The sequence below is a fragment of the Tildeniella sp. genome (assembly GCF_059505325.1).
This window is the reverse complement of sequence record NZ_JCACKI010000008.1, coordinates 1-57,671: the sequence shown is the minus strand read 5'-3', so window position 1 is coordinate 57,671 and position 57,671 is coordinate 1. Positions and strand designations below refer to the sequence as shown.

The following is a 57,671-nucleotide window of genomic DNA, read 5'->3' as shown; positions in this document are numbered from 1 at the left end:
AGAGAGAGCCGCTTTGAGGCAGCACAGCAATCTGATTACCAGCGTCTTGGCGCGCCCGACCAGGAACGCTGCTAGGCTTGGACGTGCTTACTGCACCTGAAGGATTGCCAGTTTTGGGGCTGCTTGCAGGTGATGGCAATGAAATAGTCGGCAACCCTGGACTGACCGGAAGCGTCGAACCCAGCGGCGGTGGCGGCGGCAATGGCTGACCAGAGGCGATCGAGGGTAACGGACTCTGGGCAATTGAAGGAGGCTGCATTGCCATTGGTTGATCGCTGCTGGCTCCCTGACTGGCAGTAGGCGATGCTGGCTGGAGGCTACTGTTGATGATCTTGGCAACAGTGGCAGATAGCCCAATGACCACTAGCCCGGTCGCAGCGATTCGCCCCCAGTGCAAGGCATCCGGCACTGACTGGCGCGATCGCAGTTCCGGCAACGCCATCAGGTCAGCGGCGTAGTCATCTAACGCATTGGCTAAATCGAATAGTTGCAGTGCGCTCAAAGACACAACAGCCGTAGACTCCGTTGCCAGCGTTCCCAGGGCAAGATTGTGTGTTAGTAATCCCTTGGGCTGTAGAGAGAGACCGCTTGGGGTCGATGAAGCCGTTGCGAGTGCTGGTTTTGAGGACGGTAGTACCGCGATCGCCTCTGAAGCTAGCACCACGCTTTCACTGGCGTACCTGTAAGGTTGTCCAAGGCTATGAGACTGCTCAAGAAACGTCTGCACATAGGTTGAAACGACCTCATGGAGGTTGTCAAGCTGAGTGCGATCGCCCCGAAGCGTCACCCACCGTTCTTCAGGTAGTTTCGGATCATCCAAACTCAGTTGAAACCGAAGCTGCTTCACCACAGTCTGCCCTGCCCAACGAGACAACGGCGATTTTTTTGCCATAATCTCTAGCGTGCAGGTCGGAGGAGTGTACCGTCGCAGAATGGAATAAGACATGCAACAAACGCTGAATGGGTGTGTAGATAAGGGAATGACTGCTAAAAGAGAGTCAACGTTGGAGCAAGGAAGAAAACAGCTTCAGGAAGGAAAAACCCTGTTGTCAAAGGAACGTTGCCGTCGATTCTCTTACTAGCTACTACTAGCCGATCGACTGCTGCCATCGTTCGATCGATCCATCAGTGCCAGCCAGAGCCGTCGTGAACCATTGGCAGCACTATAAAACAGTAGGTCGATGAGAAGTTTGAGGGCAAGATTGGTCAGTACAGCAGGCGAAACGTCATCGCCATCCTCCATCCGCTCCTGATACGTGTTGTTAAACGTATCAAGATAATCTCCTAAGAGCGCAATTTGATGCGGTTCGCGCTGTTGTTCGGTCGCCTGTTCTAACAGGGCAACCGCGCGACGAATCGTTTCAGCCTGCTGTTTGGCAAGATGGCAGCTAATCAGTACCAGTGCGCGCGCCTCCTCAACATCTAGCTTCTTACGCCCTCCTTGTCCGCGACGCAGTGGGCTGGATTGACGCAACCGCCAGAGCGCCACGCGATCGACCACCATCGACTCCAGCTTCAACTCACTCGCCGCCTGAAGCATTGCTTCAGAGCCGATCCCAGTCAGTGCTTCTAGTGCCAACAAGACCAGGTCTAATTGAGCCTTGATGTTATCAAGCTGAGACGGATCAGGTTGATTCAGGAGCGGGAGCGTTTCAACAGTAGCGGGCGTGGGCAGTTTGACGGGAGACGGCATAGCTTTAGGATAGAAAACACAACCAGGATTGACGTATTGGTTACGTGCTTTGAAACAGGACTAGAAAATGGCTGCGGATGTTTCTGTTTGGGAGACAGCCAATCGTGGCATATTTACAAAAACGTGACCTCACCCTGTCGGTCAAAAAATTTGGCGTTGCTGCATCAGTCTATGAATGCCAAAATTCGCCCACCCTTCGGGAGCAAGCTACACCCCAGACCTCTCCCAACGGGCGAGGGAGCAGAAATAAGGGTAATTCATCATTCATCCTGACATCAAATTAGCCTGGTAGCCAAAGTTGACAGAGGACAAAGCAGAGTGTAGCACTGCCTAAAGGCACGGTTAGATTGTCAATCCCAAACTTTGAAAAGGCTTCTAACCCGGTCGCCACGATCGCCACTGCCAGGGCTATTACCCAGGTCTGCCAGAGATTTCCCTGCACTGCCAGCAAAATCAAGACACTCACCACGCCGCTGACGATCGCCATTGTGAGCGATCCTTCCCAACTTTTCTGCGTGTCCCAAAGCTTGTAAGGGTGTTGACCAAAACGTTGCCCAACCAGCGCTGCTAAACCGTCGCCCCAGGTCATCACCAGCACACCGATCGCGGCATAGTGAGGCTGTTGGATCGTCCAAAACCACGCAACCAGAATACCAATGCTCATGGCGTAGAAAAACGTGCCCAGACTTTTGCGCCCGATGCCATTGATACTTGGCAGAATAGGCAGGCGATACGAGAGAAAAGCGATCGCGCTGAACATCACAGACGCGCCAATACCCAACCAGGCAGGCACCTGCAACCACCATGCCAGCAAAATCACATTGCCAGCGCCAATATGAACCACCTTGCGAACCACCTCTGAGCTGACAGAGGTGTAGCGATGCAGCCATTCTGCCAGCAACCCAAGCAAGCCGATCCAGGCTCCAGTAATCGCAATTTGCAGCCAGAGCGGTGGTACAGTCGAGAACCAGAGCGGCGCGGTCATCGCAGCAATCAATGTAGTGAATGGGTTTACATACTTTCACTGTAGTGGAAATTAAGGTGCGATCGTAAACAGACAGCCATTCTGCTTGCGTCCAGCCTGCTATGAGGTTCTAGCAACTTCGATATACTGAAAGGTGCTTCTCAGGGTTATGTTCAGCTCGGTGAACGATCGCACGAGCAACAGTTGACTAACAGCTTGAAGAGTCCGTCGTTTCTCACGCTTAAATTACGATCGCACACAGAGGTTTTGCATGAAAGTCGCCATTACGGGTGCAACTGGTTTTGTTGGGAGTCGTTTGATCGAGCGCTTGCAGGCAGACAGGCACACAGTCGTTGTTTTGACCCGCAACCCGGAACGCGCCCTACGACTCTTTCCCACTGCCGCCTTTCCGACCGTCGATGTGGTCGAATATACGCCAACAGAGCTGGGAGAGTGGCAACACGCGCTTTCTGGCTGCGATGGTGTGGTCAACCTAGCAGGAGAGCCGATCGCCGAAAACCGCTGGACGGCAGAGCGCAAGCAAATGATCCTCAATAGCCGCAAGCGGGGCACACAAACCTTAGTTGAGGCGATCGCTCAAGCAACGCCCAAACCAACTGTGTTAGTGAATGCGTCAGCGATCGGCTACTACGGTACCAGTGAAACCGCCACCTTTGATGAAACCAGTCCTGTGGGTGACGATTTTTTGGCAGAAGTCTGCCGGACATGGGAAGCCGAAGCGGAGAAAGTAAAGCAAGCTGGACTGCGACTGGTGATTGTGCGGATTGGCATCGTCTTGGGAGACGGTGGGGCGCTTGCCAAAATGATTCCCCCGTTCAAGCTGTTTGCTGGGGGTCCGATCGGCACAGGCAAGCAATGGTTCTCCTGGATTCACCGCGAAGATCTGGTGAGCTTAATGCTCCAGGCTCTGACCAACAGTGCGTTCGAGGGCGTTTACAATGCTACGGCACCCCATCCGGTTCGCATGGCTGAACTTGCTAACGCTCTAGGATCGCTGCTGAAGCGTCCGTCTTGGCTGCCAGTACCCGGGTTTGCCCTTGAAGCGCTGTTAGGCGATGGAGCAAAAGTTGTGCTTGAAGGGCAGCAGGTTTTACCGAAACGCACTGAGGCGATCGGCTTTCACTATCAGTACTCAACGATCGCGCAAGCGCTTTCCGAAATCTTGGGGTCAAGCGTTTAAGTATTGCCAGTTGAGCGTTCGCGCCAGCGCTTAGCAACCCAACTCAGCGCACCACTCAGCAACGCGCCTGCCATCAGAATGCCAAGCGCTGGTGTGAAGACAGGCTCCCAAAGTTTGTACCAAAGGTCGAGACCCAGCGGCACATTTGCAGCTCGACCAGCCACGGCAACTGCCAGCCATAAAAAGCTGAACAACACCAGGAATAAATCCACCATCAGCGCTACATTGAGCCACTGAAGTAATCGCTCTCTCATAAATCTTAGTATTGCAATATGCGCTTGGATGAGGACAAAGGGTTAACTACGGAGTTGAGAGATTACATTCAAATATCCCAATTAAGTTCAAAGTCTGTGATTCAGATTCTGAAAAATATCTTTAGTCTTGGACTTCATATTAACAAAAAAGATGGCTGATTTAGGTTTAAATCAGCCATTTGACACGCCTATTCATCGTTAGTTCTTCAGGTATTTTAGATTTGTGACAAATCCTTATCTAGCTCTATCGAGGCAGTTTGCTGCAAATTGTCAGGATCGACGTAATGGCAAACGGCATCATTCATACAGATAAAAGCCCAGCCTGAACGATCGATGCTGACCAGTTTGTAGGCTGCTTCTTGAACAAAACAACCTCTATGGTTGCGAGTTTCTGGTTTAACTTCGATGTTATTAAAGTCATCAAAAATCATCAGTCTTAACTCCTTAGCCGTGAAAACACGAGCTGTAAAGAACGCATTTATATGAAGAGTTAAAGGCTCTTCTATCCCAGTGATTACATACTATCACTGGATTCTTAGACTGTTCATTACGAAATATAAGCAAATATAACAATGCATAAATTATTGGCAGAGTTACGCTCGAAAAATCCTGTTTTGAACAGTGGAATTTGCAAAAAACTGTAACGATCGCGCTTCAATCAACCTAAGGCACCGCCAAATTAACACTTCTTAACAAATCCTCTAATCTTTAATGTTGGTTCGATGCGGCTAAAAGCTGGCTAGAGGCGGGTCAGGCAGACACAACATGCCAAATGAGTGAGTCAAGTCGTTCAACTCTACTCACTCGCGCCTGAATTAAGTTGCTGAGGCTTCTACTCCCCGTGCCAAATCGCTCTTGGCGCGTCGGTTTGTGCCAGCAGTTTACCTTGAGCGATCACGTAGCTCACAGTGGCACGGCTGCGGATGGCATCATAGCGGTCTTTAGCATCTAGCACGATGAGATTGGCAGGTTTACCCACTTCAATGCCGTAGCGATCGCTCACATTGAGCGTTCTGGCACCGTTCCACGTCACCATGTTGTAGCAAGCGTCGATCTCAGCCTTACCCGTCATTTGACAAACGTGGAGTCCCATTGAAGCAACGTCCAGCATGTTGCCAGTGCCGAGAGAATACCAGGGATCTTGGACGCAATCGTGTCCAAAACTGACATTCGTACCTTGCTGCCAGAGTTCCTTGACGCGCGTCACACCCCGACGTTTGGGATACGTATCGGTGCGACCTTGAAGCGTAATGTTGATCAGAGGGTTGGCGATGAAGTTAAGTTCGGTGCGGCGTAGAAAGCTCAGCAGCTTGAAGGCATAGGCATTGTTGTAAGACCCAAACGCTGTCGTGTGGCTGGCAGTGACGCGAGAACCCATGCCTGTATGCAGCGCACAAGCGGCAACGACTTCAAGAAAGCGAGACTGATCGTCGTCAATCTCGTCGCAGTGGATGTCGATGAGGCGATCGTACTTCTGTGCCAGCTCAAAAATGCGATGAACCGATTTCACACCGTCCTCTCGCGTTAGTTCGTAATGGGGAATGCCACCCACTGCATCAGCACCCATTTCCATTGCTTTTTCAATGAGATGGTCATTCTGTGATCCACCATAAATGCCGTCCTGTGGAAAGGCGACAACTTGTACAGTTATCCATTCTCTTACGGCTTCACGGACTTCTAAAAGTGCCTGAAGTGCAGTGAGGCTAGTTTCGCTCACATCGGCATGGCTGCGAACGAATAAAACGCCCCGCATGGCTTGCTGCTTCAGGGTTTCAATGGCACGGGATTTGACATCTTCCAGGGATAGATTTTGCTTGCGATCGCGCCAGATCTCAATCCCTTCAAATAGGGTGCCGCTCTGATTCCACCGTGGTTCGCCCACTGTCAACGCAGAATCTAGATGAATGTGTGACTCGACAAAGGGAGGGCTGATCAGTTGCTTTTGAAGATCGAGTTCAGTTTTGGCAGGTTCAGCAAGCTGCGGTGCAATGGCAACGATCGCTCCCTGCTGTATCGCAACATCTACGCCAGCGATCGTCCCGTCACTGTAAAGCAGGCGACCATTACGCAGGAGCAAGTCGTACATGATTACACCTTGATTTCATCAGCAAAGCTCGCCCAACGCACAAATTCAAACGGTCCCGCGACCGATCCCCACAGGTGTTCATCGGTTTCGGGGTCGCGCCCGCGATCGAGGCTGCTAAATTTTTCACCGTCAATTTCAAATTCACTGTCGAGGTAGGTCGTTGCGCCTTTACGCACGACAATGCAGGCTTTGCCAGGTTCTACCTGTCCCTTGAAGCTATTTCCCGTCCAATGCACCCGCACGTTGCATCCAGGCAGCTTTTCCAGGCGATCGGCTGTCAGGGTTTCCAGTCGCTTAACATCACGCGTGGCACCGTAAAATTGCGCTTCATCGCGCACTAAAAAATTCTCGATTTCGATGCGATCGTTTGTTGCCATTAGCTTCAGCACTCGCAAGCGGTAGGGAGCGTTGAGCGCGTAATCGTATGCCTGCTCTACCATCAAACTCACCCCCGACAACAGCGATACAGGTAACGGGCGCATACAAACGCGAATGTGAGCAAAGAAGGGCGGATTTTCAAATGCCTGTGCCTGGTTGCTAAAGTCTGCCGCCATCCAACGTCCCAGGGTTGCAATATCGGTAGAGTGAGTCATCGATCGTATCCGCACTAAAAGACTGACACTATCTTAAAACGGTCGCTGTCTCCTCTGCTGCATAAGAAGTTTTGAGTTTTGATTTGAAGGAGAGGTGTGAAGTGTGATCCCTTAGCTGTTTTATTTCTTACCCTTTACCTTCTGCCTTCTACCTTCTGCCTCCTGCCTTCTACCTTCTGCCTCCTGCCTTCTGCCTTCTACCTTCTGCCTTCTGCCACTCAACCCAACCCCTTCAGACGAAACAGCAAAAACTGTGTCACCTGCTCGTCACGAAAGTTGTCGTCACTAACCAGTAACAAACTGCGGCTACCATCCGGCAAACGCGGTCCGATCGCCATCCCTTCAAGGTTATCCAGTGGCACATCCAGAAAAGAGAGGTCAAGCAACAGCTTTTTGGGAATTGCTACCGTGCCGCGCAAGGTGCCTTTCAAGCTGTCGATCGATGAAATATCTGTTGCACCACCCGTTGCTAGTTGAAACAGCTTCACTCCAAAGCCTTTGTTGCCAAACGATCGCTCCAGGCTGAGAAAATGACCACCCTGATCGATCGCCAGCAAATCTGTTAACCCATGAGCGATCGCGCCGTTTGGTGGAGGATCGAGCTGATACAAATGCTCAGAAATGAGGAGCGCTCGACGAGCCTCCAGCATATAGTGCAGCAAACGATTTTTGGCTCCCTGCGTCTGCTCCATCGGGCTAATATCTTGCTTGAGAGCGGACTCAGTCGCAGCAAACAGACGGAAGGGTTCAACCGCTGTTTTCCCATAGCTGCTAGAGGCGATCGTCAGCGATTCAAACCCCAAATTATCCTGCACGCCCTGCGTTTGCTGGTCTCCCTCCGCATCAGGACTGTAGCGCTTGGGAAGTTGCAGGTTCCGTTTCCACTTCCCCGTTTTGAGGTCAAATTCGCGCACGAACGGTGGAATGCCATCCCGCGTCACGCCTTCACTGGAGATGAAAACTGTGTCCAGTGGCGACAGCGCAATGCCTTCTGGATCGATCGTGCCCTTCACATAGGGCTTGCTGTCTTCGCCCATGATTGTCGTGACGGTTTCGATCGCCACCTGTTTAATCTGGGGCGTATTAGCGTTAGCCTGATCTAGAGCCAGCTTAAGCGTATAGAACCGAGCAGGCGCAAACTCGCTGCGATCGTCCGAAAGGGCGTAAAAGCGATCGCGCTGGCGATCGTAGGTCATGCCAGACAGCCCACCGACGCGAGTCCCCTTAAAGTCTTGCTTCGGCAACTGGTAGTCGTCCAAAAAGTCCAGCTTCAGGTTGAGAAACAGCCGCTCTTCAGCGCTTACTTGCGGCAAATCGCAGCCTGTCAAGAGTGGCATGACCGCCAAAACCAGAGCTAACAAACAGGAGGTTAAACAAAATCGCCGATCGCTCACAGTCTGTCTCTCGCTTACCAAGTGGATACACCTGAATTATGCGGGATCTTGCGATCGCTGCGGGTTTTGATCCAGTTGGGTCGCTACACATTTCTGGCAAACATCTTGCTGCCAGTGTTTAAGAAGGGAGGCATGGGGCAATCGAGCAGAATGACGATTGCTCTCAGCAATTCTGTCTCTTGCACTGTGACTTTGTTATCTAGCAAGACCGTATGAGCACAGGCATCAACGATCGCTTGTTTGAGTTTTGGGGTTGCCAGATTCAGGCGATCGAGGCTGTGCTTCAGCGTTTTCATGTTGCAGGCAGGTGGCGCATCGGGTAGGGTTTCTTGCCCCGCTCCTGGTAAACGATACACGCCAGAGCGAAAGGCATAGGCGATCGCATCAGTACCCGTTTGCCCGACCTGCGCCAAGCCTGACAGCAAAATCAAACAGTCTGACCAAATTTGCCCGATCGTAGTGAACTCGGTTGCTTGAGTGCTGGTCGCGCTAGAGGGCTGCAAGCGATGGCGCAAGACAGCATACAGCACAAACTCTGGCAGTGACCAGCGACCATCCGCATTTGCCAAGCCCTGAATGCATTTAAAGAGCCGCTGATGCTGATCAGTATCGCTCTGACGCAGCACGGGTACGGTGAGATCCACCAATGGCAGCCGCGATCGCGGGTCAAGTGCATCAATGTCGGCACTCAACGTCAGCGTCTTTTCAATCACATCAGCGGGTTCAACCTGCTTTAGCCACTCTAGTTGCTGGGTTCGGACCTGAAGATTTTGGGTGTCAAGCAACAGCCCGTAGACGATCGCGATCGCGCCTTGAGGTTCTCGAATACCCAACAGAAGCGATTCGGGTAACTGTCCCAATAAAGCTTTGGCATAAGCGTAATGTTCAGGCGTAACCGTGCCAATCTGTGACACGATCTGAGCAGGGTTTGCCTGAATATGGGGCGATCGAGTAACTGGTGACCCACCTGCAAACCCCATCGTCAGCGATTCTTCCCCTACGGCTGGGCTGCTTGAGGACATCGGCGCTTGCCCTGCATACTGCCGTTTTGATGCGTTCAGCCGACGAATGCGCTGCCCCAACGGTGGATGAGTCGCAAACAGTTCTTCCAGAAAATTGAAGCGTAGGGCGCTGCCAAAGAACAGGTGACTGTTGCTCTCGGCTGATGGCGCATGCACGAGCGAACTGTAGTGATGATTGGCGATTTTGTCCAATGCACCTGCAATCCCAGCGGGGTTGCGCGTAAACTGCACCGCAGAGGCATCGGCTAAAAACTCACGCTGACGCGAAATCGCGCTTTTGATTAGCCGTCCGCACAGCAAGCCAAAGCTACCAATCACTACCAGAGCGATACCGAACGCTAACACTGCATTCCCTTCCTTGCCGCGCGGTCGCCAATCGATCACCACTCGCCCTGTAATGTAAAGCAGCAGCAGCCCGTGCAAAATGCCGATCAGACGGATATTGAGCCGCATATCGCCATTCAAAATGTGGCTGAATTCATGCCCAATCACGCCTTGCAGTTCGTCACGTGACAACTGTTCCAACGTGCCACGAGTCACACCAATGACTGCATCATTCGGCGTAAAGCCAGCCGCAAAGGCATTGATGCCCTGTTCATTATCCATCACATACACAGCAGGCACTGAAATGCCAGCGGCGATCGCCATTTCCTCTACGACATTCAACAACTGCCGTTCTTCGGGATGCGCCATTTCCGACAGCAGCAACCGTCCGCCCATTTCCTGAGCAATGATACTGCCCCCCGCTTTCAAGGTCTGAATTTTGTACAGGCTACCCAAACCCACCAGTACTACTGTGCCCGTACCAATGGTGAAAAACAGCGAGGGTTGCCACCAGCTAAAGGCTGCTTTCTGAGTGACAGGCGGACACGGCACCAGCACAGGACTGGAACTAACGGCAACACGATTGGAATCACGCGGTTTGAAGCGTTGCGCCGGATCGCTCATGTTGGGGGTAACACCAGGCTCAGAGGCGGCAGGACGCGGTTGGGTGCAGTTGATTGCATTGCGGGACGATCGCGGTTTCGACCCCTTAAGCGAACCTGACAGCGTGACGACTGCCGCCAAATAGACTGTGCCAGTAATAAACAGCAACGAAAGGGCAAAGAGAAAAATCAGCTTCCGAGTATTCTTTCGCGCTTGATCTTGATGCTCAAAAAAATTCATGCTGCTCCGTCAGGAGGATTGTGACAGGTGCAGCCCGCGCATCCTCCAAAAGTGAATGGTTTAAATGGTGAAGATAGGAATAGCTATCAGCTATCAGCCATCAGCTATCCGCTTTTTGCTGACCGCTGATGGCTGATTTTTAACTAAACGAAACTCGCGGCGCTGCTTTGACTTCTGGTGCTGCTTCTTCTAACAGTTCTGCCTGTGTGAAATTAAAGCCATTCGCCACTAAATTGCTAGGGAACACTTCGCGCTTTGTGTTGTACAGCGTCACCGCATCGTTGAATGCCTGACGAGCAAAGGCGACTTTGTTTTCCGTGGAAGACAGTTCTTCCATCACCCGCGTCATTGTCTGGTCTGCCTTCAGGTCAGGATAAGCCTCTGAAATCACCATGAGTCGTCCTAATGCTCCCGTCAGCGCTCCTTCAGCATCACCTAGCTGCTGCATGGCGGTTGGATCACCAGGGTTTCTAGCAGCGCGACTGTTGGCTGACAGTGCCGCATTCCGGGCAGCAATGACGGCTTCCAGCGTTTCCCGCTCGTGCTTCATGTAACCTTTCGCGGTTTCCACCAAATTTGGAATCAAATCATAGCGTCGCTGTAGCTGCACATCAATTTGGCTGTAGGCATTTTTGTAGCGGTTGCGAAGGGTCACAAGACCGTTGTAACCATCCATCAAAATGAAGCCAACGATCAGAATGAGTACAACCAGAAAAATCAAAATCCCCATAATGTCTCAGTCCTAGAGTCGAGAGGTGGTGGAGGTACGAATGCGACGTTGAACGATCGGTCACCGTCAAGGTTCAATACAAAAGCTTGAAGACAGATACCGCAAAAATGCGATCGCTACGTCGTCACTTCATCGCTATAAATAGGAAATTTGCCTCCAGTTGGAGTATGCCCATTTCACCTGCTTGGTTAAACAATTCCCGCTTGTCGTCTAATCAGGCGGACTGTATGCGATCGGCATCAGCTTTCTGGGCACTCTAGAGCTTAAAATCCTCAAAAAACCTGTCATCCAGTGAGCTTAAATTCTCAGAGAATGGACGGAAACTCGACTCCTTCAGTGCGTTCTGGGTCGAAACTGTGTGATTTCACACTTCATCCGAATGGCAGGCTAGGGGCATATCTCACTCCTCAGCCGGAGAGTCAGGATGACTGATGTGAAAGCCAGTATTTTGGTGGTGGACGATCACCCGGATAACCTCCGCACACTCTCTGCTGTGCTCAACCAGCATGGCTATCGGGTCAGAAAGGCAATCAGTGGGACAGTGGCGCTGGAAACGGTGCAGTCGCAGCCGCCCGACCTGATTTTGCTGGATATCCGGATGCCAGAGGTCGATGGGTATGATGTCTGTGGCGCTTTGAAAGCGTGTCAACAAACCTGTGACATTCCGATTATTTTTCTGAGTGCTTTGGATGACTCAGCCAGTAAGGTCAAAGCCTTTGAGTTAGGTGGCGCGGATTACATCACCAAGCCCTTTCAAGGTGAAGAAGTGTTGGCGCGGGTGAGAAATCAACTGACGATACAGCGGCAACAGCAACAGCTTGTCGCCCAAAACCAGCAGCTTCGCCAGGAAATTCACGATCGCCAACAGGCACAGGCTGCAACTGAACTACTGCTCAGCACCATTCAAGCCGTGAGTGAAGCCGCAGATTTAAACACAGCGCTGAAAGCAACTCTAGACAATATTCGAGCGGCGATCGACTGGGACTACTGCGAAGCCTGGACGATCGATGAGGCAGGTAAAGCGTTACGCCTCGCTCAAGTCTGCTATGACCAGAGTGATCTGCCGATGCAGCAGTTTGATCAGGCAAGCAATGCCTATACCTTTAGTCATGGCGTTGGGCTACCGGGTCAGATTTGGGCATCGCAACAACCCCAATGGCTGGCAGATTTGTCACAAATCCCCGTTACCCTCTTTCCCCGCACTCAGTTGACAGAGGCAGTTGGATTCAAAACAGGGTTTGGTGTACCGATCGCGTCAGACAACCAAGTTTTAGCGATTCTGCTGTTCTTCGATCGCACGTTCCAATTGCCCGACCTCCAGCTTCTTAAACTGGTGAACGGCATCGCGCTGCATCTGGGTACATCCATTCAGCGGAAGCAGGCTGAGGCGGATTTAAAGCAGGCAAATCGCAAGCTGCATCACCTCGCTACGATCGATGGATTGACGCAAATTCCTAATCGACGCTGTTTTGATGCGTACCTCAAGGCAGAATGGGGGCGATCGCAGCGAGAAAAGGCTCCATTGTCTCTGCTCCTATGTGACATTGACTACTTTAAGCGTTATAACGATCGCTACGGGCATCAAGCCGGAGACCACTGTTTACAGCAAGTGGTGCAGGCGCTGAAAGACAGTATTAAACGACCAGCAGATTTAGCCGCGCGGTATGGTGGCGAAGAGTTTGCGATCATCCTCCCCAATACGCCTGCAAAAGGAGCAGTGCACGTGGCTAAACGGATTCGGCGCAATCTTGCCCGGTTGCAAATTCTCCATGAAAACTCCTCCGTGAATCATTGGGTAACATTGAGTGTAGGGATTGCCTGCTGGACTCCTGATCAAGATTTTTCGCCTGAAGACGTGATTGCTGCCGCTGACCGGGCACTCTATGCTGCGAAGTCCGCTGGGCGTAATACTTATCACCTATCGCCCCAATCAGACAACCGCTTACCTGTTTCATAGCCCTCTCTGCGCCCTCCCAGCCAGTCTTGTCCCCAGATGCAATCATGGTGAAGATTTTAATTGTCGAAGATGACCCTGCGCTTAGGGCAATTTTTTCAGCCGCGCTCACCGACCAGCGCTACATCGTTAATGTGGTAGCAGATGGGCAGCAGGGATTAGACCTGGCAACCTCTGTAGACTATGACCTGATTCTGCTGGATTGGATGCTACCGAAGCTGGATGGCATTGGCTTTTGTCGTCAGTTTCGCCAACAGGGGCATCAAACGCCCATTCTGTTGATGACGGCTCAAAGCAGCGCGATCGATGTTGTAACCGGGCTGGATGCAGGAGCCGACGACTACCTCATCAAACCCTGTCAAATGCCAGAATTGCTGGCACGAGTGCGGGCACTGTTGCGTCGGGGTGAGGCAGTTAGCCCGACGTTGCTAACCTGGGAAGGGCTTTGCTTGAACCCGATCGCCGCCAATGTCACCTATAACGGTCAGCTACTCACCTTAACCGCCAAAGAATATGGGCTGCTGGAATTGTTTCTGCGCCATCCCCAGCGCATCTTTAGCCGCACGACTATTCTCGATCGCCTGTGGGAATTTGACGCGTCACCGAATGAAAGTGCTGTTACCAATCACATCAAAGACCTGCGGCAGAAACTCAAGACCGCTGGCATGGCGATCGATCCGATCGAAACAGTCTATGGGTTGGGTTATCGCTTGAAGCCAGCACCCGCACCGACAGAAGGAGTGCAGGGGTTGGTTGTCAGCGGTTCTGACGAGAGCCTCAGTCAAGACCAGTCTCATCACAGCAACGGCGCAGAGGACGAAAGACGGAAGAGAGCTGTTGCCAGCAGCAAGGTGTTGGAACGGTTCAGAGCGACCTTTGCAGAGAGAGTAGCGGTCATTGAGCAGGCAAGCACAGCCCTCAGCGCTAGTCATTTACAGCTCAGTTTAAAGCAGGAAGCGAGACAGGCAGCGCATAAGCTGGCAGGTGCTTTAGGGTCGTTTGGGTATCCGCAAGGATCGGTATTGGGACGGGCGATCGAGCAATTGCTGACCCATGAAACGCTAGGACAAGAACAGATTGAGCCATTAGCTCAACTGGTTTTGGCGTTACGGCAAGAACTGGCAAAACCGTCTGCGTTAACAGAGATTGCCAATCAGGAGAGCGCAAACAAGCAGGATACTTCTGAAGCCAGAGTGTTAGTGGTAGATGATGACCCCACTATTTTGGCGGCGTTAAATTATCTGCTGACTCCTTGGGGCATTGAGGTGACAGGGTTAAATGCCCCTGAACACGTTCGGGAAGTCTTGGCGGCAACAAAGCCCGACTTGCTGATCTTAGATGTGTCGATGTCCGGCTCCAGTGGGGTAGATCTTTGCCAGATCGTGCGGCAGGATGAACGCTGGGGCAATTTGCCTATTTTAGTCGTCACGACGGATACGGATACAGCATCGATTCAGCAGGTGTTTGCGGCGGGAGCGGATGATTTTATTGGCAAACCGATCGTGGGTCCAGAACTGGTGACACGGGTCATTAGCCGTCTGGAGCGGGTACGGGCAAAGCAGCGATCGACCAACTCTGACCAGCTGCAACGGTTCCGCGATCGCGCCGAAAGTGCCTCGTTAGAAGTCACCGCCAGTCAGTTGCTGGATACCAGCGCGAATCTTTTATTGGTAGACGATCAGCTTGATAACCTGCGAACGCTATCCGCCATTTTGAAGGGACGGGGCTACCGCGTTCGCAAGGCAACGAGCGGTGAAACGGCGCTGGAAACCATCCGCTCTCAACCGCCCGACCTGATTTTGCTCGATATCAGAATGCCCGATCGGGATGGTTACGACATCTGTGCAACGTTGAAAGCGGACGAAAACACCCGTGACATTCCGATCATTTTTTTGAGCGCTCTGGATGATACTGCCGATAAGATCAAAGCGTTTGCGGTCGGTGGAGCCGATTACATGACCAAGCCCTTTCAGGCGGAAGAGGTCTTAACCCGCATTAAGCATCAATTGGTGATTCGGCAGCAGCAACGCCAGCTTGTGCAGCAAAATCATCAGCTTCAGCGCGAAATGCAGGAACGCCAGCGATCGAAGGCTGCTCTGTACCGCACCCAGGATGTGTTGCAGGAAAGTGAAGATCGGTTTCGCAGCGCGTTTGATCACGCCTCGATTGGCATGGGGCTGATGGGGCTAGACGATCGCTGGTTGAAGGTAAACGCCGTATTGTGCCAGATATCGGGCTACTCGGAGCCGGAACTACTCACGTCAACCGTGTCGCATCACCTTCCGGTTGCCGAACGAGAAACGCTTGCCACCTGCCTGCGATCGCTGCTCGACCCTACAGCGCAGAGTTGCCAGATCGAATTACAGGTCTTCCGCAAATCGAAGCAACTGATTTGTGTGTTGATGGGCATCTCGCTCGTTCAAAATGCTCAACATCAACCGCTTTACTATGTCGTTCAATGGCAAGACATCACCGCACGCAAGGCGATCGAGCAAATGAAAGATGAATTTGTCGCCATGGTGAGTCACGAACTGCGAACACCGCTGACAGCCATTCAGGGAGCCGTGGGTTTGCTGGCATCAGGCAGTTTGAACCAGAACCCAGAACGGGCAAAACAAATGCTAGATATTGCGGCATCGGAAAGTGCCCGTCTTGCCCGCCTCGTGACCGATGTGCTGGATCTAGAGCGGCTCAACGCTGGCGATGTGACATTGATGCAAGAACGCTGTAACGTCGCTGACCTGCTGCAACGATCGGTCAACAGTATGCAGCCGATCGCCGACCAACACGCCATTACCCTCTCCCTCTCACCGCTCTCTCAAGATGTTTGTGCCTCTCCAGATGCGATCGTGCAAGTGCTCACCAACCTGATCGGCAATGCCATCAAGTTCTCTCCTGGAGGCAGCACGATCGCGATCGCCGCCACACTAATCACTCTCCCACACACCCCACACCCCACACCCCACACCCCACACCCCCACATCCTCTTTTCCGTTCAAGATCACGGCTGTGGCATTCCACCCGAACATCTCGATTCCATCTTTGGGCGCTTTCAACAGGTCAACGTTGCCGATTCTCGCTCAAAGGGAGGCACCGGACTGGGGTTAGCGATCTGCCGCAGCATTGTGCAGCAACACGGTGGGCATATTTGGGCAGAGAGTACGTTGGGCAAAGGTAGTACGTTCTCTTTCACGTTGCCTGTGACTGCTAACGCTTAACCATAGAAATTCCATACTTTCTCGCTCTAGGCTGAGAAACAAAACGAGAAGAGTCAGCACTCGGTATAAAGTATGACGTTTCTTCCTCGGTTAAGTGATCGCCCGTGCGTGACCAAAACCTCGGAGGTTTAAGCCATTACCCTGGTCACGATGCTTGATTCTGAATGAAAACTTCCGAGGTTTGCGGAAGTTCGATCGCGATCGTCTGTCTGCCTGAACGTCATGCCTACGTCGAAGCAAAATTTTGCTGCCAAACGCATTTTACTCATTGATCACGAAGTCAACGTGCGAGCCGTTGTCCAAACCTGCTTGAGTGTGCTGGGCGGATGGGAAGTCTTGATTGCCGAATCGAATCAGGCAGGGCTGAGTCAAGCCATTTTGCAGCAGCCCGATTTAGCCATTTTGCAGCAGCCCGATTTAATTATTTTGGATCCTTCAGTGTCTGAACAGATCAACGGGTTAGCGCTGCTTGAGCATTTGAAAGCACACCCTGCCACGCGCTTAATTCCGGTTATCTTACTGTCAGCCGAGGTACGTTGGCTCAATGCACAGCAGCTTCAGCAGCTTGGAGTTGTAGGGGCGATCGCCAAACCCTTCCATGCCCCAACCTTACCCGCCCAAATTGCGGCTCTAGTCGGCTGGGTTTAATTGCCTTGAGACAAAATCTCGGCGGTTTGAGTCAGTTCGCTATTTGTATCAAGTCGCAACAATTGCTGTATTGCGATCGTATTACATGTTAGCCGTAGAAAATCCATATTTTTCCTCTTTACGCTCAAGTTACTGGGAGAGTGGGGAAATATGATGATGGCGAAGCCAGCCGTTTCTTACCCATTGTGTGGTTCGCCCAACCAATCCAGTCTTCTCACCATCACTGCTGAATCATCCAGGTCTAGTAGCGATGTTTCCCTCTGTCCCACCCCTTTGGTGAGAAGTGCCGTTCCATGCTCTGCCCTTAGCACGGTCAGAGAGACAAAATTCCAGACGATACACTTGATTCAATGTTGCTTCTGAGCGGTATGCAAGAGATCTTTTCCAACCTGCTGAATACAGAATCATTTATTCCTCATGGTCACTGTTATCTCTGGAAGCCAGGTTTGGTGTGGCTACACTTGCTGTCTGACGCGTTGATTGCGATCGCCTATTACTCGATTCCCATTACCCTGGTTTACTTTGTCCGCAAGCGGCAGGATCTGCCCTTCAACTGGATCTTTCTCCTGTTTGGAGCCTTTATTGTCGCCTGTGGCACCACCCACATCATGGATGTTTGGACGCTGTGGCATCCCACCTACTGGCTGTCTGGCGCGCTTAAAGCCATCACGATGTTGATTTCGGTCAGCACCGCCATTTTGCTGGTGCCCTTAACCCCCAAAGCGTTGGCATTGCCCAGCCCCGCCCAGTTAGAAATTGCGAACCAGGAACTGGCGCATGAAGTGAATCAGCGTCAGCATGCAGAGGAGGCACTCCGCCAGGTCAATGAGCAACTTGAAAGCCGGGTGGAGGAGCGCACTGCCGAATTGCTTCGCAGCGAAACCCAGCTCAGGCAGGCAAACGAAAGTCTGGAAAGTCGCGTTGCCGATCGCACGGTTGAACTCCAGCAGACCAACGATCGTTTGCAACAGGAGCTTTTTAAGCGAGAGCAAGCCGAGCGGCAACTCCAACAAACCTTAACGTTGCAAAACGCCATTCTCAACAGTGCCAACTACAGCATCATCTCGACCACGGTAGATGGCACCATCACCAGTTTTAATGCGGGTGCTGAAAAAATGCTGGGTTACACTGCCGCAGAGCTTGTGGGCAAAGTTTCTCCAGCGATTCTTCACGATCCGCAAGAGGTGGTAGCGCAGGCTCAGCTTCTTTCCCAAGCATTAGGCGTTGAAATGGCACCGGGCTTTGAAGTGTTTGTGGCGAAAGCAAAGCGGGGAGAGGTAGAAGAATGCGAGTGGACGTACCAACGCAAGGACGGCTCTCGGTTTCCGGTGCTGCTGTCAGTGACCGCCCTGCGCGATCGCGACGACAATGTGACGGGGTTTGTTGGCATTGGCAGCGATATCACTGCACGTAAACAGGCTGAAGCTTCACTGGCACATCTCGCCGCCATTGTGAAATACTCTGGCGATGCCATCATCAGCAAAACCTTAGACGGCATCATTCTAAGCTGGAACGAGACCGCCGAAAAAATCTTTGGCTATGGGGCTGAAGAAATCGTTGGACAGTCCATCACCCGGCTCATTCCATCCACTTTGCTCTATGAAGAACAGCAAATTCTGGAAACGATTCGACGCGGAGAAACGATTCAACAATATGAAACGACACGTCTCCGCAAAGATGGGCAGACGATTCATGTCTCTGTCACCGTATCGCCCTTAAAAGACTCAGCAGGCAACATTATTGGCGCTTCGGCAACAAAACGCGACATCAGCGATCGCAAACAGGCTGAAAATGAACGTAAACGGGTTGAGATCGCACTACGCAATAGCGAAGAACAGTTCCGCCATGCCTTTGAAGATGCCTCGATCGGGATGGCGATCGTCTCTTTGGATGGGCACTGGCTGAAGGCAAATTCCGCCCTGTGTCGGATTATTGACTACACCGTAGATGAATTACTCCCACTAACCTTTCAGGACATCACCCACCCCGATGATTTAGAAGCAGACCTCGATTATGTCAATCAGCTTCTTGCAGGAGACATTCCAACCTATCAACTGGAGAAACGCTATTTCCACAAACAGAGACATATTGTTTGGGTGTTGCTAAATGCTTCTCTCGTGCGAGACGAGCAGGGCAATCCCCTCCACTTTATTGCCCAAATTCAAGACATCACCACGCGCAAACAGATTGAAGCTGCCTTGCAAGAAAATGAAGCTCGCTATCGAGCGATCGTTGAAGATCAAACTGAACTGATCTGTCGCTTTCTGCCAGACTCTACCATTCTTTTTGCCAACGATGCCTACTGTCGTTATTTTGGGCTGCACCTGGACGAGGTGATTGGCAAGAGCTATCAGCCCGTAATCTTTGCAGACGACCAGGAAAAAGTCGTACAACTGGTTAGTTCCATGAACCGAGATCACCCCACGGTTATGATTGAAAACCGCGTGATCTTGAATGGACAACTGCGCTGGACACAATGGAGTAACCGCATGATCTTTAATGAACACGGAGACTTCATCGAATATCAGGCTGTCGGGCGGGATGTTACAGAGTTGAAACGGGTGGAATTAGAGCGGCAAGCGGTGAGCGATCGCCTGAATTTTCTGCTCAATTACAGCCCCGTTGTCATCTTTAGCAGCAAGCCCGATGGCGACTATGGCGCAACATTTATCAGCGAAAACATCCAAGACGTTTTGGGCTACGATGCCAGCGCGTTTTTAGCAGATTCTCATTTTTGGGCGAATCACTTGCACCCGGATGATGTTGAGCGAGTGTTTGATGGATTAGCGAATCTGTTTGTTGATGATTTTTACACGCATGAATATCGTCTTCGCCGATCCGATGGCATTTACTGCTGGTTACTGGCGCAGCTCAGATTGATTCGTGATCAGGCGGGTAGACCGTTGGAAATTTTGGGCTATTTGGTTGACATTAGCGATCGCAAGCAGATTGAGGCACAACTCCAAAAAAGTGAAGCCAACCTGCTGGAGGCTCAACGGGTCGCACACGTCGGCAGTTGGGAATTAGACTTCACGACCCAACAACTCATCTGGTCGGAAGAATTGTTGCGCATGTTTGGCTTTGAGTCAGCCGCTCCGAAACCAGGCTACGCTGAACATCTCAACTATATCCATCCGGACGATCGAGACCTGCTCCAAACCTGCATTATGCAAGCCACTGAACGCGGCACTCCCTATGCCGTCGATCTGCGGTTTTTTCGATCCAACGGCACGATGGGCTACATGGAAGCGAAAGGAAGAGCCGTGCAAAATGAACACGGGCAGGTTGTGCGACTGTTTGGCACGGCATTAGATATTAGCGATCGCAAACGCATTGAAGCAGAACGCCAGCAGGTAGAAGCCGCGCTGCGAGAAAGCGAATCCCGCTTCCAGGCATTTATGGATCACAGCCCTGCGGCTGCCTGGATTACCGATGCTAATGGCACCATGCTTTACGCCAGCGAGACTTACTGCCGCACGTTCCAGGTTCCCACCACTAATTTAATTGGTCGATCGGTGTTTGACCTGTTTCCCCTTGAGATTGCCCAACAATTTCTCGCCAATATTCAAGCCGTTGCCCAGTCGCAGCAGGTGATTGAAACGGTTGAAATTGCGCCCCGGGCAGACGGCACAGCGGGCGATTTCCTGGTCTACAAATTTTCTGTGCCAGATGGTTTGGAACGCGTGTTGGTGGGAGGCGTGGCGATCGATATTACCCTCCAACATCGCGCCGAAATCGCACTGCAAAAAAGTGAAGAACGCTTGCAACTGGCGCTAGAAGCCTCCGGTGATGGACTGTGGGATTGGAATATCGCCACAGGTGAGGTCTATTACAGTCCTCAATTCATGACCATGCTGGGCTACGACGCTGACGAACTGCCGCGGAATTTGGAAACCTGGAAGTATTTAACCCATCCAGATGATCAAGCCTGGGTACTGGATATCCTCAACGCTCACATGCAAGACAACTCAGTGCCCTATTCCTTCGACTACCGCGTTCGCGTCAAAGTCGGAGGCTGGAAATGGATTGCTAACTACGGCAAAGTAGTGGCTTATGACGCTCAGGGAAAGCCTTTACGGATGATTGGCACCCACAAAGATATTAGCCATCGCAAACGCACCGAAACAGCCCTGCGAGAAAGCGTCGATCGGGAACGGGCGATCGCCGAAGTGATTCAACACATGCGCCAAACGCTGGATCTGGAAACCATTTTTGGTGCCACCACCGAGGAACTCCGGCGGGTATTGAAGTGCGATCGGGTATTGGTTTACCGTTTCAACCCAGATTGGAGCGGGGCTGTCGTTGCCGAGTCGGTGGGAAGTGGCTGGATTTCAGTGATCGAAACGCTAACAGATAACGATAGCCCCTTAAACTCACAGGCATTAGAGCGCGATCGCTGCATCATCAAAGCATGGGATAGCCAGGAAGCCAAATCAAACGATACCTACATTCAGGACACTCAAGGCAGCATTTACCGTCAGGGCACCAAACACAGCAGAGTTACCGATATTTATCAGGCAAACTTTGACCCCTGCTATATCAATTTCCTGGAAACCTTTCAAGCGCGGGCATACCTGACCGTCCCCATCTTCAGCAATCAAAAACTCTGGGGATTGCTTGCCAGCTACCAAAATTCCAGTCCACGCGCATGGCACGAGAGTGAAATTCAGATTTCGGGTCAAATCAGCACACAGCTAGGCATTGCCATTCAGCAGGCAGAATTGTTTGCTCAGATTCAGCAGCAATCCAACGAACTGCAACGGGCAAAAGAAGCCGCAGAAGTCGCCAACCGCGCTAAAAGCATTTTTCTGGCAAACATGAGCCACGAATTGCGAACGCCGCTGAATGTGATTTTGGGCTTCACCCAAGTGATGAACCACGATGCCTCATTGCCTCCCGAACAGCAGGAGCACGTCAAAATTATTCATCGCAGCGGTGAACATTTATTGACTCTGATCAACGATGTATTGGATCTATCCAAAATTGAAGCCGATCGCATCACGTTTGATCAAAGCAATTTTGATGTCATTGCTCTGCTGCGATCGCTCTGGGAAATGCTCCGGCTCAAAGCTGAAACCAAAGGCTTACAGCTCAACCTTGACATTGCAGACGATGTACCCCAATACATCACCACCGACCCCAACAAACTTCGTCAGGTACTCATCAATCTGCTCAGCAATGCCATTAAGTTTACCGAAACGGGTAGTGTCACCCTGCGCGTCAGCGTGGGAGCGTGGGAGCGTGAAAGAGACACTGCCTCTCCCCATCCCCCCATCCCACCCCACCCCACACCCCACACCCTCCTCTTCGCAGTCGAAGACACTGGCATCGGAATCACGGCTGCTGACCTTGAAACCATCTTTGATGCCTTTATGCAGGCTCAAGCGGGAAAAGTATTGACCGATGGCACAGGTTTAGGACTGACCATTAGCCGTCGTTTTGTGCAGTTAATGGGGGGAGACCTGACAGGCAGCAGCACTCTGGGGCAGGGCAGTACGTTTCGGTTTAGCATCCCCATTCAAATTGTCAACGCCGCAGAAGTGCCGTTGCCCAAAACGCAGCAGCGCATTCTTGGCTTAGTTCCCGGTCAACCGCTGTATCGCATTTTGGTGGTTGATGATCAGCCCGAAAATCGTCAACTACTGGTGAAATTCCTGACGCAGTTAGGGTTAGAAGTGCGACAAGCCTGCGACGGCGAGGAGGCGATCGCCTTGACTGCTCAGTGGCATCCCCATTTGGTGTGGATGGATATTCGGATGCCCAAAGTCGATGGCTATGAAGCGACTCAGACAATTCGTGCCACGCCGGAAGGACAGGAGATTGCCATCATTGCGTTAACGGCTCAGGCATCTCGCAGCGCTCGTACGCTTGCTCTCTCCGCAGGCTGCAACGACTACCTCAGCAAACCCTTTAAAGAAAACGAATTGTTCACCAAAATGGCGGAGCATCTGGGGTTGAGATACGTGTACGAAGACCAGCAGGAAAGGGGCGCAGACCAGCCTCTAGCCCTGACTCCTGATGCTTTGAACGTGATGCCATCGGATTGGCTTGCCGCTCTCCAGCAGGCTGCTCAACATTGTGATGACGAAGAAGTTTCTCACTTGATTGAGCAAATTCCCCAGGATTATTCCACCCTGTCAGCCGGACTCGATCGTTTAGCTCACGACTTTCAATTCAAACAAATTGTTCAGCTCATTCAAGCAAGTTCTAACAACATCAGTGAATGAGTTCCAAGCACAGGTACCCATCATGTTAATCACTGCAACGGCTATACCCTCTACACAAGCGATCGCTATGGCTACTACACGAGCGAATGTTCTCATTGTTGATGACCAACCCGATAATCTCCGCACGCTCTCTGCCATGCTCACGCAGCGGGGATACAAAGTCCGTAAAGCGATCAGCGGAGAGGTTGCCCTGGAAACGGCTCGCCTTGACCCACCCAGCCTGATCTTGCTAGACATCAACATGCCACACATGAATGGATATGAGGTGTGTTCCGTGTTGAAGCAAGCAACGGAAACCAGTGATATTCCAGTCATCTTTTTGAGCGCATTAGATGATGTCGTTGATAAGGTGAAAGCTTTCACTGCTGGTGGAGCCGACTATATTACAAAACCTTTTCAGGCAGAAGAAGTTTTAGTGCGGGTGCAGCACCAACTCACTATTCAATGCCAGCAACATCAGTTACAGCAAGAAATTCAAGAGCGCCGCTATGCAGAAGAATTGCTGCGGCTCCAGCTTCAGCGAGAAAAATTGCTGGCTGATGTGACAAATTACATTCGTGAAACTGTAGACCTGGAGGAAATTTTAGCGAAAACGGTTGCCGAGATCCGCGCCCTGCTGCATGTCGATCGCGTGCTCGTTTGCCAGCTTACTGCCGATGACACGCTCAAGGTCATTGCTGAATCGGTTCCATCACCAAACCTTTCGTTACTTGGACAAACACTGCAAAATCCTTGTGTGCAGACTGATTGGCGTGCATTCATGCCACACAATACCGTTAGCCTGATTGAAGATATTCACAGCGCCCCGGCATCAAGCGACGGTGCTGCTTTGTGCACACTCCTCCACGTTCAAGCCAATGCGGTGCTTTCCATTCAGCAGGCGGATGAGGTGTGGGGCTTTTTAATGGCGCATAATTGCACAGAGTCTCGCCTCTGGGAAACGTGGGAAACAGAGATGCTGCAACGTCTGACGGTGCAACTGGCGATCGCCATTCGTCAAGCCAATCTCTATCAAGCAGCTCAGGTGCAAATTGAGGATCTCCGCCGACTCAATCAAATCAGGGATGACTTACTGGATGCCATTTTCCACGAGTTGCGGACCCCGATCGCCAACATCAAACTGGCAACGCGCCTACTCACAATAGCAACCCATCGAACGCCTAACCTGGAAGAAACACTTGCTCAACCAGGAGACAAAGACAAAATTACGCGCTATCTCAACATTTTGCAGGACGAGTGTGAACGCGAGCTGCACTTAATTCAAGATTTGCTTGATTTACACCATTTAGAAGTCGGGGCGCAACCCTTAGAACTCGTGCCGATCGATTTAAACCATTGGATTCCTTGCATCACCGAACCGTTTGAGTTGCGGATGCAAAACCAGCAGCAGACGTTTTCTTTGGAGCTAGATCCCACCTTACCCTTAATTCATACAGACTCTTTCTACCTGAGTCGCATCCTGACCGAATTAGTGAATAACGCCTGTAAATATACGCCCGCAGGCGCAACCATTGCCATCGCTGCCTGCATCGAAGCTGACTCATTGAAGCTGAGTGTCACCAATACAGGCGTAGAAATTTCTACAGAGGAATGTGCGTTGATCTTTGACCGTTTCTACCGCATCCGCAACTGCGATGTCTGGCAAAGTGGCGGTACAGGGCTGGGGTTATCCTTAGTGCAACGGCTTGTAGAGTATCTCAATGGGTCGATTCAAGTGATGAGTGCGAATCAACAAACGTGTTTTACCGTCAAGCTACCACTGGCATTGGGCTAAGGGCTTGTAGAGTCATTAGTTGTTGGTTGTTAGTTGTTAGATCGATCGATTGGTCTAGCTGACTAAAAACTAAAAACTACTAAGTTCTGGAAAGACATTAGACTCTGTGAATGGATCAACACTCATTTAACCAATCGCTTTAGCAATGAACAGTATAGAGTTTGTTACGTCTCAACCCATCGACCTGACCAATTGCGATCGTGAACCCATTCACATTCCCGGTCAGATTCAACCGCATGGCGTGTTGTTGGCGTTACAAGTCCCCCAACTGACGATTTTACAAGTGAGTCAAAATACGGGCTTCTGGCTCGGTCTTGCTCCAGACGCATTGCTAGGACAGCCGCTCAGCACTCTCTTTTCTGACGCTCAAGTGGAGCAAATTTCAACCTATTTAGATCATGACAATTTAAGTGTCTTCAATCCTTTTGAACTGACGCTTCAGCTTCATGGAATTGATCCAGATTGCCCTCACCCTAGCCCTCTCCCACAGGCGAGGGAACAACGCTCAATTCACTCCCCTCGCCCACGGGGAGAGGGGTTGGGGGTGAGGGCATCCACGTTTAAAGGCATTCTGCATCGCGCTCAGGGCATTGTGGTGCTTGAACTAGAGCCGTGTCACTTAACCGAAAACCATAGCCTTTTAGGGTTTTACCCGCTCCTACAACAGGCAATTGCTAACCTGCGCGATACCACCGATCTTACAGCTCTGGGTGCCATCATCGTGCAAGAAGTGCAGCGCATGACCGGGTGCGATCGTGTCATGGTTTACCGCTTTGAGGCAGATAACAGCGGCGTTGTCGTGGCAGAGGCAAAACAAGACGCTTTAGAAAGTTTTTTGGGACTGCACTATCCCGCTTCAGATATTCCCGTGCAAGCCAGAAAGCTCTACCACGAAAAATGGTTACGGTTGATTCCCGATGTTCACTATCAGCCCGCTCCGTTAGTGCCCACCCTAAATCCCTTAACCCATCAACCCCTCGACCTCAGTGCGGCTGTGCTGCGAAGCGTTTCACCTCTCCATGTGGAATACCTGCGGAACATGGGGGTTGCCGCCTCCATGTCTATTTCCCTGATTACCGAAAAACGCCTCTGGGGGTTAATTGCCTGTCACCATTACACCCCCTTGTATATGGCTTACGAAACCCGCCAAGCCTGCGAATTTTTAGGACAAATCGCTTCGGTTGAGCTAGTTCACCAGCAAGATCGCGCCGCCAGCCGCTACCGGGAACAGGTTAAATCGATTCAAGACCAATTCCATCAAGCCTTTACAGAAGAACCTGGCTTCATAGAACAGGTGTTGCGCCGTAATCAGTCCGCGCTGCTCAATTTGGTAGAGGCTCAAGGGGCTGCCATGATACTGAACAATCAACTGACTCTGGTTGGGCAAACGCCGTCTGAGACAGACACCCACAACCTGATGCTATGGTTGCTCAGCCAGCATCAACAAGATGTTTTTCACACCGATTCTCTAGCCCAACTTTATGCCGATGCCAAACAGTTTAAAGACTGTGCCAGCGGCATTCTGGCAATTTCCATCTTTTTGAATCAAACGTCCTATCACATCCTCTGGTTTAGACCCGAACAAACGCAAACGGTTCACTGGGCAGGAAATCCCAATAAGCCCGTTTTAGTCACAACCGATGGTGAAAGGCGGCTGTCACCTCGACAATCATTTGACCTGTGGCAAGAAACTGTTCAGGAAAAATCGTTTCCCTGGCAACTGCTAGAGCTAGAAGCCGCTCAGGAAATGCGAAACACCTTGATGCTGGCAGCGCTGGAGTTTTCTCAGGTGGCATTAGAGCAGGCGGCAGAACGCGCCGCGATCGCCAGCCGTGCCAAAAGCCAATTTCTTGCCAAGATGAGCCACGAGCTACGCACCCCCCTGAATGCCATCTTGGGGTTCACCCAAATCATGAGCCGCGATCGCACCCTTCCTCTCGAATACTTAGAGCATCTCGGTATCATCAGTCGCAGCGGTGAACATTTGTTGACACTAATTAATGATGTCCTGGAAATGTCCAAAATCGAGGCTGGTCAGCTCACCCACAATCAAACGTGCTTTGATTTGCACCGTCTCATCTACGCCATTAAAGAACTCTTTTGGCTCAAAGCCGCCGACAAAGGACTCGCGCTCACCGTCGAGCAAACTCCAGACGTGCCGCAATATGTGTGTGGCGATGAAGGCAAACTCCGCCAAATCCTCATTAACTTAGTCGCCAATGCCATTAAATTTACCGAAGGCGGAACTGTGACATTGCGGGTCAGGAAGCCAGCAGGGGAGGCAGAGGGGGCAGAAGGCAGAGGGCAGAAGGCAGAGGGCAGAAGGCAAGGGGACAGGGGGCAAGGGAATACGGAACATTCAATTCAGAATTCTTCCTCCCCACTCCCCACACCCCACACCCTACACCCCACACCCCACACCCTACTCTCCACACCCCACACCCCACACCCCACACCCCACACCCTCCTCTTTGAAGTCGAAGATACAGGCTCAGGCATTGCTCCTGAAGAGTTTCAATCTATTTTTGAAGCGTTTATGCAAGCCGAGCAGGGGCGACATCTCCAGGGCACTGGCTTAGGCTTAGCCATTAGCCGCCAATTTGCTCAGTTGATGGGGGGCGATATCAGCGTGCAAAGTACGGTGGGCAAAGGGTCACTGTTTACGTGTTGCGTGCAACTGACGGCAGCAACCGCCATTGATGTCCTCCCAACCACGATGGCTCGCCGCGTCATTGGGTTAGCACCGAAACAGCCCGTTTATCGACTTTTGATTGTCGAAGATATTCTCGAAAATCGACAGTTGCTGCTTGAGCTTTTAGGGCTGGTTGGCTTTGACGTGCGTGCGGTTGAAAATGGGTTAGAAGCTACTGCTTTGTGGGCACAATGGCATCCTCACCTGATTTTAATGGACATTCAAATGCCCGTGATGAATGGACATGAAGCAACCAGGCGCATTCGATCGCTGGAGAGAGCAAGAGCGGAGGAAAGAAACATGGCGATGGAGAACGAAGACGCACAGGGTGTTTCAAAGCAAACCTCAATACAAAATTTAGCTAACACCCCACACCCCACACCCCACACCCCAACCCTCACACCCCACACCCCACACCCCAACCCTCACACCCCACACCCCACACCCCACACCCCACACCCCACACCCCACCATCATCATTGCCCTCACTGCCAATGCCTTTGAGGAAGATCGAGAGGCTGCCTTGCAAAGTGGTTGCGATGATTACGTTACCAAACCGTTTGCGGAAAATAGTTTGTTTGACAAATTGGCGCAACATTTGAGTTTACGCTATCTCTACATGGAGGAACCCCAAACTGAACAGGTGCGATCGCAGATTGTCTGGCAAAGTCAATCTCCTGACCAGGCTCACTTAACCGTTCAAGACTTACAGATTATGCCCCTTGATTGGATTGATAGCCTGAGTCAGGCAGCGCGGGTAATTGACGAAGCAACGTTGCATCAATTAATTGATCAGATTCCGGAGCAAACGCATCAACTGGCAACAGCCCTCAGACGTTTGGTTGATAACTTTCAGTTTGAAGCGATCGTTAAACTCACCCAACCTTAACAATTAACTGCTATGGTTACTGCTCAAGTTCTCACCAACCTAGCCAACATTCTGCTAGTCGATGATACCCCCGATAATTTGCGGGTACTCGCCAAAATATTGGAGTCTGAAGGGTTCAAAATCCGCAAAACTACCAGTGGTAAGTGGGCACTGCAAGCCGCTCAAATTGCCCCTCCCGATCTCATTCTGCTGGATGTTTCCATGCCAGAGATGGATGGCTACGAGGTCTGTCAGCAGTTGAAAGCTGATCCAGCTACCGCTAGTATTCCCGTAATTTTTATTAGTGCATTGGATCAAATCGCGGATAAGATACGAGCCTTTGAAAAAGGGGGTATTGACTATATTACGAAACCCTTTCAAGACCAGGAAGTGTTGGCGCGGGTGAAAAACCAACTGATGATTCAGCAGCAGCGAAAACAGTTGACTGCTCAAAATCAGCGCCTGGAGGAAGAAATTCAGCACCGTAGACTCGCAGAAGAGCAGGTGCAACAACTGAATACCGTGCTTGAGGAGCAAGTGTTAGAACGGACTGCCCAACTCCAGCGATCGCTAGAGTTTGAATCGTTGCTCAAACGCATTACAGACAAAGTGCGCGATAGCCTGGATGAAAGCCAGATCCTTCAAACCGCCGTTCAAGCATTAGCGGAAGGGCTAGACGTGGATTGTTGCGACACGGGTATCTACAGTGCTGACCACACCACGTCTACCATTGCTTACGAATTCACCAAAAGCCTGGAATCCGCTCAAGGTAAAGTGATTTCGCTTACCGACAATCCGAATGCAGCCGTTTATCAACAACTGTTTCAAGGGCAGTGCTCCCAGTTTAACTTTATCGATTCCTGTCCCTCTCGCCCCGGACAGATCAATACAGCCCTGGTCTGCCCGATTTTTGATGATCACGAGGTTTTAGGTGATCTATGGCTGTTCCGGCAACCACAAGCTTGCTTTACCGATTTAGAAATCCGATTAGTGCAGCAGGTGGCAAACCAGTGCGCGATCGCCCTTCGGCAGGCACGGTTATATCGATCGGCGCAGATGCAAGTCGAAGAACTAGAGCGACTCAATCGCCTCAAAGATGATTTCCTCAGCACGATTTCCCATGAGCTTCGCACACCCATGTCCACCATCAAAATGGCGCTTCAGATGCTTGAAGTCATCCTTAAACCGTTAGGTGTACTAGAGCCAGAAACAGGTTCAGCAACTCAATATTTCCATATCCTCAATGATGAATGTAGACGGGAAATCAGCCTCCTTTCTGATTTATTAGATCTCTCCCATCTGGATGCCGAAGTGGAACCATTGCTTTCCACCGAAGTTGAACTTGGAGCATGGATTCCCCACATTGCCGAACCACTGCTCCAACGGTTTAGAAAACAGTCTCAAACCTTGCAGTTCCATCTCTCAACCTCATTACCTCCTATTGAAACAGATTTATCAACCTTAGAAAAAATTCTGACAGAATTACTGAACAACGCCTGCAAATATACGCCGTCAGGAGAAATGATTATTGTGTCTGCACACTATGAGAACGATCAAGAAAACCAGGCAATACAGAGGGAAGGAGTTTCTCTTGCTCCGTTCTCACCCCATATCCTCTTGCGCGTGAGCAATGCGGGTGTTGAGATTCCGAACCACGAGTTCTCCCGTATTTTTGAAAAGTTTTATCGCATTCCCAACAACGATCCCTGGAAACACGATGGCATCGGACTAGGCTTGGCTCTAGTCAAAAAGCGAGTGAAGCGCTTAGGCGGAGACATTGATGTCTCCAGCGGCGCTAATCAAACTCACTTTACTTTAAAGCTACCTTTAAACCGATAGACAACTCATACCGCATTCATTTAAAGGTGCACATTATCGTAGGATGCGTTGGCGGCAGCAAAATGCATCATTGCTGCGGAGTTGCGGTGCGTTACGCTTCGCTAACACACCCTACATCTAATGCTGCTTCACATTGAATTGGTATCAGAGAAAAAGAAATCAGGGTGTGACTTGACCTGAATTTTGGACAACGGCATACCCGAATTTTGGACAAAGGCAAGGGGAATCTCGAATTTAGGAAATTCGGCTTGCAAGGCTTCCTAAGAGTTGAATGATTCACAGCAACTGAACTCATAATCCACAAAATCTAAGACATGGCGTAGAGAACCTGCTGAATCTGAGCAATAGTCTCAGAGAGAATTACAACAGCGTCGCATATTTCCTCTTCTGTAGTAAACTTTCCCAGTCCAATTCGGAGTGCTCCATCTACAACAATCTCTGGCAAGCGAAGTGCCTGAAGAACGTGAGAAGGTAATTCAACGCCAGATGAACAGGCTGAACCTGTTGAGATGGCAAGGCGATGGCGTACTCTGGCAATAACAGCGCTGTTAGGAATGCCAGGAACAGAGATATGGAGATTACCAGCTAATCGATAGTTAATGTCGCCATTCACCACTAAACCAGGAATTCTTTCTAAGAAGAGAGCCTGGAGCTTGTCTCGTTTAATAGCGATCGATCGCTCATCCTCTTCCATTTCCAGAGATCGTAACCGACAAGCCTCTCCCAACCCTACAATGCCGGGAACGTTGAGGGTACCCGATCGCATTCCTTTCTGATGCCCACCTCCAAATAGTAAAGGTTCGAGATAGTAGCCCCTGCGAACGACTAAGGCTCCAACACCTTTGGGTCCATAGAGCTTATGGGCGGAAAGAGCTAGATAAGTGATGCCCCATTCCTCAAACTGGATGGGAGTTTTGCCTACTGCCTGAGAGCCATCGCAGAGGAAAGGAATGCCGTAGCGCTGAGCAATTTGTCCAATCTTTTGGATCGGGTAGATATTGCCAATCTCATTATTGGCAGCCATGACGCAGAGAAGGGACACCCCCTCCATACAAACTTGCTCTAGATGATCAAAGTCGAGTCTGCCTTTGGAATCAACTTGAAGGTAGATCAGTTCTGCCCAACCTCGCCTTGCAAGCGCTTGGCAGGTGTCCAGAACGGCTTTGTGTTCGAGTGGTAACAGTATGATTCGGTGCGGCTTTTCAGGGTTGGAGGGAAGACTGCCTTGAATTGCCAGGTTGATGCTTTCAGTTGCGCCAGAGGTCCAAATGATTTCTCTTGGTGAGGCTCCAATTAAAGCAGCAACGTGTTTAGCAGCTTGTTTGACCGCATCTTCTGAGCGATCGCCATACTCATGATCCACGCTGCTAGCGTTACCAAATTCTATTGTCATGTAGTGATAGATGCGATCGGCAACCCTGGGGTCAACTGGAGTGGTGGCGTGATAGTCGAGGTAGATAGGATTGTCCATATTAAGAGAAGATCATGTAAAGAGAAGATCAGCCCAACTATCCACAATTTCAACCATCTTTTTCTCGCTTAAGCCGTTAACTTGCTTCACCACCTCTGAGAGAGAGATAAAGGGGCGTTTCTTCACAATCTGTCCAACAATTTTCTCTAGATTTTTCCCTTTAACACCGACTGAAATCAACCTGCGCGTCAGGTCAACATCACGAAGTTGATTAAACACATCGATCGGTTTTGTTTGTTTAGGAAGTTGGTCAGCAATGCGCTGAAGGTTTGTGTCTAGCTTTTGAGACATGGCGTTCAGTTCCCGATTGAAGAGATCCTCCAGGTTAGAAGCCAGAGTATCTAAGGGTGTAATGCTGTTCGTTGAGTCTGGTTTCGTGGTGCTGTACAGTTGCTCTAGCAGTTGTGCTTGCTGAATTGCCGTCTTTTCTTCTTCAGATTCAATCACCAGGGCATTGACCATTTCTGCTTTCTGCGGATTTTTCTCTTTCGCTCGCACCGCAGCATAATATTCAAGATGTCCGCTCACAACGTCGTACTGCTCGAAGCCTGTTTCTTTAAGAACTAAAGGACGTAACAAACCATTCGTATCCAGAATGAGCTTTGCTAGTTTATCAATTTCGGGCTGACTGAAGTTAGATACAGGTTGAGAAGAAGAAATCAATTTCGTTTCAACCAGAAAAAAGTCAACCATTAGTTCATCCCCACTTTGTGTAATACTTCCTCGGCAAGCTTGGTAAATTCTTTGGCAGACTCAGATTTGGAGTCAAACATAAAGATTGACTTGGGATCGGGATAGAGCAAATCGCCGACTTCCAAGGTTTGGTTGAGACAATTGGATAAGGCAGTGCGTTCAAAAATAATAGAATTGAGAATCGGCAGACCATATTGCTCGATAACCGTATTTTTTTGGCGTGGAAAAACGTAGTCAAGATATCTGGGATTGGTTGAAACTTTGGATGGTAAAATCCCTAATATTTTCAAATTATCTTTACCTGTACTCTGCCGGATCTCGTTAATTTCTTCGGTGATGAATTGTCTGACGGTGGGCAAGCCTTGGTTTGCAAAGGGTTTTAAATCGGATGGAATAATGAGATAGTCGGCAGTGATGAGAGCCACCTGAGCATACACATCGCGGGAGGGTGGCGCGTCAATGATGACAAAATCATACTGATCTTCAACCAGCTTCAATTTTTTATGCAATCGGGTGCGAGTGGTGATGTATTTGTTTAGCTTATCTTGCTTCTCGATCAGGTCAACGTGAGCAGGAATGATGTCAAGTTCTGGTTTGCTAAAATGTTGCGATCGCCTCACGATCTCCGGGATGAAATGGAACTCAGAACTTTCTAACAGATGAGAGACATTCCGGGCTTTTATATCGTCTTCTTCATCGAATTGAAATTTCACTAGCCCGGTGGCAAACGTCGCATTTGCCTGAGCATCTAAGTCGATGAGCAGCACTCGATAGTCTAGACATTGAAGCGCTGTAGCCAGATTGATGGAGGCAGTCGTTTTGCCAACTCCCCCTTTGTTGTGATAAAACACGATCGTCTTCATAGAGCTTTAGCCACGATAAGATGAGCTTCGGTTTGACGTAGTTAGACCTAATTATTCAGCGTATTTCTGCGTAAATTTCAAGTCCAAATTGTCTAAATTCATCATCCAAATGATACAGAGAATTGCGAATCGCTTGACGTAAGGTTCTGGCGGGTTCCAGACAGTCTCGCTGGTAGTCCATTAAGGTTAGTTCTAGATGTGGATAAAAAAGTTTGAGAAACCCTGCGGCTGATTTGAGAATGGCATTTTGATCACGCACCGTTGCGCTTTGATTAAATTGGGTATGTTCTTGAGCATAGGAGAAAAACCGATTGTCTTGACGCAGAGAGAGAAGTGCTTCACCAAAGAAGTCCATTTTCAAGCCCACTTGAGACGCTGCCATTTCGCGTTGAAACTTGGGAATTTTCCAGCCCGGAATGATGCCTGCAAAGCGATCGAGAAAGGCGGTTTCCGCAAAAAACGACGGCAGATTGGAAACTAAGTTTTCTGGATTACGGGGTTGCAGTTGCTCATTCAGGTCAATATTTGCCAGCATGACTAAGGAACAATCGCTGGCAACATCCTGAAACCCTGCCCGGTTGTAGCGACCACTCGCAAGGTAATTTTTCAATGGACCAATTACCTCGTCAGGATTCTCGAAGGTCAGGCTTTGCACTTCGTCTAAAACCACTACGTCGTGCCGCCCCAGCAAACCGACTTCCTTCGTGCGACCATTGATGAACAGTTGAGCGGGTGTCACTTTGCCACCACTGACAAGTGCCACCTTACTGCTGATGTTCTCAAACACAAAGCTTTTTCCAGTCCCTTTGGGAGCCAATTCCATCACATGATAATTGGACTCAACCAATGGCAATAGACGGGCGAGAATCCAGGTTTTGGCTTCCTGGGAGTAATGGCGATGTTGGGGATTAAAGCCCATGGAGCAAAAGAGTAAATCGCGCCATGCTTCGGTGGTAAATTTTGCTCGACAGTTTGCATAGGCTTGCAGATCGACTTTAGAACATTGAAACGGATCAAAATCCATCACCTCAACTTTGCCGTCCGATCGCATCGAAATGCTGATTTTCCCCCAAACGCCCTGGCGGAGCAGCATTTTGTTACGTTCAATCAGGTCAGTGGGAATCGAGCAGTCATTCAAATTGATCACTGGAATCCGAGCGAAGGGATCGGGAATCACCCCGGCTCTTTGGTCAAGTGTGACTCGCACTTGCATCAGGGCAATGAGTTTGTGAACTTCTCCCTGAGTCAGATCAAAAATGATTTCGTTGCGATCGTCCTTGCGTGGAAACGCTTTTTTGACAAAGTTGTTGACCTTTTCGAGTTCGGTACGGGTGAGTGCCCCTGTACCTGGCACAATTTTATCCAGCAACCATTCAGCAACAAAGCTGGGAATGCCGATCGCGGTTAATCCACTAGAGGGCAAGCGAGTTTTGTCGATGCTAAGTGTATTGAAAACATCTCGCACGAGAGTATTGTCGTATGCGATCGCGTTAGAGGAATTCATTAATGTCTAGCCCCCCACTACTAAAGATTTGCTGAATGGCAATGGCTGAAGCAGTATCCAGAGGGGCTATTCCTGGTTCTGCCTGGACAAAGCAAAAGGTGAGTTCGCCGGAAAGAGAAAGGCGATCGCCTGGGTGGTCAGGTGATAGCGCAGGACAATCGGGAATGGCAAGGCTGAAGGTAATTTTCTGGTTGGCTGGAATAGCTTGCTCCAATGGTAGCCCAGTCTTAAAGGTCGTTAACTCTTTGATCCGTAGGCAAAGATTGGTTAAATCAATTGGATTTGGATTATTCACCGTGATTGCCAACGTTCCTGGCTTGCCAGCCTCTCCTGTGCCCTCACAGTGAAGCATCACTGGCTGGCGCGTAACGGCTTGACGCAGCACCGAGACCCCGACGACGACCTCTTCAGGAAAGAGTCCCCCATGAGAGCCAATAATGGCTTTATTGGTGGTGTAGCTGTAGGAACCAAAGCTGGCAGCATCCCGGACAATGCTGAAGTTATGGGGCAGTCCGTAGCGATCGCCTTTAAGAACAACGAAGCGTGGATCATCTGTTTCACCGATCGCCACTCTGCCTTCAACTTTTAAGCCATCGGGACAGTGAAGGATTTGAGCCAATTCACCCATCAGTTGCCCGTGATCGGTAGCAATGATAATTTGCAGTTGCTCTGGATGGGGAAACTCATCTATACAGGATTGAATTTCGGCGGCGATCGTTTTCAAGACCGCTGGACGTTCAACGTTGTAGAGATGTTTCCAATCTCTAGCACTGTGAAAAAGTTTATCAAACTGAGTGTTATCCCAACAGTAAAGTTGATGCTTTCCGGTGCGTAAATCGCGCAGCAGTTCTGCCTTGCGGTGATCGGTATAGCGTTCTCCTATGCCAAGGGTGGCAAACGCCTTATCCATCTCATCTGCCCAGGTTGTGTGTTCGGGTAGAAGCTGGCTGTAGAGACTCCATTTGGCGTATTTTGCGAGGGTTGGCAGCAGACTAAATCGCGCTGAAGACTGTTCAACCGTTAGCTTTGCTTCACGGCTTAAATAACCCAATAATTCCTGGTGATCTAACCAGCCTAAGCCATCCACAACAACCCACAGCACTGGGTTTGTTTGGCAGCTCTGGCGCACCAGCGAAGCCACACTGTAATTCAGGTGGGAATCGCTAACCGATTCTTCTTTGAGGTCAGGATAGTGTCTGAGCAACCATTCCACAAAGCTATCGGCAAGGCGATCGCTCATCCGTTGAGTCGCACTAACCTGCGTTACGATTTCCCAACGGCGAAAGGGCAAATAGCTCGTGGTTGCCCAGGCTAGGGCTTGTTGCGGACTGGCATCTAACGACAAAGGTTCAGGTTGAGGGGGCGATTGGCGATCGCTTAACTCCACTTTCTGCTGATGGGTCAAATAGGCAGAAAGCTTGGTTTCTCTCGCTTTCGTAATCAAACTGGGGCGATTGGTCAAAACCTTGAATGCCTGATTGGTAATGCGATCGCGTCCCGGTTGCGTTGCTAGAATCAGACGATCGAGAATGCTGGCATCGCTGCGATAAAGTTCCTGCTGCCAAAATTGGTCAAACTCATCCGTGAGCCAGTCAGGGATCGGTAACGGGTAGGGGTCGAGTTCGGTAAGGGTAGGTTGGGCGATGCCGAGCCAGCGGCACAGGAGCGATCGCTTGTCTTGCGTCTGGTAATACGGGGTGAGTGGATTGGTTGGAATTTGCTGTTGCCAAACTTGCTCGAAAATTTGATGGGATGCAGGTACTTGGATGCTTAACCAAGCAGCAAGATGATGGATTGAAGGTTCACCCAGCCATACCTGCAAATCATGGTTGGTTACATCTGCCAATAAGTGAGCGATCGAATGGTGAGAATACTCATCTAATTTACTGGAGAGTGCCAGCAGTTGAGCATGATTCCATTCACTCGGTAAGGGCAGAGGATGAAAGAGTGCCTCTAATCTGGGGCGAGGATCTTGCTTGATTTGGATTGTCTGCTCTCTGCCTCTCAGTCGCAACCATTCGATCGCCCAATCACACAGGCGCTTACCTTTAACCCAATAGGGGGAAGCTCCAACGCCAAAGAGTCGAAACCATTCAACCTCATTGGTGATGGCAACATAGTGAGCGGGAATGGGATAAAGTCCGGTTGGATCTAACACGATGGGACGAGATGGATCGAGGGGCGTTGATTCATCGGTCAATGTGTCAAACAAATCAGCAGCAACGGTTTCGGGGACAGTATCTGGACGTGCTGACGGGTCGATGGTTTCAACGGTTGCGATCGGTTCAGGAATAGTGGGAATAACTGGGATTGGATCAACAATGACTTGTACTTCTGGCGCTTCTACTTCTGGCAGAACAACCACAGCAGGTTGTTCTGCGAGTTTTCTCAGGGTTACTAATTGGGAAATTGCTGTTGCAAAAGTTTCAGCCGAGGTGAAGCGATCGCGACGGTTGGGAGCGATCGCCTGCAACAGTAAAGCAATCAATTCCTGGCTTAAACCCTCGCAGCTTGCAAACTCAGTGGGGTGACGGGCAGCTTTCCCAAGGGGTGGATGCGGTTCTGAGAAAGGATAGTTCCCGGTGACACATTCGTAAAAGACAATTCCGAGCGCATAGAGATCGCGATCGATCTTTTCGGCAGGGCTGGCATGGAGGGCGGGTTTGTAATCAGGGGGCAAATAGCGCCGTGTGCCTGCGCTGATGGTGGTTTCGTCGCCATCCATCACAGCCACATTAAAATCGATGATGCGAATACCATCCTCTGTTAGCAACAAGTTTGATGGTTTGATATCTTGATGACGGACTTGATGCTGGTGTAAATGGGCTAAACCGAGAGCGGTTTGTTGTGCAATCTTCACTGCTTGTTCTAAGGACAGCGCTTTCGATTCAATCAAATGTTCCACATCTTGCCCATCCACATACTCAAACAGAATAAATGGGGTACTATCGCTGAACTTGCCAGCCCAAATGGTTTCCACAACATGGGATGTTTGGGAACTCGGCGTAAGGTTCTATATTCTTGCTGGAGGCGTTCGTAGACGGAGCGGCGATCGCGGGTGATCAGCTTGAGTACCTGAACAGTTTCATCCAACGTGTCAAAGACCTGATAGGCGACGGCGAAGCTACCAGGACGACCCAATCGCCGCGTTACACGATAGCGGTCATCAAGGATGTAATCCGTTGGCAGATTGGTAATATCGACGGTTGGCAGTGTTGCCAGCGGTGCCAATGCGTCTAGAGCGGCATAGGCGTTGGTAAAGCGATCGCTGGGCTTAAAGGCGCAGAGCTTTTGTAACCATCCATCCATATCAGACGGTAGAGCGGGGGTGCGATCGCTGGCTTTGACTGGGAAAAGCGCTTTTTGAGTATGCATTTGATCGATGGATGCAAAGGCAGGGACACCCGTTAGTAATTCATAGAAAACTAACCCAGCCGAAAATAGATCTGAGTTATTGCTTGCCTGCGATGGATCGTTCTGACATTCGATCGCTTGATAGGGTGCGTATGATGCCAAATCTTCAGCAATATCCTGGGCGATCGTGCTGCTATTGGTGCTAATCCGGGCGTAGTCAAAGCCCGTGAGCCGCGCCTGCCCATCCGCATCAATCAAAATAGTATCGGGCGTGATGTTTGCTAATTTCTCAACCAAAATAGAGTAGGTGCAATCGTAAACAGGGGCTTGGTTTATGGGCAGCTTAGGAGAGGACTTATAGGAAAAGTTATGCAATCTAACACGGATGATGCAAGCATCGGTCTTGATCTAGAGGGTAAAGCGCAAAACATTGACAGTGGTGCTCTAGTTACAAGTGGTGGTAAGTTACCTCACTCCTTTCAAGTTTCAACAACCAAACTGCTGGACGTGATTATCGCGCTCAATCCTCGCAGCAGATCACTTGATGCCAAGCAGCGAAAGAAAGTTAGGCAGTCCATCAACCAAAAGCTATATAACAAAACCCGTCCAGGCTTGTACTTAGAGGTCAATAAATTGCTGCACCTCGCTTATTTAGGGCAACCGAACGGTGCTAAGACTCAACACCAATGGCGAATTTTTTGCAGCGACTCGTGAAAGCAACAAATTGAGATTTTGATTGCTGGTACGGCTTTAACGGTTTCTGAAACTAAAACCGAGGCAAGTGGCAACTACTCAAGAGAGTGGGGAGGACTATATCTGCGATCGGAAGCTGAAGTCAGGATTGCAGAAGCACTAGACCGCACTGACGTATTGTTCTTTGCTAATGCGCGTGGACGGGTTGGACTTCAAGAGACAACTATCAGCGATAGCCAGCTTACTGGACGGGTTGAAGTTGATTTTCTAGTATTCCATCAAGGCAAATGTATAAGCCTAGAAGTAGACAGTCAGCATCATTTAGGTGAGGGGCAAGTCATTCGAGATTATGCCCGTGATAGAGTAATGCTCCGAGCAGGTGTACCGACTGTCAGATTTACAGCAAGAGATTGTCTAGAACGTCCTCATGATGTTGTGTCAGAGGTTTTATCAATCTTGCTCCATAAAGGTTAAGTTCCTTAAAGCATTAGCAATGTTGCAGATAGTGTACTGACTCGATTGCTCAGAATGTTTCATGGCGGAAGTTATGGGGAACTCTAACGCTTGTAGAAATAACACCCTTCTTCAAACACTAGGAGATCATCTATGCCATACCAGGACATCAACGCAACTCTTTCCGAACAGAGCGTACAGGAGATCAAAGAAGCAGTTGCCAAGATTCAAAAGAATCTACCCTTCTTAATCACGCTGAATGCTACAGAGCGTAGACGACTATTCAAAATGGGCGATAAACGACTGGTCTTTGTTCAAACGAGTCTGCACGCAGCACAGAGCAATCGAAATATCCTGCCAGCAAGCTTTGATCTAGATGGTTTCACAAATGATTGTCGACTTGCAGCAACTTTGACAGAAGTAGAGATGTCATTGAGTCAGTTAGCTGAACAGGTGGATGATACGCTGCTAGCTGTAGGTAGTGAAGCAATGGCAAGTAGCCTTACTGTCTACGACTACGTAAAGACAGCAGCGAAAAAGACCCCTGGATTGAAGGGCATTGCAGAACAGCTAGGAACCCTCTTCCGGGCAATGAGAAGCAAACCTACACCATCAGCAGTACAAGGAACATCAGTAGCAAGTTAATGGGTTTCCACGATGAAGCTCAAAGCATCAGCAGTGAACCTCAAGACTTTAGGCTTAAACTAGCAGGGTTTGTAGATAAGCCTCATATGCTCAGGCTTTATGGTCAGAGGTTTAGAGGTTAATCTCAATCATTCAAGGCTGAATATCAAAGGTTTAAGCTTGAATGTCAGCCGTTCAGCGCTAAGGATCAAAGGTTAAGCGTTGAAGAGTAAAAGTTAAGCGTTAAATAGTAGAGGCTTGGCGCTAATGCTTTGAGCTTTGCAGATAACTCCTTAAAGTTAGATGGCGGCGGATTGTATTTACTACTGCGCCAGTCTATAGATCCAGTTAGAAGAAAACCCTTGCTTCTCCGCTAATATCATTAACGGCGTAACTGTTGCTGCATAAGCATTTTCTAGCCTTTCTAAGTTAAGTAAGTCTTCAGGACTCATTTTCAAATCACCAATAAAAGGTTCAATATAGTTACCCCAGGCTTTCTCTCCTAAGTTGTTATGGGAGATGGTTAGTCCGAGATGCTGGATAGCGACGAATGCTTTAAGGTACTGTGTCGCTGGTAAGTTATTAGATTTAGATGAATTGACCTCTGGAATCACTGGGATTAGATTCCAGATTTGGTCATGCGCTACAAATGACCAAGGCAAGTAGTGATCAAGAGCAATCTTATCCAGGCTTAGAGGCTGCCCAGAATAAATGCAACTTACAGTTTGATGCTGTAATACCAGCCTCCAATATTTAGTTTGATTAGATAAAGAGCCTCTTTGTTGAGGCATAAAAATTTTGTTGACGATGCCTGGAACATTAGAATTCCTTGGCTGCATATAGTTCAACCACTCCCATGATGCCCATCCACGAACGATGGCGTAATGCTTCTCTATATAAGCAGCCCAATCTGGATGAACGATGATAGATTGGCAACCGCTATATTTACTTGAATCGAAGCGGTAAAGAGGCTTTTTGAGATCGAAGTGCTTTTCAGCGATCGCAGGCATCGCTACATCTAGCTCATTCCCTTTACCTCGGCTAACGCCTTCTAGCTCTTGCTCCAAAAAAGGGATGATAAGGCGGAATGGGACATATTTTTTCAAATGGCTGATGACATCCTTGAGATTTTGAGAGGCAATAGCCTTACGCAGTAACTTTTTATCGGTATCTGTAAACTTGAGGATGGGTTCACTAATGTCTAAAACTAATGAATCTAGCTTCTGTGCAATCTTGTCCTGAGAACCGAACGATAACTTAAAGTAAGTATGCGGATACCAGGCATTAGCAAGCATCTCAACGATTATCTCTTGAAAGCTGATAGGCGATAGAACGTCAAACTGCCGTCGTTTCAGGATGTCTAAGAGTGAAATGAAGAAGAGAAATTTATAAGAAGTCGTCGTATCTGAGAACAGTCTAGAGAGTGCAGCGACATCTAAAGCTTCGGATTGGGGAAGCTGGTTTACTTCTGGAATGATTAAGCCTTCTTGCTCACTATCTGTCCAATACCCTAGATAGAGCCTTGCAAACTCCCTAGATGCTTCACCATCAATGTTATGAATCGCTTTAGCAATATCCGCAACAGTTTCGGCTGAGGGATCTACTTGCCCATGAAACCAGCGAAAAAAGATAGGGCGATCTACACCCAATGCGATCGCCAACTGGTTTTGGCTGATTCCGTACTTTCCTAAGACCTGCTTCAGTGCGTCACTTACTTTACCCATCTCTTAATCGTGGCAAAGAAGTATAAGCCCGTAAATGTTTACATATTCGATAACCAGTCTATTGATTTAGTTATCAAATATGATAACATCCGAGTAACGAGTTTAGATGACTGCTTTATGTCCTACGGAGAACGGCTACAATCTTGGGCTGTAGTTCGCCTACTGAAAAATATGCAGCGAATCACTATATGCCGATTTCGCAAGGAATCAGACGCGGATGGTTACGCAAAAGCCCTACGTCAGTTAACTCCTGATGGTAAATTCCTTGTAATATTCGATCCCCCGCTTTGTGAGTCAGTTAACGCAGAAGATCAATGTAAAGAGGAGGTAGCAGAGATCTAATTGGCTTTTTTGTATCCCATTGCATCTAATGGGCTAGTTTAAAGGGGTAACTTTCGCTCTAACTACCCTGTCTAGCCCTATTTGCAATGGAAATAAAGCTGAGTAAATATGCCACCAAGCTTCTAGACGTGCTAAAAGATCATCTTCAGGTCGAAGATGCAGACGTAGTTGTTGAAGAAGCTGTTATCCGCCTATACAAAAGCTATTTAGAGAAGGGCGAGATTACTGAAGGTAGGCAACCCACATCGTTGATCGAATCGCTAAACCAAGCGGGTTTTCTGAAAAGGCAGTTTAAGGGTCGCAGAAATGCTTTACCCAAGCAACAATACGATATTGAGGCAGAAAACGAGGAAGATGCTTGGCAACAGATGGCAAAACGATTTCCAGAGGAAGTAAATCAAGGATTCATCGTCGAAGAAGTTGAAAGCATTGACTTCGGTAAATTAGACCTATAAATTATGCGATCGCCCGTTGGTCTGGGTTCAATCGTTCCAAAAATTTCAGGGGACGCTGACAAATATGTTGAGCGATCGCGTCTGTTACGCCTTCCTGATCCAGCATTTTTCGCAGGGTTTGCAAGAATTGCTTTCGCAGGTCGATTCGCTTGTCACCACTTAAGCAAAGCACTAGATGCCTGCCGCGTTTTTTGTAGGTGTTAAGCCCTCTAGCAAACTGCCTTGATTCGTTGCATAGGCAACTTGTTCCAATACGCCCTGCACTTCGGCACTGTCAAAGGGTTTCTGGAAGAAGTTGGCGATCGCCAGCGCGAAGTGAGATTTCCCCTTACCGTAGTCCTGCACCATGAGATGTACATTGGGTTCGCTGGGGCTGTGGAAGCTCCGTCGCAAAGCATCCAACACGCCGATCGTGGACGTTTTAAGCTGCCTAGGGTCGGGGTCATAGTTAAACACGAATCCTTGACAGAGGCGCAAATTTTTGTCGGGGTCATCCATTAGCTCGAAGCTAACGGCATTGGCGACCAATCCATTTTCGTTAATTCTGACAATTTCGTGGAGTTGCATGAACGAACCCAAGAGTGAGGAGGTGTGGTTAGAGGCGTTGCAGACGGTGTTTTTGCCAGTCGGGGGGAGCGGCTTGACTCGGTAGAATAATCCAGAGAATGCGGTTTAGGTGGCGTGCGTTGAACAGGCTTTGCCAAAACAGGGTGATCGGACTTTCGGGTTGGACGGAGAGATAGGCGATTAAGCAGTCCAGGTCTTGTAGCAAAACAACAGGTTCAGTACTCTGATCGCACAGGGAACGAATCGCAGCCAGTTCACGATCGCACTGGTGATGCAGTGCCAAAAAGCGACTTTGCGGATCAACCCGCTTCAGCAAATCCTCCCGATAGCTGACCAATTTCGCCTCTTCTCGCCATGCTAAGTGCTGCAATTGATTTGGCTCAGGATTGTCCCACAGCAAGAGGTGGGGAGAATCTTTGGGGTTAGCTTCCCGCAGTCGCAGAGTGATGATATCAACCATGTTCCCCCTCTCCCAAATTGTGTTCACAAAGCTGAAAGAGATTGTGCAAGGCTCCTAAGAGCGTGCCCATGTCGCTAAGAGCATAGAGGAGCGTTTCGTAGACCACTCCAGCAGTAGTCAGTTGATAAAATTTCCAACCCTCGCCGTTGGTGACGATTCCCAACACATCGATCGTTTTGCCGATTTGCTCATTGCTCCATTGGCAGGCTTGCATTTCGACCAAACATTGTGCCAAGCCCTGTTCAAAGTCATCTTTTTTTGCTTCCACAATGCAAAGGAAAGGGGCTTCCAAGTAGCGTTTGCGTTCGGCAGTCAGGTAATCGACCATGCCACAAAGCGTGTTGCTTTCTAGAGGTGCCGCTTTCCAAATTTTGAGCCGATCGAACCCTTCTAACGCTTCATCACAAATGGCATCAATCAGCAGTTTTTTGGCTTCTTCACCACTTTCCAGGTCAAAATGCCGCTTGAGGCGAGCGAGCCGCTCCGCAAAAAAATCGCTGACTGGAACAGGCTCAATGTCCAAACTCCAAGGTAAAAGGTCAGCCAGATTGAGTTGTTTGAACGCAGCTTTTTTATCGAAACTAGAAAAATTTCGCTTCTTCGCTTTCGCCGATATTTGAGACCTTGGTTTTGAGGTTGTCATCGTAGTTAGCTGAGTGAATGGGTATATGACTTTTCTAGCAGTGTGAGTGGGTCATGCCAACGACGGATAATCTGGGCTGGTGAGACGGTGCGACGTTGCTCAATCAGAGCGGCAGTTTCTAGCTGGTTGAGCACGGTTTGCAAGGTTGAGGTGTTTACCCCTAAGACACTCGCCAAACCCATTGGTTGCTGCAAAATGTCATCTGTTAGAACAGATGTCGCATCGCTAAAGTCTCGCTGCCAGAGCTTTGCCAGGAAATAAGCCATTAAATCGAGGTTGGGCAAGTCGCTGTCTTCAGCGGTGTAGGCTTCTTTATCGGTTTGAGCGAGAAATTTGCAACCCGCGATCGCCTCTGGTTCGCAGTAAGCCCGCAGCACAATTCGCAGATTATCCCTCAAATCTTTTTCGGGATGCTTGCCTGTGCCTGGTGCAAAAATGGAGGCACAATAGGTCTGTAATTCATCTAACGTAAAGGTTTTGTGATCGGGTAAGAACGCATACACGAAATACGTCCAACCGCCCCACTCTGCTGGATCAGTGGGTGGTGGTTGTAGGGTTTCGCCAACGCCAGTGTATTTGCTTTTACGATCGTCCTTTGCGCCCTGCACACCGAGGCTGAGGTAAAAGTGCATCAGCCAATCGGTGACAGGTATGATTCGATCGTTATAATCTCTTGAGCGGTTTTCTGGTTTGACACCAAAATCGTATTTCCAAGCGATCGCCCCTTCTGGACTCAGGCGATCGCCACTTACTAGACCCGATCGAATCGCCCAACTTCTCATGGGACCAACTTTCTTGTTGCCGAGCTTTGTGCGATCGATCAAGTTTTCGAGTGAATCATTCAGCCCTTGATCCTCAGTAGCAGCCTCTAGAATGCGGATGATGTCATCTTTTTTGAGGGCAAACGAAGTATGAAAACCTAGCTGTAACTGTGGCATAAGGTTGAGGGGGCTAAACAACAAATCTCAGATTATTTTCGCTGCACTTAGAACAGGCTTTGTCTAATGTCTAGAGTGCCCAGCCTAAAAAGTAAAACCACTCAGTTTAGCCACTGCCATACGCTTTTTTGAGCAAAAATAAAGGATCTTGCCAGCAACGGGTAATCTGGCTGTCTCCCTGGTTGTCACTTTGCCGTAGTAGTCCCTGTGTTTCTAGCCGTTGCAGGCAGGACGATAGATCGCTAATGCCGAGAATGGGAGCAAGCCCCATTGGTTGATGCAACTGGGTGAGGGCTACGGTCTCTTGTGCGCCAAAGTCCCGCTGCCACAGTTTTGCTAGAAAGTAGCCTAACAGTTCGGCATTGGGTAACTGAGCTTCACCACTACGAAAGCGATTGTTGCCCAAACTCTGCACAAACCGACAAGACCACAGCGCCTGCACTTCGGTATATGCCCGCAGCACAAAGCGAAAATTGGTTCGCAGCAGCCTGGAAGAGACATCCTCAAAAACTGGAGCACTGGCTTTGACTAATTCATCCAGCGTAAACTCTGGGTGTTCTGGCAAAAAGCAAAAGACAAAGTAAGACCAACCGCCCCACTCAGCAGGGTTGGCAGGGGGAGATTGCAAGCCGCGATCGCTAAAGCTGAGATGGGAATGCATTAACCAATCGGTAACGGGAGAGGTTAAATAGGGGTCACACGTTCGGACTACGACTCCTTCGGGGCTGAGGTGGTTTTGATGCACTAAACCCGATCGCACTGCCCAGCTTTTTATCCGTAGAACTTTCTCGTTACCTAACCCAGTTCGCTCCACCAGTTCCATCAGAGACCCATGTAAGCCCTGCTCTGTTTCAGCCACTTCCAGGAGTTTCAGCACATCCTGTTTCTTGAGGGCAAAGGTTCCATGAAAACTGAGTTTCAGCGCTGGCATAACATTCGACTTGGGGTGAAGCGGACTCTGATCCATTCTGATCAACTTGTCTTAGTTTTCCCAGCGTTTGATGAGAATTCACCGACACAAACTTATAACAGCACCGTAAAGCCTTCTTGAGCAAAATGGCGATCGTGGGTCAATACGTCCTGAATGCCTTCCTGCTGCATCACCACCATCGAAACACAATCTGTCAAACTGTAGCCCTTGTCTAAACGTGCCTTATAGAGAGCTAATCCTGCTTCAAACAATCCCTGAGTTTGCCAAATTATTTGAATCTTAGGATCTTCCAGAATTTCTTGAGCAGCAATAGCCACCCTCCCGCGCATTTCAATCCCAAAAGCACTGAAATAGTTGAGTACTCTACAAGCACTAGCTCAGACGTTAAAAGAGAGGCATCGCTGAACTGCAAGCCAAGCGCTCTGGCATTCTGATGCCATTGATCACGTCGATTGGAACGAGCGACCCAATAAGACGTATCCACAAAGAGAGTTTTCATAGCTCCCGCTTGGGGGTGCCATACAAATAGTGGTCATGTTGATACGACCCATCGGTTGGCATATTTTCCCATGCTTCATCGGGCACGTTTGCCATGATATCGTCAATCTTCTCCCAAATGGTCTTTTTAGGTTCTGTGGAGGCAGTCTTCTCTACCAGGGTCTGTACAAATTCCAGTACTTCTGTTTGCTGCTCCTTGGGCAGCAGCTTTAAGGAAGCGTTGATAGAGTCAATCACAGGTTGACCCGTCGATTCCACTAGCATGGGTTATCTCCTATCAGAACAAGCATCAAGATCTGTCTTTTAGTATGGCAAGAATTAAAGGTGACAAGCCAGACACGGTAACGTATCGTCTTCTTCATCTAACACTTCTGCCAATGCTTCCACCAAAGGGCGATTGGGGGCGGTCTGTTGCTCTCGCGCCATTGCTTTGTGGTGATTGGCAATAATCTCCTCTTTACGAGCCAGCAATGCTTGCAGCGTTTCGCCTTGCGTCCAGGTGTAGGTTCTACCGTCTATGTGGTTTTGCTCGTAGGCGATCGCTTTGGCAAAGAGATCCGGATGTTCTTCCGCCAGCATTACCCATTCATATTTGCGCTGAAAGAAGCAAAAATAGCAGCCCGAACGACTGCGCCAGCGATAGTAGCTGGGTAGCCCAATGCCGCTCTCTTCCAGCAGTTGCAGAATATCAGCTTTGACTAGCCCGCGTTCCTTAAAGGGATAAACGGCTTTGATGGCTGAACGAGTTGAAATGTAGCCCTCGCGGAACTCATCTGCTCGAATGCCTACATAGCTGACCGCTTCATCGTTTCCAATGAATTCTTCTAGAGGCTTAATTTTAAGCTGCTTGGTACACCAGCGCATTTGAGGCGAAGGCAGTGTGCCACCATAAATATCTAACCAATGCTCAAAACCTCTCTCTGCACTCAAGTAGTGAATTTTGATGCCAAGTCGAGCTTTAACTCGTTCCAGATACTCGTAAGTTTCCGGCAGTTCACGATGAGTGTCGCAAAAGAAGTACTCCATTTGGGGCACCTCTTGATGCAATAAGATTGCCAGCGCGGTACTGTCCTTGCCGCCCGAAAGCCCCAGGATATGTCTCACAGTCTTGTTTACCATGCCCGCCATTATGGCTTCACTTTTCTAGAGCGTTCCCAAAAGTGTCAGGTATTACGAAATCCTTATATAAATACTTTATAAATGGCTATCTTATCGCTATGTAGATACACGATCGTCCCCTTGTAGCCGTTAGACCTTGCCAAAGTGGACTTAGCTTTGCTTCAGATCTAGACCTAGCATTGCTTCTACCTCCTGTCGGCTGAGATTGATCAATTTGTAGGTGGCGATCGTCCCTCAAAGCGCCTGGTTTGGTTTGTTACTCGCTTGTCGCACAACCTCTAGATCAAGCGCCAATCGTTCTGCAATTTGATTAACAGTTAACCCCATCTCAAGCAAGAGTGGCACCATTTCTAACTTTGTAAGCAAGCGTCCTTCTTCACGCCCTTCTTCACGTCCTTCTTCGCGCCCTTCTGCTTTTGCGTCTTGATAGACTCGGCTTTGCTTCAGATCTAGACCTAGCATTGCTTCTACCTCCTGTCGGCTGAGATTGATCAATTTGTAGGTGGCGATCGTCCCTCAAAGCGCCTGGTTTGGTTTGTTACTCGCTTGTCGCACAACCTCTAGATCAAGCGCCAATCGTTCTGCAATTTGATTAACAGTTAACCCCATCTCAAGCAAGAGTGGCACCATTTCTAACTTTGTAAGCAAGCGTCCTTCTTCACGCCCTTCTTCACGTCCTTCTTCGCGCCCTTCTGCTTTTGCGTCTTGATAGACTCGGCTTTGCTTCAGATCTAGACCTAGCATTGCTTCTACCTCCTGTCGGCTGAGATTGATAAATTTGTAGGTGGCGATCGTCACGACGATATCAATAATCTCCTCTCTAGAGAGATTACCAGTTTCTTCCATCGTAGCTCGATCGATCAGTTGCCGAGCCTGCTTTGCGGTCTCCGACTCTGGTTGAATCATGAGCTGCATCAGGCTGATGCCTAGAGGCTGCTGGTTCGGTTCTCCCAGTTCATCCAGGTACAGGCATTGTACTTGGGCACTGTGTAGTAGAGCACGGTGAATGGTTGCTTGATCAGGTTCTAAGCCTCGGTTTGGAAAAATCAGGACACCATACCAGTCGTCATAGCGAGTTGGGTTGCGATAGAGGTAGAGAAACAATTCGGCAAAGAAGCGATGGTAGAGGGATTGATCCTTCTGGAACTGTACCTCAGCAAAAAAGATGGTTTTGGTGATTGCTTCTTCGGGGGGCAAAAAAACACCATCGATCCGAAAATTTGGCTCTTTGACCTCTACTGACTCAAAGCGGTAGCCCTGTACTTGTTCTGGCGGTTGACCGATTAGTTCAAAAAACAGATCTGGAAACCGCTGAAAAATTTGGTAGAAGATGGCATCTCGGCGCACAGGCGGGCAGGGGTTAGGGGTAGATGGGTTGTGGGCGATCGCTGGATAGCGCAAGTAGGAACTGACTGGCATTGCCTAGCACCGTCTCAGTTAACCGAGCGACTAAGGCTTGCTGAAGTTGAGGCTGATTGCATAAGTCGGTTCTGGCTAAAAGTTCTGCCACTAAGCCATCCACGAAGGGTTGCTGCTCCTGATCGACCCAGACCATGCGATGAATCTCGCTACCGTCAGGACGAGTCACCGTCAACCGACGCACCTCAAACCCACCGCTACTCCCCGCCGCCACTTCCTTTTGCAATGCTTCCAAATTTTTGAACCGCCGCGCCAGGTCGCTTAAATTCAACTCAAAGGCAGTTACGTCCTTCTCTGCCCAGGCTTCAGTTGGTTTATCTGCCACAATCATCAGCAACGACTCTAGCCAGATACGATCGCTCACCGTTTCGTCTGCCGCTGCCCGCACAAACCGATTCAAGCTCATTTCAAGGCAGTTGCCCAGCAAATACTTGGCGCGAAACTGAAGGTCTTGTCGGATCTGGTGGCGATCGCTGCGTAGACCAAAGGCATGATACAGGAGCGTTTCACACTCCATCAGCAGCGTGTCGTAGGCGCTATGAATTTCTCGCAACACCTGCACTAACTTTTCTCGAAAAAGTCGAGCAGTTGCCGTTTCAGTTTCATCATTGACCGTGCTTGCTTCTGCTTCTGGAGGTGCGAGGCGGATTGGCTTTAAGCCACAGGCTTGCGGCAAGGCAGTAAATAGCAGTTCATCCGGCTCCTGGGTTTGCAACAGCGTTTGAATCACTGCCTGCGCCTCAGTGCTGATGCGCTTAGACTTGAGCGTGTAGGCAGGCAACTTCCGCGCGAACTGCACTAAGGGCTTTACCACTGATAAGATGGTCAGATTTCGACTGCCCGTTCGCCCTTTCGCTGGACTGCTTCTAAGCATTGCCTCCAGTTCACGAAAGACTTGAGAGCGTACCCCTGCCACTTCAATATGCTTCACCGTAAAGCGAGCCGGGTCTTTCACCAGCAGTTCAAAATGCTCTGCTCCTAGCACCGAGATAAACGTGCCATCTTTGTAGACACTCACTTCATCTATGTAGTAGATCAATAGTGCCGCCAGCAACACGGGGATAACACCCTGTTTCACACCATAGGGAGGGTTTGCCAACTGTTGATAAAGCTGTTGAAGCGACTGTGGCTGGTTTGTTGCGCCTAAGCAAAATTGTTCGATCGCCTGCCAAACGGTTGCAACCCCTGACTCTAGCTTTGGTGGTTGAAAATCCCATTCTTCTTCGCCCTGGCGATGAATCCCCGTTGCCTCTAAAACGGAGTAGTACATTGCCACTTCAGGACCATAGCCTTCTAAGCCCAACCTTGGCTGGTGGCTCTGCTCCAGCATCGCCTCAATGAGTTCACGACGGGCTTTGGCGCTTTGAGAGGTGAGTCCACGACGATTAATGAATTCATTGTCAAGCCGGAGTCCTAAGTGATAGGTGCGATCGCACAGATCCGAGAGCAAGGCTTGAAATGCTTGGGTTTTTGGAATAATGGTTGCTTTTCCAGCAATCCAGCACTGGTTCTGACCAACCGACCAGTTGAAAGCCTGTTGAAGCGTATCATCAAGCAGCCGTTCGGCATCAACCAGTCGATGTTTCACTTCGCGTCGTGCCACCCCATCCGTTTGCAGTGCCGTTGCTTCCTTGTGAATGGTTTTAAGCGCTTGCAACTGCTGGGCACGAGTCCGAAGCAGATCAAGCTGAGTTGTAGTGATGACTATTAAAGGCTTGCCATCGACCGTCTGCGCTGGCGTTTCACCGGGAAGCTGGCGATCGAGCCAGTAGACAATCAAACCATCGGTGCTGGGAGCATGGCAGCATAACGCTGTGAGTGGTGTAAGGCTGTCGGCATACTGCTGCTCGAAATAGCGGAGATTTCCTGTAGTGGAATAGTGGCGTTGGGCGACGATCGGCTGTAAGGGTCGGGCGCGAGTGAGCAGTTGGGCAAGGGGCAAACGTTCTTTTTCTAGCAGTTGGTAGATTGCCGCTTCCACATTAAAGTCCGAGCCTTCCCAAAGTTTCAGGTCGTCTGTTTGGTTCCGATAAGTGATAATCCCTTTCTGGGTCAAGTCTTTGATCACAGCCTGCCAATGTTCTAAAGCGGCGGTGTCGTCTGGATGGTCACACAAGGCAAACGCCACTAACGCTGGAGAGGCTTTTAATGCCCCCGTTGCTGTAATGAGGTTCAAAATACCAATGGTTTTGAGGACGTTCAAGACCGCCTCGTTCTGCGTTTGAGCATCCTGAATCAAGCCCTGAATCTCTACCCAACGTTGCAGATTAATGCGAGACGCTAGACCAGTAGCGGCTTCCACAAAATAGTCATAAAGCTGGTGCAGTTGCAGCGTCGGTATCCGATCGCCATCAAAGGTGCTAGCAGTCAGAAATTCGGTCAACCCATGGGGTTCATGGCTCGTCAAGAACGTAAACAGGGAGCGATCGTTCTGGGCATAGCGCGTACAGAGCAGCGGTAACACCAGCGCCGTCATTGGATGCAGAGGATAGGCAGCACTTAAATCTTTGGCGGCAATGCCTTGACCCACTAAAACAGGCTTCAGTGCCTTGAACCAGGCTTTGGCGGTTTGGTCGCAAACTGATGCTAGGCGGTCTGAAGCCTCGCCTTCGGAGCGCTCAATGGCTTGCCCAATCAGCCGGGTCATTTGGCTAGCAGACTCAGTGAACTGCATCGTTTCAAAGCGCCCCTGGATTTTGGTCCATTCGTTTTGCTCGATCGCGCTGAGTCGTTCGCTGTACCCTGCAAACGATTGATGCAGTAGCCCCACGAAATGCACTTGATACTTGCCTTTGTAGCGCAACTCTGCAATCTGTTGCAGTAGATAAAGATCGTCAGTGCCGCCATGATTCACGGCATATTCCAGATTTTTGCCTAACTCATCAAGGACTAACAGCACCTGCGTTTTGGCAGCTTGAGTCACCTGTTCTAAGAGGGTCAACACTTGCTGATTGGTGATCTGGCAGCGCCCTACAGCGACTTCAGCGCCCCAATCCGTCAGCGTTTGGAACCAATCAGGTTTCTGCTTGCGCGACCAAAACTCCTGACAACCGTTTGCTAATGCCCGCATGACCGTCCAACTGAGTGGCTCTCGCTGCCCAACCGCCACACAACGTAGTAAGCCCTGAGGTGGCAGCGTCTCAAGAATTTGCTCTAGGAGAGGACTCTCTTTAGGCAATGCCTGTTCGGTAACATGCCACGCCTGGTTCGCTGCTTTGCTGTTTTCGGGCGCACAGAGCGCCGTGAGATAGTTCGCAAAGGCTGATTTCCCGGTGCCATACACGCCAATCAGTGTCCAAGCCCGCTGTGCTTTGGGGTTCTCGAACGCGGCTAGCATGCGCTGCAACGCTTCGAGCGATCGCTCTGTCAGCACGTAGCTTTCCACAGCATCAGGGTTGTCAAAATCGCGCTCCAGGTTGATAGAGCGGTGATAGCGACGATGCAGGCTGAAGTAATGGGAAAGAGCGGTCACGTCAGCTTACCTCGTGGCATAGTACCTGTTCAGGATATCCTCTGCCATCTGTAATGGCTGACCCAGGAAGAAAAACTCTAGCTTTCCAGCGACATCGGCAATCCCTAACGTGGCGATCGCTCCCCCTCTGTCGTTCGTAAAGCGTGAGCAGTACTCAATGGCTTCGTACAGAGCACTTTCCGTGAGCCGAAACACCAAGCCTGGGCTACCGCGATCGTACAGGAGCTTTACCACTGGAACGTTCTGCACGCCTTCGGCGAACTGTCCAACATAGCGGAGGCAGGCGTACACGACTATCTCGGCTGGCAAGGTAGGTTTAGCGCCAATCCGAAACGTGTAAGAGCGGGCATTCCCGGCAGACCGAATTAGCCCCAGGTCTGCGAACGGGCAATCGAGCGACTCTTCACTCGCCGAAGCCTTGAACTGCTGTGAGCCATACATCCGCAGTAGACAGTTCATATCTTTACGAAGCGAGGAATCCGCCACTCTCGCCGCTTCCCGATCTCGGTAGTCACAGAGTTGGTTAAAAAGCTCGTCAACGGTAAATTCCACGCCACGAAATTGATTGAACACAAAAGCCCACGTTGTTGCGGAGCAAGGATCTTCCAGCAGTTTCCAATGGAGCAGCCAGAGGGACGCTGGATCTTCCAGATAGGGGTCCCACCCGGATGATCCGAGAAGCTGCTTGCCAAACTCAGTCGGGCAATTCTCGTGCCGAGAGGCTTCGCCAACGTCTTCCAGCAGCTTGAAGGCTGAACACCAGTAGCGGATGGAGCGCACCATGTTTTTGCCTACCCCTAGCCGCACCGTCGCGTCATCTTGCAAAAAGATGGCAGGATCTTGAGTCGCTTGGTCAACCCCTTTTTTGAGCCAACCAAACCGAGGGTGAAAAGTCTCGTGACGGGCGAAGGCTTGGCGAGTGGCTGGGGCTTGTGGAGTGCTGACAGTCATGAATTTTAACGTCTTCTGCAATTAACCTAAAACCAGACTGAAACAGGGATCTGAAAAGTCATGACTTGCATAATGGGTGCTATCGCAACTTGATTGCGCTTTACATTACTGCAAAATGGACTCAAAAGAGCGATTGCAGATCGAAAATCATGGAGCTAGCCCCCAATCTTTACCCTAACTTCTCAGTTCTGACTACGCTTTGCCAGCGCAGCAAGGTAGGCAAACTTTTGCCGGATGCGCTGTATGTTCACGTTTCAGCCTTGCCAGCCTTAGATCCGATTTTGCAGGACTATGAGAAGGAAGCTCGCCAAATCGCCGCCCCGCCAGAAGTCGCCACGCTGGTTAAGTTCAATACTGAAAAGCCGAGCGTTTCTTATCTGGTTTACCCTGACTTCGATGCGAACCCTCATCCTGCCCTGCAAGCTAGCATCCAGGTTGATCTGCGGAGCCGCGAAGTCAACTATCGAAACTATAGCGACACGGGCAACCCATTTATCCTTCATCGGAAGGAAAGCTTTGTTACAAGCGACTATCCGCTCTATCAGCAGTTTGTCGCTCTAACCCGCCAAGAAGAAGCACTCGGACTGCTCAGTAATCCGCGATCGATTGGCACTCGTTTAGCTTGGGAACAACGGCTAACAGAGTGTCAAGTTGTCTTTCAAGGGCACACGCTAGTTCATCGATCGCTCCCCAACGCCCAGAGTTCAACGGTCAAAATCGATCGTCACAAAGCAGCAATTAGCCGCAATGATTTTTCCAAGCCGATGCGGTTGGCACTAGAATCAGGGTTGTTTAGCCAGCAGACAACCTTTTTTGATTACGGATGTGGTCAGGGCGGTGATCTGGAACGGGTTGCTAAGTTGGGCTACACCAGTTCCGGGTGGGACCCCCACTACCGTCCCGACATGGCTTTGATGGCGGCAGATGTCGTGAATCTGGGGTACGTCATCAACGTGGTTGAGTCTCAGACAGAGCGGCGGGAAGCGCTGATCAAGGCGTGGGAGCTAACCCAGCAAGTTTTGATTGTGGCGGCGCAGGTATTGATTGCTCAGGGGAATAGCCAGATTGCTTATGGGGACGGCGTAATTACGAGCCGCAACACGTTTCAGAAGTATTACGATCAGGAGGAACTGAAGCTTTACATCGACCAGGTGCTGGGAGTGGATGCCGTTCCAGTAGCGTTGGGCATCTATTTTGTGTTTCGGGATGAGGCACAGGCGCAGAATTTTCGGGCATCTCGGTTTCGATCGCGCGTTTCTGTTCCCAAGGTGCAACTCAGTAATAAGCGCTTTGAGGATTACAAGGAACGGCTGGCTCCGCTAATGACGTTTTTCACCGAGCGGGGACGGTTGCCGACGCTGAAGGAATTACCTGAGATGGAGGCACTCAGCACTGAATTTGGCAATTTGCGCCGAGCATTCCAAATCGTCTTGCAGGCGACAAACCCGCAGGAGTGGGATGCAATCAGCGATCGCCGCCGGGGAGATTTACTGGTTTACCTGGCGCTGAGTCACTTTGGTCATCGCCCAAAACTGCGCGACCTTGCGCCTGTGGTGCAAACTGACATCAAAAGTCTGTTTGGTGGCTATCAGCAAGCTTGCACCGCAGCCGACTTGATGTTGATGAGTCTGGGCAATTTGGCGGTGGTGGCAGAACGATGCCAGAACAGTCCGATCGGGAAAAAGCTACCGGGTTCGCTTTGGGTGCATGTGTCGGCGATCGAAACCCTTGACCCGCTGCTACGCCTTTACGAAGGCTGTGCCTCGCGGACGATCGGTCGTCCTGAAGAAGCAAACGTGATTAAATTTCACTGCCGCAAGCCCAAAATCACCTATCTGGTCTATCAAGACTTTGATGCTGACCCGCATCCGGCTTTGCACACCAGTATGCAGATTGACCTGCGAGATTTGCATGTTCAGTACCGCGACTATGACCTGAGCGACAACCCACCTCTACTGCACCAAAAGGATTTACTGGTTGCACCTGACTACCCTGGCTACGAAAAGTTTGCCAAGCTGAGTCGGCAGGAGGAGGATTGGGGGTTGTTGGAGGCACTAAGAAAGGATAGCGGTTGCGACAGCCTGTGCGTTAGCACGCATCGGCGAGGCTGGCTAAAGTGCCTGGAAGACCACTGTGCTGAGTTGAAGGGGCATCGGGTGGTGTGGCAGAAGGATGCTGATCCGTATAGGGTGAAGTTGTTGAAAGCTATTCAGCGACAACGCAGCCATTGCGTCACAACTAAGGAGAATCTTCAAACAGAGCCGTCAAATCCTGATAGCCACTCACAACCCTGAGCACTTCGATATCGTCGTTGAGGAGACGGTAAAAAATTAAGTACGGCTCGTAAGGCAAACTGCGTGAGCCGGGGTAGAGTTCATCCCGTTTGCGACCAATCTGAGGAAATTGAGCAATTCGCTGAAGGGTTGAATCAATACCGCTCAGGAATTGTTCCGCACTGACTAAACTGCTTTGGGCAGCAAGATAGTCTGCGATCGCTTCGATATCTTGACTGGCGCGGGGTGTAATGCGACAAACTCGACTCATGTTTGAGAGTGGCGTTGGTGTAACCGTTGGCGAATCGCTTCGATTTCGCTTGTTGCATCTAGAAGCTCTCCCCGTTCGGCTTCCAACGCACCCAGCAACACTTCACGCCGCAATTCTTCAAATCGTCCCTGATAGATTTGCTCCTGCTCTGCCAGGGTTCGCAGCCCTGCAAGCAATATCTCATCCAATGAAGTGTACTTACCACTGGCGATCTGGCGATCGGCAAACTGCTGTAAATCCGGTGGAAGCGGCAGGGTCATTATCGTACTTGCGCGAAGAAGACTTACTTGCTATTAAGTTTAACTTACCTGCGCGATCGGCGGGGGTGGCTTAAGTGCCTGAAAAAACGCTGCACTAAGTTGAAGAGAGTTCAGGTAGTATGACTGAAGGATGCTGCTCCCCATCGAACAATTACTGCTCATTTTTAGTTGAGTCTAGGGAAAACACTGTTTTGAACGAGGAACTTAAGAAAAGGCTACAAAGCGAAATAGAGAAGAGCGGTTTTCCATTGGAGCTTGATATCACAGAAAAGCTTCGTGATTTGGAAGGGGATGATCATTTTCTGGTTTTCCCAAATATTTCGTATGTGGATCTTAAAGGTGCATCTCATGAAATAGATGTTCTTGCACTTTATAACGTGAATGAGGAAGATAATACCTATCCTTTTGGAGCCACAGGTATTTTACTAGTTATTGAGTGTAAGAAGTCATTTGATAAACCCTGGGTCTTTTTTGAAGAATTCACTGATCCACTAACTTTGCTCGGTTTAGGTAGCAAGGTTGATTATTGCACTGATCTCAATATTTCCAAAAAGTCTATAAGTCTTTTAATAGCCTGTGCAAATTCGTCATTTAGTGGTCATCATTACAACAATTGCTCCTTTTATAATGACTCTCCTCTTGCTCAAGCTAGAACGTATTTTGAGGCATTTAGATCTTTGGATGTACCCAGCACAATTCATAAAGCGGTCTTAAGTTGTTTTTATGCTAAATCATTCGTGAAAAGATGGTTTAATAAATCTGATCGCGGAAAAGATCTTAAAAACCAACGTTCTTTTATTATTCAAAATGTGATTGTTCTTGATGGAGAGCTTATTCTAGCTTCAAGACGAACAAACTCTTTTGACATTGAGCCAGTAAATCATTTATTACTAAGAACAACAGACAGTGTGTCAAGTGTTGAAGATTCAAGTACCTCTTTGATAGGAAGTGAAGTTATAATTGATGTTGTTAAAGCTTCTTTCTTTGAGGAATACATAGAAATCTGCAAGAGCGATGCAAAACTATTCAAGAAACACATTTCTGAAGTTTATTTGTCAGGACTACTAGAGCTTTCGTAGCCAGGAATGGATGGCGTAACCTCTTAATTCAGAGTATTAACGCCTGTCCATGTTGAACTCAAAACCATTAGAAGTAATTTTAATGCCGATTGCTCCTCTGAAGTCAGGGCTTACAATTGCAGCTAAGATCGTTACCAGAGTTAGAAAAATTACTGTGTTCGCAAGATTACCAGTAGATGGAAAAACCCTCCTCAAAATTTGAGGTAAATTCTCTACCTTTACAGGGTTAACAGATGGGTAGTGCTCAAGATGTAATGATGGAGAAGTAGAGTCTTTGCAGTTCTCCTACC

The 57,671-nt window shown here is 49.7% G+C and carries 47 protein-coding genes (1 of these 47 running past the window's edge); 15 read left to right on the top strand and 32 right to left on the bottom strand.

Annotated elements, in window-relative coordinates:
• The 3 genes from AC5JO6_RS03630 to AC5JO6_RS03620 form a co-directional block, all read right to left on the bottom strand.
• Window positions 1-946 carry the 5' portion of a DUF4335 domain-containing protein gene (locus tag AC5JO6_RS03630; protein ID WP_496079679.1) on the bottom strand. Its footprint begins 443 nt before the window's first position, so the window shows 946 of its 1,389 coding nt (coding positions 1-946); its start codon is at window positions 944-946; its stop codon lies beyond the left edge, outside the window.
• A gap of 132 nt (window positions 947-1,078) precedes the next feature.
• Window positions 1,079-1,693: a DUF3038 domain-containing protein gene (locus tag AC5JO6_RS03625; protein WP_496079678.1), complete on the bottom strand. Its 615-nt coding sequence runs from the start codon at window positions 1,691-1,693 to the stop codon at window positions 1,079-1,081.
• Between the two features lie 280 nt (window positions 1,694-1,973).
• A complete protein-coding gene (locus tag AC5JO6_RS03620; protein ID WP_496079677.1) occupies window positions 1,974-2,678 on the bottom strand; it encodes a diacylglycerol/polyprenol kinase family protein in 705 nt (234 codons plus the stop codon).
• Between the two features lie 250 nt (window positions 2,679-2,928).
• On the opposite strand from AC5JO6_RS03620, the gene thyD reads away from it, so the two are divergent.
• Window positions 2,929-3,858, top strand: a complete 930-nt coding sequence (gene thyD / locus AC5JO6_RS03615) for a thylakoid membrane protein ThyD (protein ID WP_496079676.1) — start codon at window positions 2,929-2,931, stop codon at window positions 3,856-3,858.
• On the opposite strand, the gene AC5JO6_RS03610 is transcribed toward thyD, so the two are convergent.
• The 7 genes from AC5JO6_RS03610 to AC5JO6_RS03580 form a co-directional block, all read right to left on the bottom strand.
• Window positions 3,855-4,112 (bottom strand): DUF8620 family protein, encoded by a 258-nt coding sequence (locus AC5JO6_RS03610; protein WP_496079675.1) that lies wholly within the window; start codon window positions 4,110-4,112, stop codon window positions 3,855-3,857. The genes thyD and AC5JO6_RS03610 overlap by 4 nt on opposite strands.
• Window positions 4,113-4,327: 215 nt before the next feature.
• Window positions 4,328-4,543, bottom strand: coding sequence for a hypothetical protein (locus tag AC5JO6_RS03605; RefSeq protein WP_496079674.1), 216 nt, complete (start codon window positions 4,541-4,543; stop codon window positions 4,328-4,330).
• A gap of 401 nt (window positions 4,544-4,944) precedes the next feature.
• Window positions 4,945-6,198 carry a cytosine deaminase gene (gene codA, locus AC5JO6_RS03600; protein ID WP_496079673.1) on the bottom strand — a complete coding sequence of 418 codons (1,254 nt, stop codon included), beginning with the start codon at window positions 6,196-6,198 and terminating at the stop codon, window positions 4,945-4,947.
• A gap of 2 nt (window positions 6,199-6,200) precedes the next feature.
• Window positions 6,201-6,791: a chromophore lyase CpcT/CpeT gene (locus tag AC5JO6_RS03595; RefSeq protein WP_496079672.1), complete on the bottom strand. Its 591-nt coding sequence runs from the start codon at window positions 6,789-6,791 to the stop codon at window positions 6,201-6,203.
• Between the two features lie 218 nt (window positions 6,792-7,009).
• On the bottom strand, window positions 7,010-8,128 hold the full coding sequence (locus tag AC5JO6_RS03590) for an esterase-like activity of phytase family protein (RefSeq protein ID WP_496079671.1): 1,119 nt from the start codon (window positions 8,126-8,128) through the stop codon (window positions 7,010-7,012).
• A gap of 140 nt (window positions 8,129-8,268) precedes the next feature.
• Window positions 8,269-10,374 (bottom strand): M48 family metallopeptidase, encoded by a 2,106-nt coding sequence (locus AC5JO6_RS03585; RefSeq protein WP_496079670.1) that lies wholly within the window; start codon window positions 10,372-10,374, stop codon window positions 8,269-8,271.
• Between the two features lie 139 nt (window positions 10,375-10,513).
• Complete coding sequence (locus AC5JO6_RS03580) at window positions 10,514-11,104, bottom strand: LemA family protein (protein ID WP_496079669.1); 591 nt, start codon at window positions 11,102-11,104, stop codon at window positions 10,514-10,516.
• Between the two features lie 424 nt (window positions 11,105-11,528).
• Between AC5JO6_RS03580 and AC5JO6_RS03575 the strand changes: the two genes are divergently transcribed.
• From AC5JO6_RS03575 to AC5JO6_RS03540, 8 genes are all read left to right on the top strand, one after another.
• On the top strand, window positions 11,529-13,061 hold the full coding sequence (locus AC5JO6_RS03575; protein WP_496079668.1) for a diguanylate cyclase domain-containing protein: 1,533 nt from the start codon (window positions 11,529-11,531) through the stop codon (window positions 13,059-13,061).
• Between the two features lie 44 nt (window positions 13,062-13,105).
• Window positions 13,106-16,276 (top strand): response regulator, encoded by a 3,171-nt coding sequence (locus AC5JO6_RS03570; protein WP_496079667.1) that lies wholly within the window; start codon window positions 13,106-13,108, stop codon window positions 16,274-16,276.
• Window positions 16,277-16,498: 222 nt separating this feature from the next.
• Complete coding sequence (locus AC5JO6_RS03565; protein WP_496079666.1) at window positions 16,499-16,924, top strand: response regulator; 426 nt, start codon at window positions 16,499-16,501, stop codon at window positions 16,922-16,924.
• 368 nt (window positions 16,925-17,292) lie between these two features.
• Entirely contained in the window at window positions 17,293-23,151 is a 5,859-nt protein-coding gene (locus AC5JO6_RS03560; protein WP_496079665.1) for a PAS domain-containing hybrid sensor histidine kinase/response regulator, read from the top strand.
• A gap of 22 nt (window positions 23,152-23,173) precedes the next feature.
• On the top strand, window positions 23,174-24,925 hold the full coding sequence (locus AC5JO6_RS03555; RefSeq protein WP_496079664.1) for a hybrid sensor histidine kinase/response regulator: 1,752 nt from the start codon (window positions 23,174-23,176) through the stop codon (window positions 24,923-24,925).
• A gap of 145 nt (window positions 24,926-25,070) precedes the next feature.
• On the top strand, window positions 25,071-28,121 hold the full coding sequence (locus tag AC5JO6_RS03550) for an ATP-binding protein (protein ID WP_496079663.1): 3,051 nt from the start codon (window positions 25,071-25,073) through the stop codon (window positions 28,119-28,121).
• Window positions 28,122-28,140: 19 nt separating this feature from the next.
• On the top strand, window positions 28,141-28,506 hold the full coding sequence (locus tag AC5JO6_RS03545) for a hypothetical protein (RefSeq protein WP_496079662.1): 366 nt from the start codon (window positions 28,141-28,143) through the stop codon (window positions 28,504-28,506).
• Between the two features lie 12 nt (window positions 28,507-28,518).
• Complete coding sequence (locus tag AC5JO6_RS03540; protein ID WP_496079661.1) at window positions 28,519-30,324, top strand: response regulator; 1,806 nt, start codon at window positions 28,519-28,521, stop codon at window positions 30,322-30,324.
• 307 nt (window positions 30,325-30,631) lie between these two features.
• On the opposite strand, the gene AC5JO6_RS03535 is transcribed toward AC5JO6_RS03540, so the two are convergent.
• From AC5JO6_RS03535 to AC5JO6_RS03510, 6 genes are read right to left on the bottom strand one after another with little or no spacing between them, the layout of a single operon-like run.
• The gene (locus AC5JO6_RS03535; RefSeq protein WP_496079660.1) at window positions 30,632-31,795 is read right to left on the bottom strand and encodes a cysteine desulfurase family protein; all 1,164 of its coding nucleotides are present in this window, start codon (window positions 31,793-31,795) and stop codon (window positions 30,632-30,634) included.
• Between the two features lie 12 nt (window positions 31,796-31,807).
• Window positions 31,808-32,488: a ParB N-terminal domain-containing protein gene (locus tag AC5JO6_RS03530; RefSeq protein ID WP_496079659.1), complete on the bottom strand. Its 681-nt coding sequence runs from the start codon at window positions 32,486-32,488 to the stop codon at window positions 31,808-31,810.
• Complete coding sequence (locus AC5JO6_RS03525; protein WP_496079658.1) at window positions 32,488-33,351, bottom strand: ParA family protein; 864 nt, start codon at window positions 33,349-33,351, stop codon at window positions 32,488-32,490. Before AC5JO6_RS03525 ends, AC5JO6_RS03530 begins: the two co-directional genes overlap by 1 nt.
• A 55-nt stretch (window positions 33,352-33,406) precedes the next feature.
• Window positions 33,407-34,855, bottom strand: coding sequence for a BREX system Lon protease-like protein BrxL (gene brxL / locus AC5JO6_RS03520; RefSeq protein WP_496079657.1), 1,449 nt, complete (start codon window positions 34,853-34,855; stop codon window positions 33,407-33,409).
• Window positions 34,842-37,835, bottom strand: coding sequence for a protein kinase domain-containing protein (locus AC5JO6_RS03515; protein WP_496079656.1), 2,994 nt, complete (start codon window positions 37,833-37,835; stop codon window positions 34,842-34,844). The genes brxL and AC5JO6_RS03515 overlap by 14 nt, the downstream gene beginning before the upstream one ends.
• Window positions 37,748-38,506, bottom strand: a complete 759-nt coding sequence (locus tag AC5JO6_RS03510; protein WP_496079655.1) for a protein kinase domain-containing protein — start codon at window positions 38,504-38,506, stop codon at window positions 37,748-37,750. The genes AC5JO6_RS03515 and AC5JO6_RS03510 overlap by 88 nt, the downstream gene beginning before the upstream one ends.
• A gap of 72 nt (window positions 38,507-38,578) precedes the next feature.
• On the opposite strand from AC5JO6_RS03510, the gene AC5JO6_RS03505 reads away from it, so the two are divergent.
• From AC5JO6_RS03505 to AC5JO6_RS03495, 3 genes are all read left to right on the top strand, one after another.
• Window positions 38,579-38,923, top strand: a complete 345-nt coding sequence (locus tag AC5JO6_RS03505) for a hypothetical protein (protein ID WP_496079654.1) — start codon at window positions 38,579-38,581, stop codon at window positions 38,921-38,923.
• Window positions 38,924-38,941: 18 nt separating this feature from the next.
• Window positions 38,942-39,376, top strand: coding sequence for a putative endonuclease domain-containing protein (locus AC5JO6_RS03500; protein ID WP_496079653.1), 435 nt, complete (start codon window positions 38,942-38,944; stop codon window positions 39,374-39,376).
• Window positions 39,377-39,508: 132 nt separating this feature from the next.
• On the top strand, window positions 39,509-40,000 hold the full coding sequence (locus tag AC5JO6_RS03495) for a hypothetical protein (RefSeq protein WP_496079652.1): 492 nt from the start codon (window positions 39,509-39,511) through the stop codon (window positions 39,998-40,000).
• Window positions 40,001-40,302: 302 nt separating this feature from the next.
• Here AC5JO6_RS03495 and AC5JO6_RS03490 read toward each other — a convergent pair whose 3' ends face one another.
• Window positions 40,303-41,703: an HNH endonuclease domain-containing protein gene (locus AC5JO6_RS03490; protein ID WP_496079651.1), complete on the bottom strand. Its 1,401-nt coding sequence runs from the start codon at window positions 41,701-41,703 to the stop codon at window positions 40,303-40,305.
• A gap of 428 nt (window positions 41,704-42,131) precedes the next feature.
• Here AC5JO6_RS03490 and AC5JO6_RS03485 point away from each other — a divergent pair, with 428 nt between their 5' ends.
• A complete protein-coding gene (locus AC5JO6_RS03485; RefSeq protein WP_496079650.1) occupies window positions 42,132-42,500 on the top strand; it encodes a hypothetical protein in 369 nt (122 codons plus the stop codon).
• A gap of 1 nt (window position 42,501) precedes the next feature.
• Here AC5JO6_RS03485 and AC5JO6_RS03480 read toward each other — a convergent pair whose 3' ends face one another.
• The 13 genes from AC5JO6_RS03480 to AC5JO6_RS03420 all read right to left on the bottom strand — a co-directional run bounded on the left by AC5JO6_RS03480 (window position 42,502) and on the right by AC5JO6_RS03420 (window position 53,498).
• Window positions 42,502-42,672 (bottom strand): hypothetical protein, encoded by a 171-nt coding sequence (locus tag AC5JO6_RS03480; protein ID WP_496079649.1) that lies wholly within the window; start codon window positions 42,670-42,672, stop codon window positions 42,502-42,504.
• Window positions 42,672-43,067, bottom strand: coding sequence for a hypothetical protein (locus AC5JO6_RS03475; RefSeq protein ID WP_496079648.1), 396 nt, complete (start codon window positions 43,065-43,067; stop codon window positions 42,672-42,674). Before AC5JO6_RS03475 ends, AC5JO6_RS03480 begins: the two co-directional genes overlap by 1 nt.
• Window positions 43,068-43,095: 28 nt before the next feature.
• A complete protein-coding gene (locus AC5JO6_RS03470) occupies window positions 43,096-43,527 on the bottom strand; it encodes a hypothetical protein (protein ID WP_496079647.1) in 432 nt (143 codons plus the stop codon).
• Window positions 43,520-44,170 (bottom strand): hypothetical protein, encoded by a 651-nt coding sequence (locus AC5JO6_RS03465; RefSeq protein WP_496079646.1) that lies wholly within the window; start codon window positions 44,168-44,170, stop codon window positions 43,520-43,522. Before AC5JO6_RS03465 ends, AC5JO6_RS03470 begins: the two co-directional genes overlap by 8 nt.
• Window positions 44,171-44,175: 5 nt before the next feature.
• The gene (locus tag AC5JO6_RS03460) at window positions 44,176-45,108 is read right to left on the bottom strand and encodes a hypothetical protein (protein ID WP_496079645.1); all 933 of its coding nucleotides are present in this window, start codon (window positions 45,106-45,108) and stop codon (window positions 44,176-44,178) included.
• A 106-nt stretch (window positions 45,109-45,214) separates the two neighbouring features.
• Complete coding sequence (locus tag AC5JO6_RS03455) at window positions 45,215-46,039, bottom strand: DUF4007 family protein (protein WP_496079644.1); 825 nt, start codon at window positions 46,037-46,039, stop codon at window positions 45,215-45,217.
• Window positions 46,040-46,131: 92 nt separating this feature from the next.
• Window positions 46,132-46,356, bottom strand: coding sequence for a type II toxin-antitoxin system VapC family toxin (locus tag AC5JO6_RS03450; protein ID WP_496079643.1), 225 nt, complete (start codon window positions 46,354-46,356; stop codon window positions 46,132-46,134).
• Window positions 46,357-46,534: 178 nt separating this feature from the next.
• A complete protein-coding gene (locus tag AC5JO6_RS03445; RefSeq protein WP_496079642.1) occupies window positions 46,535-46,801 on the bottom strand; it encodes a ribbon-helix-helix domain-containing protein in 267 nt (88 codons plus the stop codon).
• A 54-nt stretch (window positions 46,802-46,855) separates the two neighbouring features.
• Window positions 46,856-47,656, bottom strand: a complete 801-nt coding sequence (locus AC5JO6_RS03440) for a phosphoadenosine phosphosulfate reductase family protein (RefSeq protein ID WP_496079641.1) — start codon at window positions 47,654-47,656, stop codon at window positions 46,856-46,858.
• Between the two features lie 234 nt (window positions 47,657-47,890).
• Entirely contained in the window at window positions 47,891-48,118 is a 228-nt protein-coding gene (locus tag AC5JO6_RS03435) for a hypothetical protein (RefSeq protein ID WP_496079640.1), read from the bottom strand.
• Between the two features lie 54 nt (window positions 48,119-48,172).
• On the bottom strand, window positions 48,173-49,003 hold the full coding sequence (locus AC5JO6_RS03430; protein WP_496079750.1) for an Rpn family recombination-promoting nuclease/putative transposase: 831 nt from the start codon (window positions 49,001-49,003) through the stop codon (window positions 48,173-48,175).
• A 13-nt stretch (window positions 49,004-49,016) separates the two neighbouring features.
• Window positions 49,017-52,547, bottom strand: a complete 3,531-nt coding sequence (locus AC5JO6_RS03425) for a hypothetical protein (protein ID WP_496079639.1) — start codon at window positions 52,545-52,547, stop codon at window positions 49,017-49,019.
• Between the two features lie 6 nt (window positions 52,548-52,553).
• Entirely contained in the window at window positions 52,554-53,498 is a 945-nt protein-coding gene (locus AC5JO6_RS03420; RefSeq protein WP_496079638.1) for a DUF4007 family protein, read from the bottom strand.
• Between the two features lie 149 nt (window positions 53,499-53,647).
• Here AC5JO6_RS03420 and AC5JO6_RS03415 point away from each other — a divergent pair, with 149 nt between their 5' ends.
• Window positions 53,648-55,792, top strand: a complete 2,145-nt coding sequence (locus AC5JO6_RS03415; RefSeq protein WP_496079637.1) for a DNA phosphorothioation-associated putative methyltransferase — start codon at window positions 53,648-53,650, stop codon at window positions 55,790-55,792.
• On the opposite strand, the gene AC5JO6_RS03410 is transcribed toward AC5JO6_RS03415, so the two are convergent.
• A complete protein-coding gene (locus AC5JO6_RS03410) occupies window positions 55,737-56,042 on the bottom strand; it encodes a type II toxin-antitoxin system RelE/ParE family toxin (RefSeq protein ID WP_496079636.1) in 306 nt (101 codons plus the stop codon). The two genes, AC5JO6_RS03415 and AC5JO6_RS03410, sit on opposite strands and share 56 nt — an antisense overlap.
• A complete protein-coding gene (locus tag AC5JO6_RS03405; protein ID WP_496079635.1) occupies window positions 56,039-56,302 on the bottom strand; it encodes a ribbon-helix-helix domain-containing protein in 264 nt (87 codons plus the stop codon). The genes AC5JO6_RS03410 and AC5JO6_RS03405 overlap by 4 nt, the downstream gene beginning before the upstream one ends.
• Before the next feature lie 191 nt (window positions 56,303-56,493).
• Between AC5JO6_RS03405 and AC5JO6_RS03400 the strand changes: the two genes are divergently transcribed.
• Window positions 56,494-57,381, top strand: a complete 888-nt coding sequence (locus tag AC5JO6_RS03400) for a hypothetical protein (RefSeq protein WP_496079634.1) — start codon at window positions 56,494-56,496, stop codon at window positions 57,379-57,381.
• Window positions 57,382-57,671: the final 290 nt, after the last annotated feature.

Bases quoted from the DNA above. Each gene is read 5' to 3' on its own strand.
- AC5JO6_RS03625 (WP_496079678.1), bottom strand. From the start codon at position 1,693: ATGCCGTCTCCCGTCAAACTGCCCACGCCCGCTACTGTTGAAACGCTC.
- AC5JO6_RS03620 (WP_496079677.1), bottom strand. From the start codon at position 2,678: ATGACCGCGCCGCTCTGGTTCTCGACTGTACCACCGCTCTGGCTGCAA.
- thyD (WP_496079676.1), top strand. From the start codon at position 2,929: ATGAAAGTCGCCATTACGGGTGCAACTGGTTTTGTTGGGAGTCGTTTG.
- AC5JO6_RS03610 (WP_496079675.1), bottom strand. From the start codon at position 4,112: ATGAGAGAGCGATTACTTCAGTGGCTCAATGTAGCGCTGATGGTGGAT.
- AC5JO6_RS03605 (WP_496079674.1), bottom strand. From the start codon at position 4,543: ATGATTTTTGATGACTTTAATAACATCGAAGTTAAACCAGAAACTCGC.
- codA (WP_496079673.1), bottom strand. From the start codon at position 6,198: ATGTACGACTTGCTCCTGCGTAATGGTCGCCTGCTTTACAGTGACGGG.
- AC5JO6_RS03595 (WP_496079672.1), bottom strand. From the start codon at position 6,791: ATGACTCACTCTACCGATATTGCAACCCTGGGACGTTGGATGGCGGCA.
- AC5JO6_RS03590 (WP_496079671.1), bottom strand. From the start codon at position 8,128: ATGCCACTCTTGACAGGCTGCGATTTGCCGCAAGTAAGCGCTGAAGAG.
- AC5JO6_RS03585 (WP_496079670.1), bottom strand. From the start codon at position 10,374: ATGAATTTTTTTGAGCATCAAGATCAAGCGCGAAAGAATACTCGGAAG.
- AC5JO6_RS03580 (WP_496079669.1), bottom strand. From the start codon at position 11,104: ATGGGGATTTTGATTTTTCTGGTTGTACTCATTCTGATCGTTGGCTTC.
- AC5JO6_RS03575 (WP_496079668.1), top strand. From the start codon at position 11,529: ATGACTGATGTGAAAGCCAGTATTTTGGTGGTGGACGATCACCCGGAT.
- AC5JO6_RS03570 (WP_496079667.1), top strand. From the start codon at position 13,106: ATGGTGAAGATTTTAATTGTCGAAGATGACCCTGCGCTTAGGGCAATT.
- AC5JO6_RS03565 (WP_496079666.1), top strand. From the start codon at position 16,499: ATGCCTACGTCGAAGCAAAATTTTGCTGCCAAACGCATTTTACTCATT.
- AC5JO6_RS03560 (WP_496079665.1), top strand. From the start codon at position 17,293: ATGCAAGAGATCTTTTCCAACCTGCTGAATACAGAATCATTTATTCCT.
- AC5JO6_RS03555 (WP_496079664.1), top strand. From the start codon at position 23,174: ATGTTAATCACTGCAACGGCTATACCCTCTACACAAGCGATCGCTATG.
- AC5JO6_RS03550 (WP_496079663.1), top strand. From the start codon at position 25,071: ATGAACAGTATAGAGTTTGTTACGTCTCAACCCATCGACCTGACCAAT.
- AC5JO6_RS03540 (WP_496079661.1), top strand. From the start codon at position 28,519: ATGGTTACTGCTCAAGTTCTCACCAACCTAGCCAACATTCTGCTAGTC.
- AC5JO6_RS03535 (WP_496079660.1), bottom strand. From the start codon at position 31,795: ATGGACAATCCTATCTACCTCGACTATCACGCCACCACTCCAGTTGAC.
- AC5JO6_RS03530 (WP_496079659.1), bottom strand. From the start codon at position 32,488: ATGGTTGACTTTTTTCTGGTTGAAACGAAATTGATTTCTTCTTCTCAA.
- AC5JO6_RS03525 (WP_496079658.1), bottom strand. From the start codon at position 33,351: ATGAAGACGATCGTGTTTTATCACAACAAAGGGGGAGTTGGCAAAACG.
- brxL (WP_496079657.1), bottom strand. From the start codon at position 34,855: ATGAATTCCTCTAACGCGATCGCATACGACAATACTCTCGTGCGAGAT.
- AC5JO6_RS03505 (WP_496079654.1), top strand. From the start codon at position 38,579: ATGCAATCTAACACGGATGATGCAAGCATCGGTCTTGATCTAGAGGGT.
- AC5JO6_RS03495 (WP_496079652.1), top strand. From the start codon at position 39,509: ATGCCATACCAGGACATCAACGCAACTCTTTCCGAACAGAGCGTACAG.
- AC5JO6_RS03490 (WP_496079651.1), bottom strand. From the start codon at position 41,703: ATGGGTAAAGTAAGTGACGCACTGAAGCAGGTCTTAGGAAAGTACGGA.
- AC5JO6_RS03485 (WP_496079650.1), top strand. From the start codon at position 42,132: ATGGAAATAAAGCTGAGTAAATATGCCACCAAGCTTCTAGACGTGCTA.
- AC5JO6_RS03475 (WP_496079648.1), bottom strand. From the start codon at position 43,067: ATGCAACTCCACGAAATTGTCAGAATTAACGAAAATGGATTGGTCGCC.
- AC5JO6_RS03470 (WP_496079647.1), bottom strand. From the start codon at position 43,527: ATGGTTGATATCATCACTCTGCGACTGCGGGAAGCTAACCCCAAAGAT.
- AC5JO6_RS03465 (WP_496079646.1), bottom strand. From the start codon at position 44,170: ATGACAACCTCAAAACCAAGGTCTCAAATATCGGCGAAAGCGAAGAAG.
- AC5JO6_RS03460 (WP_496079645.1), bottom strand. From the start codon at position 45,108: ATGCCACAGTTACAGCTAGGTTTTCATACTTCGTTTGCCCTCAAAAAA.
- AC5JO6_RS03455 (WP_496079644.1), bottom strand. From the start codon at position 46,039: ATGCCAGCGCTGAAACTCAGTTTTCATGGAACCTTTGCCCTCAAGAAA.
- AC5JO6_RS03445 (WP_496079642.1), bottom strand. From the start codon at position 46,801: ATGCTAGTGGAATCGACGGGTCAACCTGTGATTGACTCTATCAACGCT.
- AC5JO6_RS03440 (WP_496079641.1), bottom strand. From the start codon at position 47,656: ATGGTAAACAAGACTGTGAGACATATCCTGGGGCTTTCGGGCGGCAAG.
- AC5JO6_RS03435 (WP_496079640.1), bottom strand. From the start codon at position 48,118: ATGCTAGGTCTAGATCTGAAGCAAAGCCGAGTCTATCAAGACGCAAAA.
- AC5JO6_RS03420 (WP_496079638.1), bottom strand. From the start codon at position 53,498: ATGACTGTCAGCACTCCACAAGCCCCAGCCACTCGCCAAGCCTTCGCC.
- AC5JO6_RS03415 (WP_496079637.1), top strand. From the start codon at position 53,648: ATGGAGCTAGCCCCCAATCTTTACCCTAACTTCTCAGTTCTGACTACG.
- AC5JO6_RS03410 (WP_496079636.1), bottom strand. From the start codon at position 56,042: ATGAGTCGAGTTTGTCGCATTACACCCCGCGCCAGTCAAGATATCGAA.
- AC5JO6_RS03405 (WP_496079635.1), bottom strand. From the start codon at position 56,302: ATGACCCTGCCGCTTCCACCGGATTTACAGCAGTTTGCCGATCGCCAG.